General features: G+C 62.0%; 45 protein-coding genes, 2 tRNA genes and 1 pseudogene (1 of these 48 running past the window's edge). 39 read left to right on the plus strand and 9 right to left on the minus strand.

Annotation, left to right across the window (positions count from 1 at the left end):
• The first annotated feature begins 416 nt into the window (after nucleotides 1-416).
• From V7773_RS21400 to V7773_RS21430, 7 genes are all read left to right on the plus strand, one after another.
• The gene (locus V7773_RS21400) at nucleotides 417-776 is read left to right on the plus strand and encodes a DUF6124 family protein (protein WP_092222411.1); all 360 of its coding nucleotides are present in this window, start codon (nucleotides 417-419) and stop codon (nucleotides 774-776) included.
• Between the two features lie 357 nt (nucleotides 777-1133).
• A complete protein-coding gene (locus V7773_RS21405) occupies nucleotides 1134-1742 on the plus strand; it encodes a YqiA/YcfP family alpha/beta fold hydrolase (RefSeq protein WP_336075017.1) in 609 nt (202 codons plus the stop codon).
• A 41-nt stretch (nucleotides 1743-1783) separates the two neighbouring features.
• Complete coding sequence (gene parE / locus V7773_RS21410) at nucleotides 1784-3688, plus strand: DNA topoisomerase IV subunit B (protein WP_063323201.1); 1905 nt, start codon at nucleotides 1784-1786, stop codon at nucleotides 3686-3688.
• Entirely contained in the window at nucleotides 3688-4674 is a 987-nt protein-coding gene (locus V7773_RS21415; protein ID WP_336075018.1) for an esterase-like activity of phytase family protein, read from the plus strand. Before parE ends, V7773_RS21415 begins: the two co-directional genes overlap by 1 nt.
• Complete coding sequence (locus V7773_RS21420; protein ID WP_336075019.1) at nucleotides 4671-5192, plus strand: retropepsin-like aspartic protease family protein; 522 nt, start codon at nucleotides 4671-4673, stop codon at nucleotides 5190-5192. The genes V7773_RS21415 and V7773_RS21420 overlap by 4 nt, the downstream gene beginning before the upstream one ends.
• Nucleotides 5193-5202: 10 nt before the next feature.
• On the plus strand, nucleotides 5203-7467 hold the full coding sequence (gene parC / locus V7773_RS21425) for a DNA topoisomerase IV subunit A (protein WP_336075020.1): 2265 nt from the start codon (nucleotides 5203-5205) through the stop codon (nucleotides 7465-7467).
• Nucleotides 7468-7646: 179 nt separating this feature from the next.
• A complete protein-coding gene (locus tag V7773_RS21430; RefSeq protein WP_063323197.1) occupies nucleotides 7647-8351 on the plus strand; it encodes a PqiC family protein in 705 nt (234 codons plus the stop codon).
• A 375-nt stretch (nucleotides 8352-8726) separates the two neighbouring features.
• On the opposite strand, the gene V7773_RS21435 is transcribed toward V7773_RS21430, so the two are convergent.
• Nucleotides 8727-10241: an AhpA/YtjB family protein gene (locus V7773_RS21435; RefSeq protein WP_072340111.1), complete on the minus strand. Its 1515-nt coding sequence runs from the start codon at nucleotides 10239-10241 to the stop codon at nucleotides 8727-8729.
• Nucleotides 10242-10374: 133 nt separating this feature from the next.
• Here V7773_RS21435 and serB point away from each other — a divergent pair, with 133 nt between their 5' ends.
• A complete protein-coding gene (gene serB, locus V7773_RS21440; RefSeq protein ID WP_003197189.1) occupies nucleotides 10375-11589 on the plus strand; it encodes a phosphoserine phosphatase SerB in 1215 nt (404 codons plus the stop codon).
• 170 nt (nucleotides 11590-11759) lie between these two features.
• On the opposite strand, the gene V7773_RS21445 is transcribed toward serB, so the two are convergent.
• The 4 genes from V7773_RS21445 to V7773_RS21460 form a co-directional block, all read right to left on the minus strand.
• The gene (locus tag V7773_RS21445) at nucleotides 11760-13520 is read right to left on the minus strand and encodes a molecular chaperone (protein WP_336075023.1); all 1761 of its coding nucleotides are present in this window, start codon (nucleotides 13518-13520) and stop codon (nucleotides 11760-11762) included.
• A 193-nt stretch (nucleotides 13521-13713) separates the two neighbouring features.
• A complete protein-coding gene (asd, locus tag V7773_RS21450; RefSeq protein ID WP_072340117.1) occupies nucleotides 13714-14574 on the minus strand; it encodes an archaetidylserine decarboxylase in 861 nt (286 codons plus the stop codon).
• A 19-nt stretch (nucleotides 14575-14593) separates the two neighbouring features.
• Nucleotides 14594-15409, minus strand: a complete 816-nt coding sequence (locus V7773_RS21455; RefSeq protein WP_336075025.1) for a rhodanese-like domain-containing protein — start codon at nucleotides 15407-15409, stop codon at nucleotides 14594-14596.
• A 42-nt stretch (nucleotides 15410-15451) separates the two neighbouring features.
• Complete coding sequence (locus V7773_RS21460) at nucleotides 15452-16990, minus strand: HDOD domain-containing protein (protein WP_336075027.1); 1539 nt, start codon at nucleotides 16988-16990, stop codon at nucleotides 15452-15454.
• A 167-nt stretch (nucleotides 16991-17157) separates the two neighbouring features.
• On the opposite strand from V7773_RS21460, the gene motA reads away from it, so the two are divergent.
• Together motA and motB are read left to right on the plus strand one after the other, a co-directional pair.
• Nucleotides 17158-18009, plus strand: coding sequence for a flagellar motor stator protein MotA (motA, locus tag V7773_RS21465; protein WP_063323191.1), 852 nt, complete (start codon nucleotides 17158-17160; stop codon nucleotides 18007-18009).
• Between the two features lie 3 nt (nucleotides 18010-18012).
• Nucleotides 18013-19050, plus strand: a complete 1038-nt coding sequence (gene motB / locus V7773_RS21470; RefSeq protein WP_336075029.1) for a flagellar motor protein MotB — start codon at nucleotides 18013-18015, stop codon at nucleotides 19048-19050.
• 216 nt (nucleotides 19051-19266) lie between these two features.
• Here the strand turns inward: motB and rsgA are convergent, their stop codons facing one another.
• Entirely contained in the window at nucleotides 19267-20298 is a 1032-nt protein-coding gene (rsgA, locus tag V7773_RS21475; protein ID WP_336075030.1) for a small ribosomal subunit biogenesis GTPase RsgA, read from the minus strand.
• A 109-nt stretch (nucleotides 20299-20407) separates the two neighbouring features.
• On the opposite strand from rsgA, the gene orn reads away from it, so the two are divergent.
• Nucleotides 20408-20950: an oligoribonuclease gene (gene orn / locus V7773_RS21480; protein WP_024780809.1), complete on the plus strand. Its 543-nt coding sequence runs from the start codon at nucleotides 20408-20410 to the stop codon at nucleotides 20948-20950.
• A 263-nt stretch (nucleotides 20951-21213) separates the two neighbouring features.
• Nucleotides 21214-21825, plus strand: coding sequence for a trimeric intracellular cation channel family protein (locus tag V7773_RS21485; RefSeq protein ID WP_057448254.1), 612 nt, complete (start codon nucleotides 21214-21216; stop codon nucleotides 21823-21825).
• Here V7773_RS21485 and queG read toward each other — a convergent pair.
• Nucleotides 21807-22886, minus strand: coding sequence for a tRNA epoxyqueuosine(34) reductase QueG (queG, locus tag V7773_RS21490; protein WP_336075031.1), 1080 nt, complete (start codon nucleotides 22884-22886; stop codon nucleotides 21807-21809). The genes V7773_RS21485 and queG overlap by 19 nt on opposite strands.
• Nucleotides 22887-22949: 63 nt before the next feature.
• On the opposite strand from queG, the gene V7773_RS21495 reads away from it, so the two are divergent.
• From V7773_RS21495 to V7773_RS30555, 13 genes and pseudogenes are all read left to right on the plus strand, one after another.
• Nucleotides 22950-24449, plus strand: coding sequence for an NAD(P)H-hydrate dehydratase (locus V7773_RS21495; protein WP_336075032.1), 1500 nt, complete (start codon nucleotides 22950-22952; stop codon nucleotides 24447-24449).
• Complete coding sequence (tsaE, locus tag V7773_RS21500) at nucleotides 24437-24904, plus strand: tRNA (adenosine(37)-N6)-threonylcarbamoyltransferase complex ATPase subunit type 1 TsaE (RefSeq protein WP_003197219.1); 468 nt, start codon at nucleotides 24437-24439, stop codon at nucleotides 24902-24904. The genes V7773_RS21495 and tsaE overlap by 13 nt, the downstream gene beginning before the upstream one ends.
• Nucleotides 24905-24907: 3 nt before the next feature.
• Nucleotides 24908-26338, plus strand: coding sequence for an N-acetylmuramoyl-L-alanine amidase (locus tag V7773_RS21505; RefSeq protein ID WP_336075033.1), 1431 nt, complete (start codon nucleotides 24908-24910; stop codon nucleotides 26336-26338).
• Nucleotides 26335-28248, plus strand: a complete 1914-nt coding sequence (gene mutL / locus V7773_RS21510; RefSeq protein ID WP_092345519.1) for a DNA mismatch repair endonuclease MutL — start codon at nucleotides 26335-26337, stop codon at nucleotides 28246-28248. Before V7773_RS21505 ends, mutL begins: the two co-directional genes overlap by 4 nt.
• Entirely contained in the window at nucleotides 28248-29219 is a 972-nt protein-coding gene (gene miaA / locus V7773_RS21515) for a tRNA (adenosine(37)-N6)-dimethylallyltransferase MiaA (protein ID WP_063323184.1), read from the plus strand. Before mutL ends, miaA begins: the two co-directional genes overlap by 1 nt.
• Nucleotides 29220-29310: 91 nt before the next feature.
• The gene (hfq, locus tag V7773_RS21520; RefSeq protein WP_003186419.1) at nucleotides 29311-29571 is read left to right on the plus strand and encodes an RNA chaperone Hfq; all 261 of its coding nucleotides are present in this window, start codon (nucleotides 29311-29313) and stop codon (nucleotides 29569-29571) included.
• A gap of 12 nt (nucleotides 29572-29583) precedes the next feature.
• On the plus strand, nucleotides 29584-30885 hold the full coding sequence (gene hflX / locus V7773_RS21525; protein WP_003197227.1) for a ribosome rescue GTPase HflX: 1302 nt from the start codon (nucleotides 29584-29586) through the stop codon (nucleotides 30883-30885).
• 85 nt (nucleotides 30886-30970) lie between these two features.
• Nucleotides 30971-32143: an FtsH protease activity modulator HflK gene (gene hflK / locus V7773_RS21530; RefSeq protein ID WP_063323183.1), complete on the plus strand. Its 1173-nt coding sequence runs from the start codon at nucleotides 30971-30973 to the stop codon at nucleotides 32141-32143.
• Nucleotides 32143-33012, plus strand: a complete 870-nt coding sequence (hflC, locus tag V7773_RS21535; RefSeq protein ID WP_063323182.1) for a protease modulator HflC — start codon at nucleotides 32143-32145, stop codon at nucleotides 33010-33012. Before hflK ends, hflC begins: the two co-directional genes overlap by 1 nt.
• A 475-nt stretch (nucleotides 33013-33487) precedes the next feature.
• Nucleotides 33488-34675 carry an ATP phosphoribosyltransferase regulatory subunit gene (locus tag V7773_RS21540; protein ID WP_003197238.1) on the plus strand — a complete coding sequence of 396 codons (1188 nt, stop codon included), beginning with the start codon at nucleotides 33488-33490 and terminating at the stop codon, nucleotides 34673-34675.
• A gap of 54 nt (nucleotides 34676-34729) precedes the next feature.
• The gene (locus V7773_RS21545) at nucleotides 34730-36022 is read left to right on the plus strand and encodes an adenylosuccinate synthase (RefSeq protein ID WP_003186407.1); all 1293 of its coding nucleotides are present in this window, start codon (nucleotides 34730-34732) and stop codon (nucleotides 36020-36022) included.
• A gap of 967 nt (nucleotides 36023-36989) precedes the next feature.
• A pseudogene (locus V7773_RS30550) lies at nucleotides 36990-37250 on the plus strand (HAMP domain-containing protein); the annotation flags it as partial.
• Between the two features lie 108 nt (nucleotides 37251-37358).
• Nucleotides 37359-38108 carry a methyl-accepting chemotaxis protein gene (locus tag V7773_RS30555; protein ID WP_371856983.1) on the plus strand — a complete coding sequence of 250 codons (750 nt, stop codon included), beginning with the start codon at nucleotides 37359-37361 and terminating at the stop codon, nucleotides 38106-38108.
• Nucleotides 38109-38299: 191 nt separating this feature from the next.
• Here the strand turns inward: V7773_RS30555 and V7773_RS21555 are convergent.
• Nucleotides 38300-38386: transfer RNA gene (locus V7773_RS21555), tRNA-Leu, on the minus strand.
• Between the two features lie 176 nt (nucleotides 38387-38562).
• A tRNA-Leu gene (locus V7773_RS21560) sits at nucleotides 38563-38649 on the minus strand.
• Between the two features lie 226 nt (nucleotides 38650-38875).
• On the opposite strand from V7773_RS21560, the gene rnr reads away from it, so the two are divergent.
• From rnr to V7773_RS21630, 14 genes are all read left to right on the plus strand, one after another.
• Nucleotides 38876-41506, plus strand: a complete 2631-nt coding sequence (gene rnr / locus V7773_RS21565) for a ribonuclease R (RefSeq protein ID WP_092146971.1) — start codon at nucleotides 38876-38878, stop codon at nucleotides 41504-41506.
• A complete protein-coding gene (gene rlmB, locus V7773_RS21570) occupies nucleotides 41503-42264 on the plus strand; it encodes a 23S rRNA (guanosine(2251)-2'-O)-methyltransferase RlmB (RefSeq protein WP_336075037.1) in 762 nt (253 codons plus the stop codon). The genes rnr and rlmB overlap by 4 nt, the downstream gene beginning before the upstream one ends.
• A 226-nt stretch (nucleotides 42265-42490) precedes the next feature.
• Complete coding sequence (gene rpsF, locus V7773_RS21575) at nucleotides 42491-42919, plus strand: 30S ribosomal protein S6 (RefSeq protein WP_003186395.1); 429 nt, start codon at nucleotides 42491-42493, stop codon at nucleotides 42917-42919.
• Nucleotides 42920-42947: 28 nt separating this feature from the next.
• The gene (gene rpsR / locus V7773_RS21580; RefSeq protein ID WP_002551829.1) at nucleotides 42948-43178 is read left to right on the plus strand and encodes a 30S ribosomal protein S18; all 231 of its coding nucleotides are present in this window, start codon (nucleotides 42948-42950) and stop codon (nucleotides 43176-43178) included.
• A 36-nt stretch (nucleotides 43179-43214) separates the two neighbouring features.
• Entirely contained in the window at nucleotides 43215-44105 is an 891-nt protein-coding gene (locus V7773_RS21585) for a hypothetical protein (RefSeq protein ID WP_092175832.1), read from the plus strand.
• Between the two features lie 18 nt (nucleotides 44106-44123).
• The gene (gene rplI / locus V7773_RS21590; RefSeq protein WP_003186385.1) at nucleotides 44124-44570 is read left to right on the plus strand and encodes a 50S ribosomal protein L9; all 447 of its coding nucleotides are present in this window, start codon (nucleotides 44124-44126) and stop codon (nucleotides 44568-44570) included.
• Nucleotides 44571-44687: 117 nt separating this feature from the next.
• Nucleotides 44688-46085, plus strand: coding sequence for a replicative DNA helicase (dnaB, locus tag V7773_RS21595; protein WP_027911801.1), 1398 nt, complete (start codon nucleotides 44688-44690; stop codon nucleotides 46083-46085).
• A gap of 291 nt (nucleotides 46086-46376) precedes the next feature.
• Nucleotides 46377-48677 carry a YgiQ family radical SAM protein gene (locus V7773_RS21600; protein ID WP_092146975.1) on the plus strand — a complete coding sequence of 767 codons (2301 nt, stop codon included), beginning with the start codon at nucleotides 46377-46379 and terminating at the stop codon, nucleotides 48675-48677.
• A 277-nt stretch (nucleotides 48678-48954) separates the two neighbouring features.
• Nucleotides 48955-49875, plus strand: coding sequence for an NAD synthetase (locus V7773_RS21605; protein ID WP_336075081.1), 921 nt, complete (start codon nucleotides 48955-48957; stop codon nucleotides 49873-49875).
• A complete protein-coding gene (locus V7773_RS21610) occupies nucleotides 49872-50333 on the plus strand; it encodes a hypothetical protein (protein WP_063323175.1) in 462 nt (153 codons plus the stop codon). The genes V7773_RS21605 and V7773_RS21610 overlap by 4 nt, the downstream gene beginning before the upstream one ends.
• Nucleotides 50334-50507: 174 nt before the next feature.
• The gene (locus tag V7773_RS21615) at nucleotides 50508-53801 is read left to right on the plus strand and encodes a transglutaminase family protein (protein ID WP_336075039.1); all 3294 of its coding nucleotides are present in this window, start codon (nucleotides 50508-50510) and stop codon (nucleotides 53799-53801) included.
• Nucleotides 53802-54028: 227 nt separating this feature from the next.
• Nucleotides 54029-56515, plus strand: a complete 2487-nt coding sequence (locus tag V7773_RS21620; RefSeq protein WP_092347297.1) for a circularly permuted type 2 ATP-grasp protein — start codon at nucleotides 54029-54031, stop codon at nucleotides 56513-56515.
• On the plus strand, nucleotides 56515-57408 hold the full coding sequence (locus V7773_RS21625) for a transglutaminase family protein (protein WP_336075040.1): 894 nt from the start codon (nucleotides 56515-56517) through the stop codon (nucleotides 57406-57408). The genes V7773_RS21620 and V7773_RS21625 overlap by 1 nt, the downstream gene beginning before the upstream one ends.
• Before the next feature lie 142 nt (nucleotides 57409-57550).
• Nucleotides 57551-57671 carry the 5' portion of an NUDIX hydrolase gene (locus tag V7773_RS21630; RefSeq protein ID WP_336075041.1) on the plus strand. The gene runs 257 nt beyond the window's last position, so 121 of the gene's 378 nt are visible here — the first part of the coding sequence; it begins with the start codon at nucleotides 57551-57553; its stop codon lies beyond the right edge, outside the window.

A 57671-nucleotide genomic window follows, 5' to 3' on the forward strand; every position in this document is an offset into this window, starting at 1 on the left:
GTCCGCCGCGAGGCGGCCTTATAGCCGGCCTGGTTCTTGATGGGGACCGCGTTTCCCCCGTGGGAGCGAGCCTGCTCGCGAAGGCGGCGGTACATTCAGCATTGATGCAAGCAGACCCACCGCTATCGCGAGCAAGTTCGGCTCCCACAGGGATCGGCGGTGGACACTGATCTTATAAACGACCAAAAAACTGTGTGGGAGCGAGCTTGCTCGCGATGGCGGCCTGACAGCCGACCAGGGGTTGTGGGAATGGTCGGACGCCCTTCCTGGTTCAAGCAGATTTTTCCGACGAGCCCTGGCGGTTGCCGGGTGGGAAGGGCTGTCGCTAACCTTTTCCTGTCGCTGAAAATTCAGCGGCCAGGCCTGGAAACCTGAAAAAAAAAGGAGCTTTATTTCAATCCTAATGGAGCGCCAACATGTCTGAAGATAACTCTGGGCCAACAAAAAACGATTCCATTTCTCCCGAAGCCAGCCAGATTCCCCCGATACTTGATGAAGCCGCCAAGCGCGTCATCGACCACTATCTCGACCCCAAACCTCAAGCCAAAAAGAAAAAGCCCTCAGGTCAACTGTTCACCGTCGTGGACGGCGTCGACACCGAAAGCCTACTGGCCAACCTCAGCGAAACCCTGGCCTCAGCCGATGCCATGGTCAGCGACCTTGCATTCGACCTGAAAGGCTCGCGACGCCATGTTGCCCTTGGCATTCAGCAACTGATCGAGCTGGGCGCCTTGTTGGCGAATCGGATGCTGGACAACGTCAATACACAACCCTGAGCACGCCGTGCGCAAAAGCGAGCAAGCTCCCACTGGAGAAACGCGATCACCCTAAGCCAGGTCGGCTCTCAGGCCGCCTCGCGTCGGACGTTGATCTCGGCGCCCCGTCAACCATGTGTCCGGTCCGTACACGCTTTTCGAAAGTGACCCGCCGTCAGGGCGGAACCATAAGCTGCCGTTACCGCAGAAATGGATATGTACCCCGTCCACAGGTTTAGGGGCTACTGCGTAGCCCAGCGGGAGCAAGCTCCCTCGCCACAAAGGCCAATGGGCGACTTGGGGAAGGTGTTAAAACACCCAAACCCCCACAAACTCCCTGTAAACTCCGGCCTTTGCCCAACACCCAGGGAGTCGGCAATGTCGGGTTCTATCCTTTATATCCACGGCTTCAACAGCGCCCCAGCGTCGACCAAAGCCAGTCAGTTGATCAACGTAATGGCGCAATTGGGCCTGAGCGACCGCCTACAAGTCCCAGCCCTGCACCACCACCCCCGCCAAGCCATCGGTCAGCTGGAACAGGCGATTGCACAACTGGGCCGACCGCTGCTGGTCGGCAGCTCGCTCGGCGGCTACTATGCGACTCACTTGGCCGAACGCCACGGCCTCAAGGCGCTGCTGATCAACCCTGCCGTCAGCCCGCATCGGATGTTTGACGGTTACCTGGGCACGCAGAAGAATTTGTACACCGACGAAACCTGGGAATTGACCCACGACCACGTCACGGCCCTGGCCGAACTGGACGTGCCGGCACCCCGGGATCCGCAGCGGTTTCAGGTATGGTTGCAAACCGGGGACGAAACGCTGGATTATCGCCACGCCCAGCAGTATTACCGTGCCTGTGCCTTGCGCATCCAGGCCGGCGGCGACCACAGTTTCCAAGGGTTTGCCCAGCAGTTGCCGGCGCTGTTGAGTTTTGCCGGCATTGGCGCCGATTTGTACCAGGCGATCGACTTCACGTCGTTGTGAGCCATCGCCCCTTTTTCACTGAACACTGACGACGAGACCCCATGGCCACTCCCAGCGCTAGCTCTTATAACGCAGACGCCATCGAAGTCCTCTCGGGCCTCGACCCGGTGCGCAAGCGCCCCGGCATGTACACCGACACCAGTCGGCCGAACCACCTCGCCCAGGAAGTCATCGACAACAGTGTCGACGAAGCCTTGGCCGGGCACGCTCGTTCGGTGCAGGTCATCCTGCACGCCGATCATTCGCTGGAAGTCAGCGACGACGGCCGCGGCATGCCGGTGGATATTCACCCTGAAGAAGGCGTGTCGGGCGTCGAGCTGATCCTCACCAAGCTCCACGCCGGCGGCAAGTTTTCCAACAAGAACTACCAATTCTCCGGCGGTTTGCACGGGGTGGGTATTTCCGTGGTCAACGCCTTGTCGACCCAGGTACGGGTGCGGGTCAAGCGTGACGGCAACGAATACCAGATGACCTTCGCCGATGGCTACAAGGCCACCGAGCTGGAAGTGGTTGGCACCGTCGGCAAGCGCAACACCGGCACCAGCGTGTATTTCGCGCCGGACCCGAAGTATTTCGATTCACCGAAGTTTTCTGTCAGCCGCCTCAAGCACGTGCTCAAGGCCAAGGCCGTGTTGTGCCCGGGGCTTCTGGTCAGTTTCGAGGACAAGGCCACCGGCGAGAAAGTCGAATGGCATTACGAAGACGGTCTGCGCTCTTACCTGGTGGACGCGGTCAGCGGTTTCGAACGCCTGCCCGACGAGCCATTCTGCGGCAGTCTGGCCGGTAACAAGGAAGCGGTGGACTGGGCTTTGTTGTGGCTGCCCGAAGGCGGCGAAAGCGTCCAGGAAAGCTACGTCAACCTGATCCCTACGGCCCAGGGCGGCACCCACGTCAACGGCTTGCGCCAGGGCTTGCTCGATGCCATGCGCGAGTTCTGCGAGTTCCGCAACCTGCTGCCCCGTGGCGTGAAGCTGGCGCCGGAAGACGTCTGGGAACGCATCGCCTTCGTGTTGTCGATGAAGATGCAGGAGCCGCAATTCTCCGGCCAGACCAAGGAACGCCTGTCGTCCCGTGAGGCGGCGGCGTTTGTTTCCGGGGTGGTCAAGGATGCGTTCAGCCTGTGGCTCAACGCCAACCCGGAAACCGGCCTGGCCCTGGCGGAGCTGGCAATCAACAACGCCGGTCGTCGTCTCAAGGCCAGCAAGAAGGTCGAGCGCAAGCGCATCACCCAGGGGCCGGCCTTGCCGGGCAAGCTCGCCGATTGCGCCGGGCAGGACCCGATGCGTTCCGAGCTGTTCCTGGTGGAAGGTGACTCTGCCGGTGGTTCGGCCAAGCAGGCGCGGGACAAGGAGTTCCAGGCGATCCTGCCGCTACGGGGCAAGATCCTCAACACCTGGGAAGTGGACGGCAGCGAAGTGCTGGCCAGTCAGGAAGTGCATAACATCGCCGTCGCCATCGGCGTCGATCCGGGCGCCGAGGACATGAGCCAGCTGCGCTACGGCAAGATCTGCATCCTCGCCGACGCCGACTCCGACGGCCTGCACATCGCCACGTTGCTCTGCGCCTTGTTCGTCCAGCATTTCCGCCCGCTGGTGGACGCCGGTCACGTCTATGTGGCGATGCCGCCGCTGTACCGGATCGACCTGGGCAAGGAGATCTACTACGCCCTCGACGAGGCCGAGCGTGACGGCATCCTCGACCGTCTGGTGGCCGAGAAGAAGCGCGGCAAGCCACAGGTCACTCGATTCAAAGGCCTGGGCGAGATGAACCCGCCGCAACTGCGCGAAACCACCATGGACCCGAACACCCGTCGTCTGGTGCAACTGACCCTGGATGATTTCGAAGCGACGTCGGAAATGATGGACATGCTGCTGGCGAAGAAACGCGCCGGCGACCGCAAGTCCTGGCTCGAATCCAAAGGGGACCTGGCCGAGGTGCTGGCCTGATGCGCAACGGTTTCGCCCTGGCGTTGTGGCTGTGGGCGGGGGTTGTGGTCGCAGGGCCTGCACCGGAACTGAAGTTGCTGTCCGAGCATGCCGTCGATGGCATGCGCGGCGGTAATCTGTCCGGGTTGGCGCTGTGCGGCAGCGAAATGTGGACGGTGTCCGATCGCGACGATGACCGGATCTATCGCCTTGCACCCTCCGAGGCGCCGGTCTGGCAGGCCGAGGAGGTTGAAATCGAGGTGCCGAAGGTGCCGGACAGCGGTTTGCCCTGGGGCTTGCGTTCCCGGACTTGGGCAGCGTCGTTCCTGCGCGGTGGCGAGCTGGATTTCGAGGGCATCAGTTGTGACAGCGCCGGCAATCGCTATGTGGTGAGCGAGTCTCATGCCGCGGTGTTGCAAGTGTCGCCCTCGGGAGATGCATCCTGGTTGAAAATCGCCCCGACTCTGATCCGTCAGGCCCGGGGCAGTGGCATGTTGCTGCATTTCAACGCCCTGTTCGAGGGGCTGGCGATCAACCCGGTTGGTGATCAGCTGTGGTTGGCCGCCGAGCGCGAACGTCGCGGCCTGCTGCTGATCAAGCGCCAGCAGACGGTGTGGGGCTGCGATGGCAATTGCGTGTTGCTGAGCGAAGCGGGGCTGGAGATGCAGCCGGTACAGTTTCCCAAGGCCAAGGCGGTTTCGCGGGATTTCGCTGACCTGTCATTGTTCAATGGCAAGCTGTTTACCCTGGAACGCAACGCCTATCAGATCTGCCGGCGTGACCCGCAGACTGCCCAGGTCGAGCGTTGCTGGTCGTTCGCCGCCGAGGCGTTGCAGGATAACCGCCGTTATCCCCAGCCCTACGGGCTGGCCGAAGCGCTGGTGGTGGATGCCGAGGGGGCTTGGATCGGTCTGGACAACAACGATGGCAGGCGGGCCGATGGTGAACGGCGGCCAATCGTCTGGCGCTTCGCCGCGCCCGAGGGTGGCTGGAGTGCCTCGCCGTGAGCCAGCAGGTGCCGGGCAAGCGCGCCGGCCGGGTGCTGATGATCCTGGCCTGGTGCGCCGCGCTGTTTCTGGCGACGCGGTTTTTTGCCCAATGGGAACAGCGCCAGCAAAACCCCAATACCCAGGTGTACTCGCAAAAAGGTGAAGGTTTTATCGAGGTGAAGCTGGTCGGCAATCAACAGGGGCATTTCGTCGCCAGCGGCCAGATCAACGGCCAACCGGTGGATTTCATGCTCGACACGGGCGCCACCGACGTGGCGATTCCGGTGGAGTTGGCCGAGCGCCTCAAGCTGGAAAAAGGTTTCGGCGTGACGTTGAGTACCGCCAACGGTTTGAGCGAGGGCTATCGCACCCGCATCGACCGGCTGCAATTGGGCGACATCGTCTTGCGTGATGTGCGTGCCCTGGTGGCGCCAGGCCTGGGTGGCACGCAAGTGCTGCTGGGCATGAGCGCCCTGAACAAACTTGAATTTACCCAGCGCGACGGCACCATGCTGCTGCGCCAGACAACGAACTGATGAGGCCCGCATGAGCGACATTCTTGCAGACAGCTTAGACGGCGTAGAACGCCGATCGCTGGCTGACTTCACCGAAAATGCCTACCTCAATTACTCCATGTACGTGATCATGGACCGTGCCTTGCCGCACATCGGCGATGGTTTGAAGCCGGTTCAGCGGCGGATCATCTATGCCATGAGTGAGCTGGGGCTGGATGCTGATTCCAAGCACAAGAAATCGGCGCGTACCGTCGGTGACGTGCTCGGTAAGTTCCACCCCCACGGCGACTCGGCCTGCTATGAAGCCATGGTGCTGATGGCCCAGCCATTCAGCTATCGCTACACCCTGGTGGATGGGCAGGGCAACTGGGGTGCGCCGGACGATCCCAAGTCTTTCGCGGCCATGCGTTACACCGAGGCGCGGTTGTCGCGTTATTCCGAAGTGCTGCTCAGCGAGCTGGGCCAGGGCACCGCGGACTGGGGGCCGAATTTCGACGGCACCCTCGACGAACCCCTGGTTCTGCCAGCACGTTTGCCGAATATCCTCCTCAACGGCACCACTGGCATCGCCGTGGGCATGGCCACCGACGTGCCGCCCCACAACCTGCGGGAAGTGGCCACGGCGTGCGTGCGTCTGCTCGACGAACCGAAAGCCACGGTGGAACAGCTCTGCGAGCACATCCAGGGCCCGGACTACCCGACCGAAGCGGAAATCATCACCCCCCGTGCCGACCTGCTGAAAATCTACGAGACCGGCCGTGGTTCGGTGCGCATGCGCGCCGTGTATCACGTTGAAGACGGCGACATCATTGTCACGGCGCTGCCGCATCAGGTCTCCGGGGCCAAGGTCTTGGAACAGATTGCCGCGATGATGCAGGCAAAACCGTCGAAAGCGCCGCAAGTGGCTGACTTGCGCGACGAATCCGATCACGAAAACCCGTGCCGCATCGTGATTATTCCGGTCAACAGCCGAGTCGATCACGACGCGCTGATGCAGCACCTGTTCGCCAGCACCGACCTGGAGTCCAGCTACCGGGTCAACATCAACATCATCGGCCTGGACGGCAAGCCACAGTTGAAAAACCTGCGGGCATTGCTGGTGGAGTGGCTGGAATTCCGGGTCAAGACCGTGCGCCGGCGCCTGCAATTCCGCCTGGACAAGGTCGAGCGTCGCCTGCACCTGTTGGACGGTTTGCTGATTGCCTACCTCAACCTGGATGAAGTGATCCACATTATCCGCACCGAGGAGCACCCCAAGGCCAGCCTGATCGAGCGTTTTGCCCTGAGCGAAATCCAGGCTGACTACATTCTCGACACTCGTCTGCGGCAGTTGGCGCGGTTGGAAGAGATGAAGCTGCGCGCCGAGCAGGATGAGTTGCTCAAGGAGCAGGCCAAGCTGCAAGCCCTGCTGGGCAGCGAAGCCAAGCTCAAGAAGCTGGTACGCACCGAACTGCTCAAGGACGCCGAAACCTACGGCGACGACCGTCGCTCGCCAATCGTCGAGCGTGCCGAAGCCAAGGCGCTGAGCGAGCACGATCTTCTGCCAAACGAGAAAGTGACCGTCGTGCTGTCAGAAAAAGGTTGGGTGCGCTCCGCCAAGGGTCATGATATTGACGCGACGGGGCTTTCCTACAAGGCCGGGGACGGCTTCAAGGCCCTGGCGGCCGGACGTTCCAACCAGTTTGCGGTATTCGTCGACTCCACCGGGCGCAGCTATTCGGTGTCAGCCCACACCCTGCCGTCGGCTCGTGGTCAGGGCGAACCGCTGACCGGTCGTTTAACGCCACCGCCGGGTGCAACTTTTGAATGCGTGCTGATGCCTGATGATGAAGGACTGTACGTAATTGCATCGGACGCGGGTTACGGGTTCGTGGTCAAGGGCGAGGATCTGCAAGCCAAGAACAAGGCGGGCAAGGCGTTGTTGAGCCTGCCGAACAACGCCAAGGTGATTGCGCCACGGCCGGTGGCCGATCGGGAGAGCAACTGGCTGGCGTCGGTCACTACCGAAGGCCGGTTGCTGGTGTTCAAGATCAGCGACCTGCCGCAGCTGGGTAAAGGCAAGGGCAACAAGATTATTGGTATTTCCGGCGAACGGGTCGCCAGCCGTGAGGAATATGTCACGGATATTGCAGTGTTGCCGGAAGGCGCCACGCTTGTGCTACAGGCAGGCAAGCGCACGCTTTCGTTGAAGGCTGACGATCTTGAGCATTACAAGGGTGAACGTGGTCGGCGGGGCAACAAGCTTCCAAGGGGATTTCAGCGAGTCGATGCGCTGCTCGTCGAAAACCTCAATTAGGCGTGCTAGAGGGCTCGGTCTGCGATTAAATGCCGCAGATCGATACTTTCGCGCTGGAGTCGGCGCGCATATTCACGGATGATAGGCCCTTTCAAGCGCCGGCGTGGCCGAGCGTTCTTCATAATGACCGAGTATTTTTTCATTGTGGTAAGCCTTGTGGCTGCCACCTGGACGGAACGATGACTGCTCTGCGCCTCCCTATTTTGTGGCTCGCCGGCCTGCTTGGCCTGGCGGGCTGCAGCATGAACCAGCCGGTGTCGCTGTACCAATTGGACAGCGGAACCCCGGCCCAGCCTGCGCAAAGCACAGGCATGGCAGTATTGCTGGGGCCGGTCCTGATCGCCGACTACCTGCAACGTGAAACCTTATTGCAACGCCAACCGGACGGCAGCCTGCAGGCCGCCACTGACGGTCGTTGGGCTGGCAGCCTGTCTTCTGACATCGATCAGTTGCTGCTGCGCCAGGTCGCCGGGCATCTGGACAGCCAGCGTGTGGTGCTGGCACCCGCGACTCAAGGCTTCACCCCGGATGTACAGGTGCTGCTGTCGATTACCCGCCTGGACTCGGGTAAAGCCCAGCCGGCTGTGCTCGATGCCCAATGGCGATTGATCGACCGTCGTGGCAAGGTGCGTGAAAACCGCATCGTTCATCTGCAAGAGCAACATGCCGGCAGCACCGCGGCACAGGTCCAGGCCCAGGGCGTGCTCCTGCAACGCCTGGCCGAACAGCTGTCCGTGTCGCTCAAGCCCCTGGCCAACCAGCCACCTATTGCAGAAGTCCCACGCAAGGCCGCTCCTGCCCCGGCCAAGCCGGTAGAAAAGGACAAGGACAAGATCCCCATGGCCTTGCCGATTCGTACGGACATGGAAGTGTTCAGGTTCTGACGGTTGGACCGGATATACGACAAAGCCCGCATTGATGCGGGCTTTGTCGTTTCTGCCGGTTGGATCTCTGGGGCCTGGGCCGGCCCTATCGCGAGCAAGCTCGCTCCACACTGGGTCTGAGGCTTGCAGGCATCTCCCTGTGGGAGCATAGACAAGCACTTTCATCAGGCCCGCGTTCAGCGGTTTTGAATGGTTTTGGGGCCGCTTCGCGGCCCAGCGGGAGCAAGCTCCCTCGCCACAGGTTCAGTGATGTCTTGGATCTTTGCAGAGATCCACTGTGGGAGCGAGCTTGCTCGCGATGGCGACGCTGAAGGCAACAAAAAAGCCCGCAGACCATCACTCATCTGCAGGCTTCGTCATTTCACGTCCTGAGCGTCAGGCCTGGCGTTCATGCATCCGCGCCAACTGCCGCTCCAGCATCGATGGATAAGGCTCCATCAAGCGTTCCACGCAGCACGCGCCTTCGGGGCTGGCGATGGGGCGGATACGGGCGCGCTGGCGGATCAGGGCGTCGTCGTTGATCTTGCGCTCCACCAGCAGCAGGTTGCGGCTGTGTTGCGAGAGTGCCAGGGCGTCCTGGGCGGTTTCGGTCAGCAGCAGGTCGATCTGGCTCAGGCCAAACAAGCCATCGCCCAGGGTCAGGCCCAATTGCAGTTGCAGGGTGATGCCGCTGTCGGCGACTTCGATCTGCAACTGGTGGCCCAAGGCGCGCAGCAACTCACCGCAGCAAATGGCGTTGGTCAGGTAGTCGTCACCGCTGTCTTCGGTGTGAAACAGCATCAGCGTGCTGCCATCGTTCAGGGTGTGCAGTTCGCCCTGATAGAGCGATGCGGCCTGGTCGAGGCAGTCGCGGTAGCGCTCGAGCAATTCCTTCAGGCGTGCCTGGGGCAGGCGGCGCAGTTGGTCCTGGGCGCCCAGTTGCACGGCCAGTACGGCACTGTGTTGGGGCAGGTTCGAAGCCGCAGGCTTGACGACCGACCGGGGCGCCCCATCGACCGACTCGTCACGCAGCTCGGCGAAGGCGTCGTCGTCTTCCTCATCCTCTACCGCGCGCACCACATGGCGTGGCGCCGGTTTGGAGGTCGGCATCGGCGGGCTTTCGTCGAAACCCGGGTCGCGCAGGTTACGCACTTCGAAGCCCGGCTCGGCCTCGTCGTCCACGTAGTCGATGTCTTCAGGTTCCGGCACGGGCTCAGGCTCCGGCGCGAAGCTGGCGTGCAGTTGCCGGGCCAGGTCGCCGATTTCGTCCTGGCGCTGGGTGGCCGGCGTGTGTTCGTCGATGTCCCGCAGCCAGACGCGCAATTGCAGCAACGGCGTCGAGATGTGCCGGCCCAGGCGCAGGCTCAGGGCCAAAGCCAGCGCCAGCAGGATCGCGCTGAGGATGCCCATGCTTTGCAGGCTGATGGTCATCGGCTGCTGGAACTGGTCCATGTCCAGGCTGATGCGCAGTTGCCCGGCGGTCACGTCCTGGAAGGTGATCTTGCTCTGGTACATGCCGCCGGACTCGCCCAGCAGGCCGGGCTTGGGACGCTGGCCGGCCTCGGCGAGGATGCGGTTGTCCACGCTGTAGATGGCGGCGTGGGCCACCAGCTTGTTCTTGGTCAGGTTGTTGAGCAGCACGTTGAGGCTGAGGATGTCGTTGGACACCAGCAGCTCGGTGGCGGACGTGGCGGTCTGGGTGGTCAGGCTTTCACCCAGGGCGTCGGCCTGCTCGTGCATCGCCTGCTTGAATTGCAAACCCATCACGCAGGCATAGATGACCAGGGCCAGGGCGACCAGGATCACGTTATGGCTGGCAATGCGCAATGCAATCGGCACACGACGGTGGCGCAGTGCACGGAAGATCAGCAGGAAGAAGTTGTCGGTTTTGACTGGCGTGGGCCGGTTCACTGAGCTCGGCTCTTTGTCCGTGAAATTGACGCGCAGTATAGCGACAGCCCCATGACCGGCAAAGCACTGGCGGTGCCCGATGGTCACTGAATGTGGGTAGAATGCGGTTTTTTTCCACCTGCGGGGGTGCGCCTTGCGCGAAATCGTCCTGATAAACATCACTGGCAGCGACCGTCCGGGTCTGACTGCGGCCATTACCGGCGTTCTGGCCCAGGGTGGTGTGAACATTCTCGACATCGGTCAGGCGGTGATCCACGACACACTGTCGTTCGGCATCCTGGTTGAAATCCCGGACGCCGAACAAGGCAAGTCGGTGCTCAAGGACATCCTGTTCACCGCCTACAAGCTCGACCAACAGGTGCGCTTCACCCCGGTGTCCGAGGACGATTACCGGCATTGGGTGGCCGGCCAGGGCAAGAAGCGCCACATCGTTACTTTGTTGACCCGCAAGGTTACCGCCGAGCAATTGCAGCGCGTCAGTTCCATCACCGCCAAATATGACCTGAACATCGATCACATCGACCGACTGTCCGGGCGCATGCCGCTGGATACCCCGGACGACAAGGGCAAGGGCTGCATCGAGTTTTCCGTGCGCGGCGAGCCAGCCGACCCTCAGGCGTTGCGTGCCGAGTTCCTCAGCGTGGCCCAGGAACTGAACGTCGACATCGCCTTCCAGGAAGATTCGCTGTTCCGCCGCAACCGCCGCCTGGCGGTGTTCGACATGGACTCGACGCTGATCGAAGCTGAAGTCATCGACGAACTGGCCAAGGCGGCCGGCGTGGGCGACAAGGTCTCAGCCATTACCGAGCGGGCCATGGCTGGCGAATTGGACTTTCGCGCCAGCTTCAAGGAGCGCCTGGCGCTGCTCAAGGGCCTGGACGTCAGCGTGCTGGATTCCATTGGCGCTTCCTTGCGCCTGACCGAAGGCGCAGAGACGCTGTTCGCCGAACTCAAGCGCCTGGGCTACAAGACCGCCATCCTGTCCGGCGGCTTCACCTACTTCGCCAAGCAGTTGCAGGCCAAGCTCGGCATCGACTACGTGTTCGCCAACGAACTGGAAGTGGTGGATGGCAAAGTGACCGGCGTGGCCGTCGAGCCGATCGTCGATGCCCAGCGCAAGGCGGACCTGCTGCGTGAACTGGCTGAAAAAGAAGGCCTGCGCCTGGAGCAGACCATCGCTGTGGGTGACGGTGCCAACGACTTGCCGATGCTGGCGATAGCGGGCCTGGGCGTGGCGTTCCGCGCCAAGCCGCTGGTTAAGCAGTCGGCCAGGCAGGCAATTTCCACCCTGGGGCTGGATGGGGTGTTGTACCTGTTGGGCTTCAGGGATCGTGACGGGCAGCTCTGAGCCATACCCCTTTGGGGAGTGAAATACCCCTGTGGCGAGGGAGCTTGCTCCCGCTGGCCTGCGCAGCAGGCCCGATGCGGTCAACCTGACACACCTGGGTGTCAGGTTTTAGGGCCGCTTCGCGCCCCAGCGGGAGCAAGCTCCCTCGCCACAGAGGGTGTGTGTTCGGCCTAGAGCGATTTCCACAACGAATCAAAATTCCCTTCCTGGTCGCCGCCATCCCCGGTTTCGGTTGAGTCTTCCGAGTGATAGGAAAACTGGTTGAAACTGTGGGTGCTGGTCACCCGGCGGTCCAAGCCGGCGCGGCGTTCCTGTCCATTGGTGTTGATCAACACTTGCTGGCCCTCCTGGAAAGGCAGGCGGGGGGCGATCATGGTCGGGGGCAGGTCAATGGCGCTGATCTCGGGAAGCAACAACCCGCGCAGGTAGTGACCGTGCTCATTTTCTTCCCGGACCAGTTGCAGCCCGCAAGGCTGGGCATGTGGTGCCACCAGTTCGATGCCCATTTGCATGGCGCCGTTGCGCACTTGTCGGATCCAACGCACCACGGCAACGCTCCAGGCTTGGTCGCTGCTGTCCCGAATGCCGATCATTTCTCCCGCTTGCAGCTGTTCCGGTACTTCCTTGGGCCAGCCGAGGCAGTAGCCGCCGGGGCTGTGGTTGATGATCGGCAGGTCGTAGGTGGGGAAGTGATGCTGGTTGTCGGAGTGGCTGCCGTCATCATCGCTCGGGTTGACCGGGTACTCGATTTCTTCATAGGGCAGCAGGTCGCTGTCGCCGGCGGGGGCGGCGTCGAAGGCCTGGCCCCAGGTGTCGTTTGTCTTGCTTGATGAGGCTTCGAAGCGGGCCTTGCGGGTGGTGGGGCTATTCAGTATTTCGTTGAAAGAGCGCTCGCCGCCGAGGTAATAGTGCAGCGCACTCATGCCCACGCACAGTGTCAGCGTGCCATTGCCCTCGGTGCGCTGGAAACTGCGTTCCGCTGCTTCGCCCCAAGCGGCTTGCAAGTGATGCAAGGTATCGACGCTCATGCCGCCGGGTACCGGCAGGCTTTGCTCGGCAGGTTCTTCCAGGTGCGTGGCGATTGCGCGCACCAGGGGCTGTGGGTCGAAGCCCTGCAAGGTTGGCTGTTGTTCGGCCCGGAACTTGGAGCGGTAGCGTGGCCCGACATCCAGTTGCGGAGCGACCGCAAACAGACTGGCAGTGCTGCTGGCGGGATCCAGCTTGACCCACTGGCTCCAGGCTTCGAGCACTTCGGTCAGCCGCCCGATTTGGCTCTGGCGCAGTTGATTGCTGCGTGACGCTCCCAGCAACAGGGCAACGACATAGGTCTGTTCGGGGGTCAGTTGATGAACCTGGCTGGCCAGTTCGTCACTCACGCTCAGGTGCTGCAACCGGTGCAGGCAGGCGATGCGGTGCAACTGATGCAAATCGAGCCACAGCCCTTCAGGCACGGGGCTGTATAGCTGACTGGCACGCAGCAGCGGACCATTGAGGGCATGCATCGCCCGTTGTAGCGCGGTGCTCAGCAGGCGGGCTCGGTCCTTGGTGTATTTCGACGCGATACGCGCCACGATCTGTTTGTAGCCCATCGCCAGCTGGGTTTGCAGTGCCTGGCACAGGTTGACGATCTTGCGCGAGCGCTCATCCAGCACGATGGCCTGTTGCAGGAAGTGCCGCTCCAGGTGCTTGCAGACGTAATACACCTCGGGCCGCAGCAGCTCGAGCAGTTGCAGGCGATTGTCGCTGGGCGTGAGCAGTTGGTTGAGTTCGCCAAGGGCTTGGTACAAAAGGCGGGCTGTTTCGCCGATGTTGGCCTTGGGCAGGTTGGCGATCCAGCGCTTGAGGTCCCGTGGCGTAGCATCGCAGAACGACAGACGTGATTGTGTCGGGGTCAGGACGCGCAATAGCTGGAGAGGGCTGGTCTCATTCATGCCGTGTACGGGCTCCGGCGGGAAATAAACGTGATGTTTCCAACTCTAGCAGTTGTAGTCGAAGGAGGTGTGCTATCTATGCTGGATGCCCTGTGGGAGCGAGCTTGCTCGCGATGAGGCCAGGTCAGTCGCCATCAAGGTGGCTGTTGCATCGCCATCGCGAGTAAGCTCGCTCCCACATTTGCTCTTTTACTCAGTCTTTGGGCAGCGCCAGCCCCTGGCCCATCTGCACTGGCGAACCGGCCACCAGGCCTTCGGCCCATTTCACCTGGTCCGGCCCGAATAGCACGATGGCCGTCGAACCCAGCTTGAAGCGGCCCAGTTCGGCGCCTTTTTCCAGATGAATCGGCGCGCGGGCGGCTTCGTCATAACGGAAGGTTTTCAGCTGGCGCTTGGGCGGCGTCACCAGCCCGGCCCAGACGGTTTCGATGGACGCCACGATCATCGCGCCCACCAGCACCACGGCCATCGGCCCGCGCTCGGTGTCGAAAATGCACGCCACGCGCTCGTTGCGGGCGAACAGCTCCGGAACGTTTTCAGCGGTGGTCTGATTGACCGAGAAAATCCGCCCAGGGATGTAGACCATCTCCCGCAGGGTGCCGGCCAGCGGCATGTGCACGCGGTGGTAGTCCTTGGGGGAGAGGTAGATGGTGGCGAAGTCGCCGCCCATGAACGGCGCCGCGTTGGCCGCGTCACCGCCCAGTAGTTCCAGCACGCTGAAACTGTGGCCCTTGGCCTGGAAGACCCGGCCGTGCTCGATCGGGCCGAGCTGGCTGACGGCACCGTCGGCGGGGCTGAGGATCGCACCCGGGGTGTCGTCCAGCGGGCGTGCGCCGTCTTTCAGGGCGCGGGTGAAGAAGGCGTTGAAGTGCTCGTAGGCAGTCAGGTCTTCCACCAGTGCCTGGGACATGTCCACTTGGTAGCGCTTGGCAAACCAAGCGGTGAAGGCGTTCTTGAACCAGCGCACGCGGCATTCGGCAATGCAGCCGGCCAGCCGCGACAACAGGTGGTGGGGCAGCAGGTATTGAGTGAGGATGAACAAACGGTTTTTCATTAATTGTCCTTAAGAACCTTCAAAGCTCGATGGGTGTGTCGGGGTGGTTGCCCCATTCGCCCCAGGAACCGGCATAGCCTTTGACCCGTGGATAACCGAGCGCCTTGGCCACCAGGTAGGTGAAGCCGGAGCGGTGGTGAGTCTGGCAGTGGGTGATGATTTCCTTGTCGGGCGTGATGCCTAATCGTTCGAGAATTTGCGGCATGTCCTTGCGGATGCGCAGGTTGCGCGCTTGATCCATGCCAGCAGTCCATTCGAAATTGACCGCGCCGGGAATGTGCCCGCCTCGGGCTGCGACGACTTTTTCGCCCGAATACTCCAGCGGGCCGCGAGCGTCCCAGATCGCCAGGTCGGCAGCACCGAGACGGCTTTGCAGGTACTCACGGGTGGCGGTGGGCGCTTCGTGCAGTGTCAGGCTGACCGGGCCTGCGACGGGCGCAGGCACGTCGACGGACACCGGCAGGCCTTCGTCCAGCCACGACAGCAAGCCGCCGTCGAGGTAGTGATAGTTGGAGTGACCGATCACGTCCAGCAACCAGATAAACCGCCCGGCCCAGCCGCCGCCTTCATCGTCATAGACCACGTAGACCGCGTCCGGGTTGTGCCCGAGCTCGCCGAACAGGGCTTCGAGGTCGGCTTTGGCCGGCAGCAGGCCTGGCGCCGGCGGTTGACCCAGCTGGGTACGCTTGGGGTCGACGAAGCGTGCGCCAGGGATATGGCCGGTGCTGTAGCGGGCGGCGCTGGTCAGGTCCACCAGAATCAGTTCGCGGGCGTCGAGGCGCGGCAGCAGCTCGTTCGGCTCGATCACCAACGGCAAGCCAGAGAAGTCAGGCATGTGAGGTCTCCAGGGGCGCAAAGGGAAAAGATTGTAGCAAGTTCAGCGGCCGCGGTTGGTAAAGGTATGCAGGGCCCTTTCGATGCATTGCACGGTTTTGCCGAAGGCTTGTACGGTCACGTCCGAGAACGGCCCGCCGCCCTGGTCCACCACCACCAGCATGATCACCCGGCCATTGCAGGTCAGCGAGCGCAGCAGCAGGTGCTCCCCGCGGAACAGGCTGCGCAGGCCCGGTGGCAGCAGCGCCGAAAACTGCGCGTTGTTGTCCGGGTTCAGGCGAACCTGGGCCTGCTGAGCCAGCAATCGTTGCACTATTTTGCTCTGGCTGATGGTAAAGCTCATGGCCGCGGCTTCTTTGGGCAGGCCGGCGGTCTGGTGTACGCGCACACTGGTCTGGTTGCGGTCGGCCATCAGGATCATCACCCGGCGCATGCCACAGGCCACCAAGACGTCCCGTGCCGAGGTGGTCAGGTGCATGGCATTGCTGAAGGGGCTCGGTTCCACCAGCAGCGCGGAGCATTGCTTGCGCCACTGGCTCAGGTCCTCGGCGCTGGGTGGTGGGGGCGCTAGCAAGCCGGGGTGGATGCGACGGCTGCCCCAGGGCCAGAGCAACGCCACGGCCGGATGCCAGAGGTCTGGCATGGCGTCATGACGGGCGCTGGTGACGGCTTGTTGGTGCAGTTGTTGCTGGACCTCATCCATCGGCATCTGCAGGTACAAACTGGTGAGGTATTGCCAGCGGGCACTGTGGGGGCCGTCCCAGGCCTGTTGCGCTGAAAGTGCCAGGCCATTGGCCAGCAACACGGTATTGGCCGGTTGATTGAGCCAGCGCCGCAGGGTTGGGTCGTCGTCCAGGCGATTCTGCTGGCGCAGCGGGTGCTCGCTGTCCCGGGCGATGCGCAGAACCTGCACCAGCTCGCGGCGTTCATTGAGCAGCAGGCGATAACCTTGTATCACCCAGATCGGCAAGCGCCAGGCCTCCACCAGCGCCAGGCAGATTTTCAGCAGGCTGACGCCGAACAATTCGCGCTCTACCTTGCGCGCGGGTTCGCGTTTGTGGACGACCCGCAATTCCCACTCCCCCAGCAATCGCGGGTGAGTCAAGGCCAATGGCCAGAGCGGCGAGAGAAACAGCAAGCTGCCCCAGTGAATGTCCTGCCACAGCCGCGCCAGGCGGCTGGCAAAAAAGCCATTGGCCTGTTGCGTGGCGTGTTGGCTGATCAATTGCAGCTGGCGCAAGGCGATGGGGATTTCGTGCCCTGGCAACGACGGCAAGCGCGCGAGCAGTTCTTCGGTACGCTTGAGGCCGAGGCGGTTGATGGCCACTTCGAGATTTTCCGCAGGTTCCGCAAGGCTGCCATGGGTGTGATAGTTGGCCTCGCGGATGACGCTCAGGGCCAGGGCGGGGCTGTCCTGCATCAATTCGGCGATGTCACGTAACGAGCGGCGACTGTCGGCAAGGGCCTTGCAGACCAGGTCATGGCTGGCCTGGGGCACCGGCAGGTGCACGCCATCGAGCAGCTTGACCCAGCCTTCGAGGGTGGTCGGTCGTGGAGTTGGAACCTTCGTTTCGTTAGCCATGGTTGGACGTGATCATCGCAAAGGGTATCTACGCCCGGAACGGGGCAAAATTGGCTTTTCGCCGGAACTGACTATAGTCTGGCGCAGTTTTGCCGATAAGTAGAAGAAGAGATTTTTCAGCTTCCGAATATGACCTTGAACCCGACTTAAATAAGTACTTTCTATCTATGGCTAAAATTATCGGCATCATTGTCGTGTTCGCGAGCGTACTCGGCGGATACGTGCTCTCCCATGGCAAGATTGCGGCCCTGGTCCAACCCTTCGAGGTGTTGATCATCGGTGGCGCCGCCCTCGGTGCATTTCTGCAGGCCAACCCTGGCTATATGACGATGCACGTGCTCAAGAAATCCCTGGGCATGTTCAGTTCGCGCTTTAGCCACACCTTCTACCTCGAGGTGCTGGGGCTGATCTACGAGATCCTCAACAAGAGCCGCCGCGAAGGCATGATGGCGATCGAAGGCGACATCGAAGACGCCGCCGCCAGCCCGATTTTCGCCAAGTACCCGGCTGTGCTCAAGGACGCCCGCATGACGGCGTTCATCTGCGATTACCTGCGCATTATGTCGTCCGGCAACATGGCGCCCCATGAGCTCGAAGGCCTGTTCGACATGGAGCTGTACAGCCTCAAGGAAGACCTGGAGCACCCCTCCCACGCGGTCAACGGCATCGCCGACGGCATGCCTGGCTTCGGTATCGTCGCGGCGGTATTGGGGATTGTGGTGACCATGGCGTCCCTGGGCGATGGCGACCAGAAATCCATCGGCCTGCACGTGGGTGCGGCACTGGTGGGTACCTTCTTCGGTATTTTGGCCGCGTACGGTTTCTTCGGTCCGCTGGCCCATTCCCTGGCCCATGATGCCAAGGAAGAGCTCAACGTCTATGAAGCCATCAAGGCGTCCCTGGTGGCTTCGGCCTCGGGCATGCCGCCATCGTTGGCGGTGGAGTTCGGTCGCAAGGTCCTGTACCCGGCGCACCGTCCAAGCTTCGCCGAGCTGGAACAAGCGGTTCGCGGTCGCTAACTCATGGAAAATAACCAGCCGATCATCGTCAAGCGCGTCAAGCGCATTGCCGGCGGGCACCATGGCGGTGCTTGGAAAATTGCCTTCGCCGACTTCGCAACGGCGATGATGGCGTTCTTTCTGGTGCTGTGGTTGCTGTCCACGGCGACCCCGGAACAGAAGATCGCCATCGCCGGTTACTTCAAGGACCCGGTCGGCTTTTCCGAAAGCGGCACGCCCTACATCATCGACCTGGGCGGTTCACCGACCCTGGCCCCGGAAAACACACTCAACCCCGAGGTCAAGTCCCAGCCCCAGCCTGACAAGGTGACGGTGGACTCCGAGCAGGTCGAAGGGATGGCCGAGCAGATCGAGCGCGAACGCCTGGAGTTGTTGCTGCAAGAGTTGCAGAACAAGGTCGAAGAGAACCCGCAACTGCAGAAATTCAAGGACCAGATCCTGTTCGAAATCACGCCGAACGGCTTGCGCATCCAGATCATGGACGCCGAGAACCGGCCGATGTTCGATTCCGGCAGCGCGCGCCTGAAGCCTTATTTCGAAGACATTTTGCTGGCCATGGCCGACACCATCAAAGCGGTGCCGAACAAAATCAGCATCAGCGGTCATACCGATGCCAAGCCCTACGTTGGCAAAGGAGACTTCGGTAACTGGGAGCTTTCCGCCAACCGCGCCAACGCGGCCCGTCGCGCCTTGGTGGCCGGCAGTTATCCGGACGAGCAGGTGGCGCGGGTGGTCGGTTATGCGTCCTCGGCGTTGTTCGATCGCAAGGACCCGTTCAACCCGGTCAACCGACGTATCGATATCGTGGTGTTGACCAAGAAGGCCCAGCAAGCCATCGAAGGTTCGCAAACCGATGATCCGCCGCCGGATCCGGCCCAGGGGCAGGGCGCACCGGGTGAAGCACCGACGACGCCTGGCGCGGCGGCTGATCCGAACGCCTTGCCGGCGGACCAGCAACCCGTGCCGGCCCATGAGTTGCGCGAGCGTCTGAACCTGTTCGACGACGCCGCGCCGAAACCGGCCGAGCCGTCGGCACAGTGATCCATAAAAAAGCCGACATCATTGTCGGCTTTTTTGTGAGGCACTGTTCAACTGAGGCGTGCTTGCCTTTGTGGCGAGGGAGCTTGCTCCCGCTCGGCTGCGAAGCAGTCGTAAATGGTGTGTCTGATGCTCCGCATTTGGCAGGTTTTGGGGCTGCTTCGCAGCCCAGCGGGAGCAAGCTCCCTCGCCACAATGGTGTCCGGCTCACATTCCGGGTCAGTAACTGCTTTCCGGCAAGCTGGCGATGATCGAGCGGTAGCTGTTCATCCGTTGCTGATGCACGCGACCTTCTTCCAGCGCCTTGAGCAGCGCGCAACCAGGTTCGCGGTCGTGCTTGCAGTCGCGGAAGCGGCAGGTGCCGATCAGGTCATTGAATTCGATGAACCCGGCCTCGACATCGGCCCGGCTGACGTGGCCCAGGCCGAATTCACGGATGCCCGGCGAGTCGATCAATTCACCGCCGCCGGGGAAGTGGAACAACCGCGCGGTGGTGGTGGTGTGGGTGCCCTGGCCGGACAGCTCGGACAGCGGCCCGACGCGCGTCTCGACTTCCGGCAGCAGGCTGTTGACCAGCGAAGACTTGCCGACGCCAGACTGGCCGACGAACACACTGATGCGCCCGTCCAGTTGTTGTTGCAATTGCTCCATGCCGTTGCCGTGATGGGCCGAGACTTCCAGCACCGGATAACCCAGATCCCGATAGACCGACAGCAGGGCGTTCAGCGCCGGGGCGTTGTGCTCGTCGATCAGGTCGAACTTGTTGAGCAGCAACAACGGGCGGATGCCGGCGTGTTCGGCGGCCACCAGATAACGGTCGATCAGGTTGGCGTGGGGCTCGGGCAGGGGCGCGAATACAATGACGATCATGTCGACGTTGGCCGCTACCGGCTTGAGCTGACCACGGCTGTCCGGACGGCACAGCTCGGTGTGGCGTGGCAATTGCGCCACGATCACACCGATGCCCTGGTTGCCGGCACGCCAGACGACTTGGTCGCCCGTGACCAGGGCCGGCAGGTTGGCGCGCAAGTGACAACGGAACACTTGGCCGGCCAGCTCGCCTTCCCGGGCCTCGACCTCGACCTGCACACCGAAGTGGGCGATCACCAGGCCGGTCTGTTCCGGGCCCAGGTCGCCACCTTCCAAGGCTTCGACAGCACTGGACTCGCGTTTGGCGGCGCGGGCGGCGCGCTCGCCCTGGATCTTTTCGATGCGCCAGTTCTGACGACGATTGAGTTGGCGTTTGGCCATGGGTGTTCCGTATGAAGAAATGCAGCGAATAGGGTAAAACGGCCGCGAGTTTAGCACGCCCAAGGGCCGGCCTAGGCTAAACTGCGTGGCTACGCCGAGGAGCTTCCCTATGCAAAACCCGCAGAACCTGATCTGGATCGACCTGGAAATGACCGGTCTGAACCCGGACACCGACGTCATCATCGAAATGGCCACCATCGTCACCGACAGCGACCTCAACACCCTGGCCGAAGGCCCGGTGATCGCGATCCATCACAGCGACGAGATCCTGGCCGGCATGGACGAATGGAACACCCGCCAGCACGGCGGCTCGGGCCTGACCCAGCGGGTACGCGAGAGCAAGATCAGCATGGCTGAGGCCGAAGCCCAGACCATCGCCTTCCTGGAGCAGTGGGTGCCCAAGGGCAAGTCGCCGATCTGCGGCAACAGCATCTGCCAGGACCGTCGCTTCCTTTATACCCACATGAAATCCCTGGAAAGCTATTTCCACTACCGCAACCTGGACGTCTCCACCCTCAAGGAACTGGCCGCCCGTTGGGCTCCAGAAGTGCGTGACAGCTTCCAGAAGGGCGGCAGCCACTTGGCCCTGGACGACATCCGCGAGTCCATCGCCGAGTTGCAGCATTACCGCAAGCATTTCATCAAGTTCTAACCGGCACCCGGCGACCGGCGAGATTGCTTTTGTGGCGAGGGAGCTTGCTCCCGCTGGCCTGCGCAGCAGGCCCCAACCGTCCTTCAGGTAGACCGCATTGTCCGGTTTGCGACTGCTGCGCAGCCGAGCGGGAGCAAGCTCCCTCGCCACAGGGATCGGTTTGGACCAGAGGCGGCATGTTTAGGTGGAAGTCGTTGCCTTGCCCTCTTTTGGTGCCTGCCCGAAATGGCTAGACTGCGCGCCTTCCTGCAAGGACCGCCACCATGTTGCTGATGCTTTATCTGATCGCCATCACCGCCGAAGCCATGACCGGCGCCTTGTCTGCCGGGCGCCGCGGCATGGACTGGTTCGGCGTGGTGCTGATCGCCTGTGTCACGGCGCTGGGTGGCGGTTCGGTGCGTGACGTGCTGCTCGGTCATTACCCGCTCACCTGGGTCAAACACCCGGAATACTTGGTGCTGACCACCGCGGCGGCGATGCTGACGGTGTTCCTGGCGCGCTGGATGCGCCACCTGCGTTCATTGTTCCTGGTGCTCGACGCCGCGGGGCTGGTGGCGTTCACCCTGATCGGCTGCATGACGGCCCTGGAAATGGGCCATGGCATGCTGGTGGCGTCGGTCAGCGGAGTGATCACTGGGGTGTTCGGCGGTATTTTGCGGGACATTTTCTGCAACGATATTCCGCTGATCTTCCGTCGCGAGCTCTATGCCAGCGTTTCATTTGCCGCGGCATGGTGCTATCTGCTGTGCGTCTTCCTGCAACTGCCGAGTGAGCAGGCGATCCTCATTACCTTGTTCGGTGGTTTCCTGCTGCGGCTCCTGGCGATTCGTTTTCACTGGGAAATGCCGAAGTTCGTCTACAACGACGAGGTTTGACGCTCGGCATGTTGCCGTAACGCCCACTCCACATGCTCGCGCACCAACTCCGACGGGTAGTCGCGTCGCGCCTGCAGCGCTTGCAGCACGGGAATCGTTGACGGCGCATTACCCAGGCCCACTGCCAGGTTGCGCAGCCAGCGCTCGTACCCGGCGCGGCGCAGCGGCGAGCCTTCGGTGCTGTTCAGGAACGTCGCCTCGTCCCACATGAACAGCTCGGCCAGCCCGGCATTGTCCAGGTTGTGCCGCGGCTTGAAGTCGCTTTCCCCGGCCGGCCGGGCGAAGCGGTTCCAGGGACAGACGATCTGGCAGTCATCGCAGCCGAACACCCGGTTGCCGATCAACGGCCGCAGCTCCTCGGGGATGGCGCTTTTCAGCTCGATGGTCAGGTAGGAAATGCAGCGGCGGGCATCGAGCACGTAGGGCCCGATGAAGGCATTCGTAGGGCAGATGTCCAGGCACGCGGTGCATTTCCCGCAATGTTCGCTGGCATGGGGCGGGTCCACCGGCAGTGGCAGGTCGACAAACAGCTCGCTCAGGAAGAAATAGCTTCCGGCCTTGCGGTTCAACACCAAGGTGTTTTTACCGATCCAGCCCAGGCCGGCCTGTTCGGCGATGGCTTTTTCCAGGACTGGAGCACTGTCGACGAAGGCGCGATAACCGAAGGGGCCGATCACCGCCTGAATTTTTTCTGCCAGTTGCTGCACACGTTTACGGATCAATTTGTGGTAATCGCGGCCCAATGCATAACGCGAGACGTAGGCTTTCTCCGGTTGGCCGAGCATCTGCGCCATGTGCGTATCGCCCGACAGGTAGTCCATGCGCAGGGAAACCACCCGTAGCGTACCCGGCACCAGTTCCTCGGGGTGCGAGCGTTTGCTGCCGTGGGCGCCCATGTAGTCCATTTCGCCGTGGTACCCGGCATCGAGCCAGCGTTGCAGGTGTTGCTCATGCTCGGCAAGGTCCAGGCCGCTGATGCCGACCTGCTGGAAGCCCAGCTCGCGGCCCCACTCCTTGATGGATTGGGCGAGGGCGGGGAGGTCTGTGGGAATGGCAGGCATGAGGCGAGAGAAACCAGAGCTGAGATGCGTATAATTCTGCCAGACATCGGAGCCCGAAGACGCATGCCGCACACTAAAGATGATTTTCCCGACGCGCTGTACAGCGCCGCGCAGGTCCGGGCCCTCGACGCACAACTGATCGCGGCCGGCACCGCCGGTTTCGAATTGATGCAACGCGCCGCCCGCGCCACCTGGCGAGCGATTGTCCGGCGCTGGCCTGATGCCCACGAGCTGACGGTGCTGGCCGGGCATGGCAACAACGCCGGCGATGGCTATCTGGTCGCGACCTTGGCCCGGCGCGCTGGCTGGGCGGTGCGGGTGCTGACGGTGGGCGAGCCCCGGCGCTTGCAGGGCGACGCCGCCAATGCCCACGCCGAAGCGGTGGCGGTGGGCGTGCCGATGGAGCCGTGGTCGGATGAGGCAGAGTTGCGCGGCGTGTTGCTGGATGCGCTGCTCGGCACGGGCTTGAGTGGCGAGGTGCGCGAGCCTTATGTGCGGGCTATCGATACGATCAACGTCAGCGGTCTGCCGGTCGCGGCGGTGGATATCCCCTCGGGCTTGTGCGCCGATACCGGCCGGGTGCTGGGCACGGCGGTGGTGGCCGATCTCACCGTGACCTTTATTGGCTTGAAGCTGGGCCTGTTTACCGGCGAAGCGGCGGACCGGGTCGGCGAACTGGTGTTCAACGACCTGCACGCCGATCCAGATATTGTTGACGCGGCACCGGCCAGTGCCCGATTGCTCTCACCCCATAATCTGCCACGTCTGACACCTCGTGCCGCCACGTCCCACAAAGGCAAGTTCGGTCACGTGCTGTTGATCGGTGGCGACCGGGGCTTTGGCGGCGCCATCCAGATGAGCGCCGAAAGCGCCCTGCGCTGCGGTGCGGGGATGGTTTCGCTGGCGACCCGCAGCGAGCACGTATCCGCCGCGCTGACGCGTTTGCCGGAAGTGATGGTGCAAGGCACCCATTCGGCGAACCAATTGATGGGCTTGCTCCAGCAGGCCAGCGTGCTGGTGGTCGGGCCGGGCTTGGGCCAGGCCGCATGGGGGCGCAGCCTGTTGTCGGCGGCGGCCAATGCGCCGCTGCCGCAAGTATGGGATGCCGATGCGCTGAATCTGCTCTGCAGCGGCGATGTCCGCCTGCCTGAACAGTGCGTCATCACCCCGCACCCAGGCGAAGCGGCCCGATTGTTGGCGTTATCCACAGCCCAGGTGCAGGCCGACCGTCCAGCGGCAGCCCATGCATTGAGCCAGAAATACGCCGCCACGGTGATCCTCAAGGGCGCTGGCAGCCTGATTGCCAGCCCGGACGGTCGCCTGGCGGTTTGCAGCCAGGGCCATCCGGCCATGGCCACAGCAGGCCTGGGGGATGTGCTGGCCGGCGTGGTCGGCGCCTTGCTGGCTCAGGGCATGGAGGGGTTCGAGGCCGCGTGCCTGGCGGTCTGGCTGCATGCCAATGCCGGTGCCCAGGCCGGTCGCTCGGGTCGGGGGGTGGCAGCCACCGATCTGATTCCGGCCATTCGTCAGTTGTTGGAGGAGCATTCACCGTGTCTGAAGTAACCCTGTACGTGGCGGACGAACAAGCCATGACACAATTTGGTGCCCGCATCGCGCAGATCACCGCCGGCCACGGCCTGATTTTTCTCGAAGGCGACCTCGGCGCGGGGAAAACCACCCTGTCCCGTGGCATCATTCGCGGTCTCGGGCACGTCGGCTCCGTCAAGAGCCCTACGTTCACCCTGGTCGAGCCCTACGAGATCGGCGACATTCGCGCCTTCCATTTCGACCTGTATCGACTGGTGGATCCGGAGGAGCTGGAATTCCTCGGTATTCGCGATTATTTCGAAGATGACGCCTTGTGCCTGATCGAATGGCCCCAGAAGGGTGCAGGCTTTTTGCCAAAGCCCGACCTGACCATTACCATTGGCGCGCAGAACGGCGGGCGTTCGCTGAAACTGACGCCGCAAGGCTCGCGTGGCGAGTCGTGGTGTGCCGCTTTGGCATTGGAAAACTAATTGATGATGGGGTTTGGTATGCGCTTTCGCGCGGTGGTTGCTGTCGTAGGACTGTTGCTTACGGCACTGGCCGTCGATGCTGTGGCCGAGACAAAGGTCAACAGCGTTCGCCTCTGGCGGGCGCCGGACAACACACGGCTGGTGTTCGACCTGACGGGCCCGGTGCAGCACAGCGTATTCACCCTGACCGCCCCGGATCGCCTGGTGATTGACATCAACGGCGCGTCCCTGGGCGCGCCATTGAACGTGGCGACCGCCAACACGCCGATTACCGCGATGCGTTCGGCCCAGCGTACGCCGACCGACCTGCGGGTGGTCATCGACCTGAAAAAAGCCGTGACCCCGAAAAGCTTCACCCTGGCCCCGAATGCCCAATACGGCAACCGGCTGGTGGTGGACCTGTTCGACAACCCGGCCGATGCGGCGCCACCTCCGCCGCCGCCGACCAATGTCGCCACGGTGCCAGCGGTGCCAGTGACCCCGACCGAACCTGCACTCAAGCTGCCACCGGCCCCGGCTGGCAAGCGCGACATCATCGTGGTGATCGACGCCGGTCACGGCGGCGAAGACCCGGGCGCCTCAGGCTCGCGCGGGCAGCGGGAAAAAGACGTGGTGCTGTCCATCGCCCGCGAATTGCAACGCCAGGTCAACGGCATGAAAGGCTTCCGCGCCGAACTGACCCGTACCGGCGACTACTTCATTCCCTTGCGTGGGCGTACCGAGATCGCCCGCAAGAAAGGCGCCGACCTGTTCGTCTCCATCCACGCCGACGCCGCGCCTTCGGCGGCAGCGTTCGGGGCCTCGGTGTTTGCCCTGTCCGACCGCGGTGCCACGTCCGAGACTGCCCGTTGGCTGGCCGACAGCGAAAACCGTTCCGACCTGATCGGCGGTGCCGGCAATGTCAGCCTCGACGACAAGGACCGGATGCTCGCCGGTGTGTTGCTCGATTTGTCGATGACCGCCTCGTTGACCTCCAGCCTGAACGTCGGCCAGAAGGTCCTGAGCAACATCGGTCGGGTCACGCCGCTGCACAAGCAGCGCGTCGAGCAAGCAGGATTCATGGTGCTCAAGTCGCCGGACATCCCGTCGATCCTGGTGGAGACCGGGTTTATCTCCAACGCCAATGAAGCCTCCAAGCTGTCGTCCGCCAACCACCAGCAGGCGCTGGCACGCTCCATCAGCAGCGGCGTGCGGCAGTTCTTCCAGCAAAACCCACCGCCAGGCACCTACATCGCCTGGTTGCGCGACTCGGGCAAGATTGCCCAAGGCCCGCGGGACCATCGGGTCAGCCCCGGCGAAACCCTGGCGATGATCGCCGTGCGCTATCAGGTGTCGCCCGCCACCTTGCGCAGTGCCAACAATCTCAAGAGCGATGAGCTCAAGATTGGCCAGACCCTGACCATTCCCGGCAATGAAGTGGCGGTCCAGCAATGAGTGATGAAGTGATCGGCAGCAACGCGCGCATCGAACTGCTCAGCCCGCGGCTGGCGAACCAGATCGCCGCTGGCGAAGTGGTCGAGCGTCCGGCGTCTGTGATCAAGGAATTGCTGGAAAACAGCCTCGACTCCGGGGCCAGGCGCATCGATGTGGATGTCGAGCAGGGCGGCGTCAAGCTGCTGCGGGTGCGCGATGACGGTGGCGGGATTTCCTCTGACGACCTGCCGCTGGCCCTGGCGCGTCATGCCACCAGCAAGATCCGCGACTTGGAAGACCTCGAGCGGGTCATGAGCTTGGGGTTTCGGGGCGAGGCGCTGGCATCCATCAGTTCGGTGTCGCGCCTGACCCTTACCTCCCGCACCCGCGATGCCGAGCAGGCCTGGCAGGTCGAGACCGAAGGCCGCGACATGGCGTCTCGCGTGCAGCCCGCGGCCCATCCAGTGGGCACCTCGGTGGAAGTGCGCGACTTGTTCTTCAACACCCCGGCCCGGCGCAAGTTCCTCAAGGCCGAGAAGACTGAATTCGATCATCTGCAAGAAGTCATCAAGCGCCTGGCCCTGGCGCGCTTTGATGTGGCGTTCCATTTGCGCCACAACGGCAAGACCATCCTCAGCCTGCACGAGGCCCACGATGATGCGGCCCGCGCCCGACGTGTCGGCGCGGTGTGCGGCGCAGGTTTCCTGGAGCAGGCATTGCCCATCGAGGTGGAGCGCAATGGCTTGCGCCTGTGGGGGTGGGTCGGCTTGCCAACCTTTTCCCGCAGTCAGGCGGACTTGCAGTACTTCTACGTGAACGGCCGGGCGGTGCGCGACAAATTGGTGGCCCACGCGGTGCGCCAGGCGTATCGCGATGTGCTGTTCAATGGCCGGCATCCGACCTTCGTGCTGTTTTTCGAAGTCGATCCGGCCGTGGTCGACGTCAACGTACACCCGACCAAGCACGAAGTACGTTTCCGTGACGGGCGCATGGTCCACGATTTCCTCTACGGCACCTTGCACCGTGCGTTGGGCGATGTGCGCCCGGAAGATCAACTGGCGGCTCCGGCGGCGGTGGGCGGCATGGTCCGGCCAACGGGGTTGGAAGCTGGCGAATTCGGGCCTCAGGGCGAAATGCGCCTGGCGGCCAACGCACTGCTGGAGCAGCCCCAGCCTCAGCCGAGCTACAACACGGCCGGGAGCGGTACCGGCAGCGGCTATCAATACCAATACACTCCGCGTCCGCAATCCAGCGTGCCGACAGCCGAGGCCCAGGCGGCCTATCGCGAGTTCTTCAAACCCTTGCCGGAAGCTGGAGCGGCGGCGATGCCCGACGGCCAAGGCGATATCCCGCCGCTGGGCTATGCCCTGGCGCAACTCAAAGGCATTTATATCCTCTCGGAAAATGCCCAGGGCCTGGTCCTGGTGGACATGCACGCCGCCCATGAACGGATCATGTACGAGCGGCTGAAAATCGCCATGGCCAGCGAAGGCCTGAGCGGCCAGCCACTGTTGGTGCCCGAGTCCCTGGCCGTCAGCCAGCGCGAAGCCGATTGCGCCGAAGAACATGTGGCCTGGTTCCAGCGCCTGGGCTTCGAATTGCAGCGTCTGGGGCCCGAAACCCTGGCGATCCGCCAGATCCCGGCGTTGTTGAAGCAGGCCGAGGCCAATCGCCTGGTCAGCGACGTACTGGCTGACTTGATGGAATATGGCACCAGCGACCGCATCCAGGCGCACCTGAACGAACTGCTCGGTACCATGGCCTGCCACGGCGCGATCCGCGCCAACCGGCGCCTGGCCCTGCCGGAAATGAACGGCCTGCTGCGGGACATGGAAAACACCGAGCGCAGCGGTCAATGCAACCATGGCCGGCCGACCTGGACCCAATTGGGCCTGGACGACCTGGACAAACTGTTCCTGCGCGGTCGTTGATGAGCCAGTTGCCACCCGCGATTTTCCTGATGGGGCCGACCGCCGCCGGCAAGACCGACCTGGCCATCGAGTTGACCAAGGTCTTGCCCTGCGAGTTGATCAGTGTCGATTCGGCCCTGGTCTACCGGGGCATGGACATCGGCACCGCCAAGCCGTCGAAGGAACTGCTGGCCGAGTTTCCCCATCGCCTGATCGACATCCTCGACCCGGCCGAGGCTTATTCGGCGGCTGATTTCCGTCGTGACGCGCTCCAGGCCATGGCCGAGATCACCTCGCGGGGCAAGATTCCGCTGCTGGTGGGTGGCACAATGCTGTATTACAAGGCCTTGGTCGATGGGTTGGCGGACATGCCGGCAGCCGATCCCGAGGTGCGCGCGCAGATTGAAGAAGAGGCCGCGCGCCTTGGCTGGCAAGCCCTGCACGAGCAATTGGCGGTCATCGACCCGGAATCGGCGGCGCGTATTCACCCCAATGACCCGCAGCGCCTCAGTCGGGCCCTGGAGGTTTATCGGGTCAGCGGCCAGAGCATGACGGCCCTGCGCCAGCGACAATCTGCGCAAAGTACTGAAGCAGCCGCTTCGGGACTGCAACAATTGCCCTATACTGTCGCGAATCTGGCCATCGCTCCGGCGAACCGGCAAGTGCTGCATCGGCGAATTGAACAAAGATTCACATTAATGTTGGAACAGGGGTTCATAGACGAGGTCGTAGCCCTGCGTGAGCGAAGTGACCTGCATGCCGGGTTGCCGTCTATACGTGCGGTAGGTTATCGACAAGTCTGGGATTACCTGGACGGCAAGCTGACGTCAGCCGAGATGCAGGAGCGTGGGATCATTGCCACGCGCCAATTGGCGAAACGCCAGTTCACCTGGCTGCGCAGCTGGACTGACTTGCATTGGCTCGACAGTCTCGATTGCGACAATCTGCCACGCGCCTTGAAATACCTCGGGACCATCTCCATATTGAGCTGAGTCCTTGCAATTGCCGTCTATCCTTGGGGGTGTGACGGCCCAAGCCATCTGATTCCGATTTTTATTATTGATCCTTAAAGGAGTGCGGCACATGTCAAAAGGGCATTCGCTACAAGACCCTTACTTGAACACTTTACGTAAAGAGAAAGTTGGGGTGTCCATCTATCTGGTCAACGGGATCAAACTGCAAGGCACGATCGAGTCTTTCGACCAGTTCGTCATCCTTCTGAAAAACACCGTCAGCCAAATGGTCTACAAACACGCGATCTCGACAGTCGTGCCAGTTCGTCCAATTCGTCTGCCTAGCGCAACCGAATCCGAAGGCGGTGACGCTGAACCGGGTAACGCCTGATAGGAGCCTCCTTTGTTCTTTGAGCGCCACGGTGGTGGTGAACGGGCCATTCTCGTTCACTTGGATGGACAGGACCCTGAGGCGCGCGAAGATCCGCAGGAGTTTCAGGAATTGGCACTTTCGGCTGGCGCCGAGACCGTCGCGTTTTTCAACGTGCCGCGTCATCGGCCAACCGCAAAGTTCCTGATCGGCAGTGGCAAGGTCGAGGAGTTGCGCGACCTGGTCAAGGCCGAACAGGTCGATCTGGTGATTTTCAATCACATCCTCACACCCAGTCAGGAACGTAACCTCGAACGTGTCTTCGAGTGTCGCGTTATCGACCGAACGGGGCTGATTCTCGATATTTTCGCCCAGCGCGCCCGCACCCATGAAGGCAAGCTCCAGGTCGAACTGGCCCAGCTTGAGCACATGAGTACGCGGCTGGTTCGCGGCTGGACTCACCTTGAGCGGCAGAAGGGCGGTATCGGCCTGCGCGGCCCGGGTGAAACCCAGTTGGAAACCGACCGGCGCCTGCTTCGGGTTCGCTTGCGCCAGATCAAGGGGCGCCTGGAAAAGGTCCGCAGCCAGCGCGAGCAGTCGCGGCGCGGGCGCAAGCGCGCGGACATCCCGACGGTTTCACTGGTGGGCTATACCAACGCCGGCAAATCGACCCTGTTCAATAACGTTACCCAATCCGACGTCTACGCCGCCGACCAATTGTTCGCCACGCTCGACCCGACCCTGCGTCGGCTCGACCTGGACGACCTCGGGCCGATCGTGCTGGCCGACACCGTGGGCTTCATCCGTCACCTGCCGCATAAACTGGTCGAGGCTTTCCGGGCTACGCTCGAAGAGTCGAGCAACTCCGACCTGCTGCTGCACGTGATCGATGCCGCTGAACCGGACCGGATGCTGCAGATCGAGCAGGTGATGGTGGTGCTGGGCGAGATCGGAGCCCAGGACTTGCCGATCCTGGAGGTATACAACAAACTCGATTTGCTTGAAGGCGTGGAGCCGCAGATCCAGCGCGATGCCGACGGCAAGCCGCAACGGGTCTGGCTGTCGGCCCGTGATGGCACCGGCCTGGACCTGCTCAAACAGGCAGTGGCCGAGCTGTTGGGCAACGATCTGTTTGTTGGCACCCTGAAGCTGCCGCAACGTTTCGCCCGGCTGCGAGCCCAGTTCTTTGAGCTGGGGGCCGTGCAAAAAGAAGAACACGACGACGAAGGCGTCTGCCTGCTGGCTGTTCGCCTGCCTCGGGCGGAGCTCAATCGGCTGGTCAGCCGCGAAGGGCTGCAACCGATGGAATTCATCGAGCAACACACTTTGCAATAAAAGCCTGAGAAAGCTGTGTCAGGCATTCTGTAGCATTGGTCGGCGCGCCGTGGGTGCGTCTTTGCTTTATCAGATGGAGAGCGCTATGGCTTGGAATGAGCCGGGTGGCAACTCGAATAATCAGGATCCTTGGGGTGGCAAGCGTCGTAACAACGGCGACCGCAAGGGGCCGCCGGATCTCGACGAGGCCTTCCGAAAGCTGCAGGAAAGCCTGAACGGTTTGTTCGGTGGTGGTAAAAAACGCGGTGACGATGGTGGCGGTCGCCCGGGCAAGGGCGGCGGTTTCGGCCTGCTCGGCATCGGTCTGGTCGTGCTGGCGGCTGTCTGGCTGTACAGCGCGGTCTATGTCGTGGACGAGCAGGAGCAGGCCGTGGTGCTGCGCTTCGGCAAGTACTACGAGACGGTTGGACCGGGCCTGAATATCTATTTCCCGCCGATCGACCAGAAGTATATGGAGAACGTCACGCGTGAGCGTGCGTACACCAAGCAGGGCCAGATGCTGACCGAAGACGAGAACATCGTCGAAGTGCCGCTGACCGTGCAATACAAGATTACCAACCTGCAGGACTTCGTACTGAACGTCGACCAGCCGGAAATCAGCCTGCAGCATGCGACCGAAAGTGCCTTGCGCCATGTGGTGGGTTCCACCGCCATGGACCAGGTGCTGACCGAAGGGCGTGAGTTGATGGCCAGCGAAATCAAGGAGCGCCTGCAGCGGTTCCTCGATACCTATCGCACCGGTATCACCGTCACCCAGGTCAACGTCCAGAGCGCGGCAGCCCCGCGTGAGGTCCAGGAAGCCTTCGACGACGTGATCCGTGCCCGTGAAGACGAGCAGCGTTCGCGCAACCAGGCCGAAACCTATGCCAACGGCGTCGTGCCGGAAGCTCGTGGTCAGGCCCAGCGCATCATCGAAGATGCCAACGGTTATCGCGATGAAGTGGTTTCCCGTGCCAAGGGTGAGGCGGATCGCTTCACCAAGCTGGTAGCCGAGTACCGCAAGGCCCCGGAAGTCACCCGTGAGCGTCTGTACCTGGACACCATGCAGGAAGTCTTCAGCAACACCAGCAAGGTCCTCGTGACCGGCAACAAGAACGGCCAGAGCAATCTGCTGTACCTGCCGCTGGACAAGATGGTCGAGAGCGGTCGCAACACCAGCACGCCACCGGCCAGTTCGGCGGCGGCCAGCAATGAGGCCGGCACCCGCGCAGCGGCGGACCTGCAACAACAGCAAGCACGTACCAGGGAGAGTCGCTGATGAGCAATAAATCGCTGATCGCCCTTATTGTCGGTGTCGTCGTGGCGATCGCTGCCTGGAACTGCTTCTACATCGTGGCTCAGACCGAGCGTGCGGTGTTGCTGCAGTTTGGCCGCGTGGTACAGGCTGATGTCCAGCCAGGGCTGCATGTGAAGGTGCCGTACGTCAACAAGGTGCGCAAGTTCGACGCCCGCCTGATGACGTTGGATGCGCCGACGCAGCGCTTCCTGACGCTGGAAAAGAAAGCCGTGATGGTGGATGCCTACGCCAAGTGGCGCGTGAAGGATGCCGAGCGCTTCTACACCGCGACTTCCGGCCTGAAGCAAATCGCCGACGAGCGTCTGTCCCGCCGTCTGGAATCGGGCCTGCGTGACCAGTTCGGTAAGCGCACGCTGCATGAAGTGGTGTCCGGTGAGCGTGATGCGCTCATGGCCGATATCACGCGTTCGCTGAACACGATGGCGGAAAAAGAGCTGGGTATCGAAGTGGTCGATGTCCGGGTCAAGGCCATCGACCTGCCGAAGGAAGTGAACCGCAGCGTGTTCGAGCGCATGAGCACCGAGCGTGAGCGTGAGGCTCGCGAGCACCGCGCCAAGGGTAACGAGCTGGCCGAAGGCATCCGTGCCGACGCCGATCGCCAACGCCGCGTACTGCTGGCCGAAGCCTATCGGGAATCGGAAGAGGTCCGTGGTGATGGTGATGCCCAGGCCGCTGCGATCTATTCCAAGGCCTATGGCCAGGATCAGGAGTTCTACGGTTTCTACCGTAGCCTGCGCGCTTACCGTGAAAGTTTTGCAAACAAATCCGACGTCATGGTCCTGGACCCAAGCAGTGACTTCTTCCGTTATCTGGAAAAGGCCAAGCCTTGATGCGACGTTGACCTGAGGCACTCCGCCCGGCGGCTAAAGCGTCGGGCGGGGTGATCCTTTGGGAAAACGTGTGTATGATGCGGCAGCCGGGAAATTCCCGGCTTTTTTGCGTCTGCACGTTTGATTGTGGTTTTGGTTGCAGGCGTCGGGTTGAACGACTCGACAGGTTTTTCGAGGAAAGTGCTGGGCGAGGCTGGAGTGCTGCTCATTTAAGGCGTTGGATAGAAACCGTGGCGAGGGAGCTTGCTCCCGCTTGAGTGCGAAGCGCTCACAGCAATGGGGCCGCTTCGCAGCCCAGCGGGAGCGAGCTCCCTCGCCACAATGATTCAATCGCTCGTAGGTGAACGGCATGACGCCATTCGTCACGGCGCTCTTGCGCGTCTTTTGCTCATGAGGCGCGCCTGGCGCGGGCATTTTCTGCTTCACTCAAGGCCAGCCCGAAAGCTGGCCGCCCGGACCATAGGGGAATGGCGTAATGGCAACGGTAGACCGCTGGCTGCTGCCAGATGGCATCGAAGAAGTACTGCCACCGGAAGCTGCGCGAATTGAAGTCGCGCGTCGGCAGGTGTTGGATCTGTTCCAGAGCTGGGGTTACGAGTTCGTCGTTACCCCGCATATCGAGTACCTGGAATCCCTGCTCACCGGTGCGGGCCAGGACCTGGACCTGCGCACCTTCAAGGTTATCGACCCGCAGTCGGGCCGGCAGATGGGCTTTCGTGCCGATATCACGCCGCAAGTGGCGCGTATCGACGCCCACACCCTGCGCCGTGAAGGTCCGAGCCGCCTGTGCTACGCCGGCAGTGTGCTGCATGCCCAGCCGCGTGCCTTGTCGTCTTCGCGCAGCCCGATCCAGCTGGGCGCCGAGTTGTATGGCGACGCCAGCCCGAGCAGCGACGTGGAAGTCATCAGCCTGATGTTGGCCATGTTGCAACTGGCTGACGTGCCGGATGTCCACATGGACCTGGGCCATGTCGGCATCTATCGCGGCCTGGCCCGAGCGGCCGGTTTGTCCGGCGAAGTGGAGCAACAGCTGTTCGATGCCCTGCAACGCAAGGCCATTGACGAAGTCATCAGCCTGACCGAAGGCCTGCCGGCCGATCTGTCGGACATGCTGCGGGCGCTGGTGGGCCTGTGCGGCGGACGTGAGGTATTGGCCGCTGCCCGTGAACGCCTGGCTCACGCGCCGGCGCCTGTGTTGGCGGCGCTGGACGACTTGCTGGCGATTGCCGAGCGTCTGTCGGTGCGTTTCCCCGAATTGCCGCTGTATTTCGACCTGGGTGAATTGCGCGGTTATCACTACCACACGGGTGTCGTCTTTGCCGTGTTCGTCCCGGGCGTGGGCCAGTCCATCGCCCAGGGCGGCCGTTATGACGACATCGGTGCCGACTTTGGTCGTGCTCGTCCGGCGACCGGTTTCTCTACCGATTTGAAAACCCTGGTGACCCTGGGGCGTGCTGAAGTCGAGCTACCGTCTGGCGGTATCTGGATGCCTGACAGTACGGATGCGGCACTCTGGCAAGCGGTCTGCCAGCTGCGCAGTGAGGGTCAGCGTGTCGTCCAGGCTTTGCCTGGGCAACCTTTGGCCGCCGCCCGTGAAGCGGACTGCGACCGGCAATTGATTCAGCAGAACGGGCTTTGGCAAGTATTGCCGCTGGCTTCTTGAGTTTTCCTGCCGGCTGCGGCCGGCACCAAGTTTGCGCGAATGAGGACAAGTGTTATGGGTAAGAATGTCGTAGTCCTGGGCACCCAGTGGGGTGATGAGGGCAAAGGCAAGATCGTTGATCTGCTGACCGAACATGCTGCCGCCGTAGTGCGCTACCAGGGTGGCCACAACGCAGGTCACACCTTGGTGATCGACGGTGAAAAAACCGTCCTGCACCTGATTCCGTCGGGCGTGCTGCGCGAAGGCGTACAGTGCCTGATCGGCAACGGTGTGGTGGTGGCTCCCGACGCCTTGCTGCGGGAAATCATCAAGCTGGAGGAAAAAGGCGTACCGGTGCGCGAGCGCCTGCGTATCAGCCCGTCCTGCCCGCTGATCCTGTCCTATCACGTCGCGCTGGACCAGGCCCGTGAAAAGGCTCGTGGCGAGCTGAAGATCGGCACCACCGGTCGCGGTATCGGCCCGGCCTACGAAGATAAAGTAGCCCGTCGAGGCCTGCGCATCGGTGACCTGTTCCACCGTGAGCGTTTCGCCGCCAAGCTGGGCGAGTTGCTGGACTACCACAACTTTGTCCTGGTCAATTACTACAAAGAGCCGGCCATCGACTTCCAGAAAACCCTGGACGAGTGCATGGAGTACGCCGAGCTGCTCAAGCCGATGATGCTCGACGTCACTGCCGAGCTGCACGAGCTGCGTCGCGCTGGCAAGGACATCATGTTCGAAGGTGCCCAGGGTTCGCTGCTGGACATCGACCACGGTACCTACCCGTACGTCACCAGCTCCAACACCACCGCCGGCGGTATCGCGACGGGTTCGGGCTTCGGTCCGATGTACCTGGACTACATCCTGGGTATCACCAAGGCCTACACCACACGCGTGGGTTCGGGGCCGTTCCCGACTGAGCTGTTCGACGATGTCGGCGCCTTCCTGGCCAAGCGTGGCCACGAATTCGGCGCTACCACCGGCCGTGCCCGTCGTTGCGGTTGGTTCGATGCCGTCATCCTGCGTCGCGCCATCGACGTCAACAGCATCTCGGGCCTGTGCCTGACCAAGTTGGACGTGCTGGACGGCTTGGAAACCATCAACATCTGCGTGGGCTACAAGAACCAGGACGGCGCCGTCATCGACGCACCGACCGACGCCGACAGCTACATCGGCCTGGAGCCGGTGTACGAGCAGATGCCAGGCTGGACCGAATCGACCGTGGGCGCCAAGACCCTGGAAGAGCTGCCAGTGGCGGCCCGCAACTACATCAAGCGTGTCGAAGAGTTGGTCGGTGCGCCGATCGACATTATTTCGACGGGGCCGGACCGCAACGAAACCATCGTTCTGCGTCACCCGTTTGCCTGATAAGTCGTTGATGTAAAAAACAAAGGCCCCTCGTTTGGGGCCTTTGTCGTATCTGCCGGCCGAACGGCACGACCTTTGCTATGCATCGTTAACAATAAGTACTTCTTTGAAGTGCCATCAAATTAATGGCGTTTAGTAGAGGGATTCCCCTGTGTCGGCCGTTCTCTCACTGTTACAAAGCCGTCTGTTGCGGCCCGTCTTCGTTACGCTTGGTATCGCCCTTTTGGTGCAGGTGCTGGTGGCTGTCGCGCTGACACGAAGCACTGTCACCGCCCTGGAGGCCGATCTAGGCGCTCGGCTGGGGGGCGACAGTCAAAAATTGTCTGGCGAACTGGAGCAGGCCGGGCGCGAGGTCACCTCGAGCCTGGACAGTTTGTCTGCCAGCACCCGTCAGCGTCTCACTGCCGGTTTGTCCCCGCGGTTGAAGGACGAACAGGCGCAATTGCGGACGACGCTGGAGAAAACGCTCAAGGATTCCGCCAACGATATGGCGCAACTCCTGGCCTCGGTCGCGCCGCGCGCTATGTGGGACAGCGACATACCGACCCTTTCCGAATTCGCCCGCCGGGCCCAGCGCAACCCTAATGTATTGTTCGTTATTTATGACGACGCCAGTGGTGAGCACCTGACCCGCTACCTGAACCGGGAAAACCCGATCAACAAGGCGCTGCTGGAAAAAGGCAAGGGCGAGCGGGCGTTGGACAAAGTGCTGGATGCGGCGAAGAGCGACCCCTCGGTGTATTACCTCGAAGCCTCGATCAGCCCCAATGGCGTAGAGATTGGCAAGGTATTGATGGGTGTTTCCACGGCTTCCGTTGACGCTGATCTGAAGGCGCTGGACCAGCGCTTCTCGGCCTTGATCGCCAGCAGCGACCAGTTGGTCGGTGACAGCCTCAAGGGGGCGGCGGCCGACAGCGCCACCGCCATGCGCGGTCGCCTGGAGTCGGCCCAGGCCACCGCCACACAGATGCAGACCAACACTGCCAGCACCGTGCAGGAAGCGGCAGGCACCTTGCGCTGGCGTATCGGCCTGGGCCTGGCATTGGTGGGCTTCGGTGTGTTGGTGTTGCTGGCCGTGGTGCTGGGGCGTCGGGTGGTCAATCGCTTGAAGTTGCTGATCGCGGCCATGAACGACTTGGCGGCAGGCGAGGGTGACCTGACCAAGCGCGTGCAAATCAACAGCAAGGACGAAATCGGCGACATGGCCTCGGCGGTCAATCGCTTTGTGGATAAGTTGCAACCCATCGTGCGCGAGGCGGGCGATGTGGCCCAGCGTACCGGTGTGGAAATCGGTGCGATGACCTTGCGTAACTCCGGTGCCGATGCGGCGGCCGGGATGCAGCGTGATGAGGTGGCCGAGAGCCTGCGTGCACTGTCGCAAATGGCGGATGAGGCTCAATCGGAAAGCCAGGCGATGCAGGCGGCTTTGCAGCAGGTTGTGGAGATCCGCCAGGCCACTGATGAAAATACCCGCACTTCGGCCAAGGTCGGCAGCTTGATCGAGGCGTTGGCCGGGCAGGTAGACACCGGTGCGAAAGTGATTGAGCGGCTGGCGCAGCAGAGCGAACAGATCGAAGTGGTGTTGACGGTGATCCACGGCATCGCCGAGCAGACTAACTTGTTGGCCTTGAATGCGGCCATCGAGGCGGCGCGGGCCGGGGAAACGGGGCGCGGGTTTGCCGTGGTGGCGGATGAGGTGCGGGCCCTGGCGAGCAAGACCCAAAGTTCAACGGGCGATATCCAGGCGCATATCGTGGCCTTGCAGCAGGGCGCTCGCGAGGCGGTGGCCGCTATCGGCCAGGCTGGGCGCCAGGCCAGCGAAGGCTTGGTGGTGCTACGAGACAGCGCGCGATTGCAGCAGTCGGTGCAGGCGTCCGTCGAGCAGGTGCATGCGGCTATCGGCCTGGCGACTCAGGCCGCGGCTCACCAGGCCCAGGGCGCGCAAGCGGTGCGCGGGCGCGTGGAAACCATCCATGCCCAGGCCGAGAAGGCGGCCCAGGCCGTGGTCGAGACCACCGCCAGCGGCAAGGTGCTCGACAGCCTGGCTGCGCAATTGAAAGCAAGCCTGGGGCAGTTCCGGGCCTGATCTGGCGGCTGGGCTGGCCTCATCGCGAGCAAGCTCGCTTCCACAGCGGATCTCGTTCACTGCGATCCTTGTGGGCGAGCTTGCTCGCGATAGCGATTTCAGCGACTCAGATATTTCCAGGACCCAGAAACGCAAAAACCCGCTTTCGCGGGTTTCTGTGAGGTTCAAGGTCGTAACCTTGAAGCAAGAATTGGTGCCCAGAAGAAGACTCGAACTTCCACGACCTTGCGGTCACCAGCACCTGAAGCTGGCGTGTCTACCAATTTCACCATCTGGGCAGCATCTTCAGCGTTGCCGCTGTTGATGTGGCGCACTATACGGAGCGCATTTTGATCTGTAAACCCCTGTTTTTGTTTTAGTAATTGCCAAACGCAATTGCAGGGGCAAAAATGCAAAAACCCGCTTTCGCGGGTTTTTTGTTGAGCTGCCAGGCCAGTGACCTGTTGCTCGAAATTGGTGCCCAGAAGAAGACTCGAACTTCCACGACCTTGCGGTCACCAGCACCTGAAGCTGGCGTGTCTACCAATTTCACCATCTGGGCAATATCGACAGCGTGTGTACGTCGTCGATGGCGCGCACTATACGGAGCGTCTTTTTAACTGTAAACCCCTCCTGAGAAAAAAACCGCTAAATTTCACGAGCGGTGCTTTCCCAGGCTTCCAAGGCGGGTCAAATGGCTTTAGAAAAGCGATCGGATGCTTGAAATTTCCCGTTTCATTAAGCCTATGCCAAACTAACCCGCATATAGACAAGGTGAAAACTCTCTAATGGCCGATTGGCAGTCCCTCGATCCCGAGGCCGCTCGTGAAGCGGAAAAGTATGAAAACCCTATTCCTAGCCGCGAACTGATCCTGGCGCATCTCGCCGATCGGGGTTCGCCTGCTAGCCGCGAGCAGTTGGTCGAAGAGTTCGGTCTGACCACCGAGGACCAACTCGAAGCCCTGCGCCGCCGTCTGCGCGCCATGGAGCGCGACGCTCAACTGATCTACACCCGGCGCGGCACCTATGCGCCGGTGGACAAGCTCGACCTGATCCTGGGCCGCATCGCCGGTCACCGTGACGGCTTCGGTTTCCTGATCCCGGACGACGGCAGCGACGACCTGTTCATGAGCCCGGCGCAAATGCGCCTGGTATTCGACGGCGACCGTGCCCTGGCCCGCGTTTCCGGCCTGGACCGTCGTGGTCGCCGTGAAGGCGTGATCGTCGAAGTGGTGTCCCGTGCCCACGAGTCCATCGTCGGCCGTTACTTCGAAGAAGGTGGTATCGGTTTTGTCGTGCCGGATAACCCGAAGGTCCAGCAGGAAGTGCTGATTACCCCGGGCCGTAATGGCGCCGCCAAGGTGGGTCAGTTCGTCGAGGTGAAAATCACCCACTGGCCAACGGCGCGCTTCCAGCCGCAGGGCGATATCGTTGAAGTGGTCGGCAACTACATGGCGCCGGGCATGGAGATCGACGTTGCGCTGCGCACCTACGACATTCCTCACGTCTGGCCCGAGGCCGTGCTCAAGGAAGCCGCCAAGCTCAAGCCGGAAGTTGAAGAGAAAGACAAAGAAAAACGCATCGACCTGCGTCATCTGCCGTTCGTCACCATCGATGGTGAAGACGCCCGCGACTTCGACGATGCGGTCTACTGCGAAGCCAAGCCTGGCAAGCTGCGCCTGTTCTCCGGCGGCTGGAAGTTGTTCGTCGCGATTGCCGACGTGTCCAGCTACGTGAAGATCGGTTCGGCCCTGGATAACGAAGCCCAGGTGCGCGGCAACTCCGTGTATTTCCCTGAGCGCGTGATCCCGATGCTGCCTGAGCAGTTGTCCAACGGGCTGTGCTCGCTGAATCCGAAAGTCGACCGTTTGGCCATGGTGTGCGAGATGACCATCTCCAAGACCGGCGAAATGACCGACTACCAGTTCTACGAAGCGGTGATCCACTCCCAGGCGCGCCTGACCTACAACAAGGTCAGCACCATCCTGGAAACGCCCAAGACCAGTGAAGCCAAGGCCTTGCGTGCCGAATACGCTGGCGTGGTGCCGCACCTCAAGCAGCTTTACTCGCTGTACAAGGTGTTGCTGGGTGCCCGTCATGTGCGTGGCGCGATCGATTTCGAGACCCAGGAAACCCGGATTGTCTTCGGTTCCGAGCGCAAGATCGCGGCAATCACCCCGACGACCCGTAACGATGCGCACAAGCTGATCGAAGAGTGCATGCTGGCGGCCAACGTGGCCACCGCCGAATTCCTCAAGAAGCACGAGATCCCTGCGTTGTACCGCGTGCACGACGGCCCGCCGCCGGAGCGTCTGGAAAAACTGCGGGCCTTCCTCGGCGAGCTCGGCCTGTCCTTGCACAAAGGCAAGGACGGCCCGACGCCGAAGGACTACCAGGCACTGCTGGCGAGCATCAAGGATCGTCCGGATTACCATGTGATCCAGACCGTGATGCTGCGCTCCCTGAGCCAGGCGGTGTACAGCGCCGACAATCAGGGCCACTTTGGTCTGAATTACGAGGCGTACACCCACTTCACCTCGCCGATTCGCCGTTACCCGGACCTGCTCACGCACCGCGCGATCCGCAGCGTGATCCATTCCAAGCAGAACACCCCGCACGTCAAGCGCGCCGGTGCCATGACCATTCCGAAGGCCCGGATCTATCCGTACGACGAAGCGGCCCTGGAGCAGTTGGGCGAGCAGTGCTCCATGAGCGAGCGGCGCGCCGACGAAGCCACCCGCGACGTGGTGAACTGGCTCAAGTGCGAGTTCATGAAAGACCGCGTGGGCGAGTCGTTCCCAGGCGTGATCACCGCAGTGACAGGCTTTGGTTTGTTTGTCGAGCTGACCGACATCTACGTCGAGGGCTTGGTGCACGTTACCGCCTTGCCGGGTGATTACTACCACTTCGATCCTGTGCACCACCGCCTGGCGGGCGAGCGCACCGGTCGCAGCTTCCGTCTGGGCGACACCGTGGAAGTGCAGGTCATGCGCGTCGACCTCGATGAGCGCAAGATCGACTTCGGAATGTCTGACAAACCCGCTGAAGCACCGACTGGCCGTAAAAAACGTGGCAACGAGACCGCCGCGCCTGCGACCAAAGGTAAAGGTGCTCCTGCAAAAACCGCAGAACCTGAGCCAGCCAAGGCCGGTCGCCGTTCGTCTGTCAAGGACAAGGCTCCCGAAGCCTACCGCCCCAGCGACGCAGCGGCGAAAAACGCCGAGCTGCGCAAGAGCCGCGAGTTGAAGCAGCAGTTGCTCAACGAAGCCAAAAGCGGTGGTAAAGCGGCGTCTGGGGGAAAGTCCCACGGGGCGGAAAAGCCGTCGAGCAAGCCAAGTAAACACCGTAAAGGCCCGCCAAAAGCGGGTTCGGCCCCTGCGAAAAGCGGCGGGTCGCGCAAACCTAAGGCCAAGTCATGAGTCTGGAAAAAATCTACGGCGTGCACGCCGTAGAAGCACTGCTGCGTCACCACCCTAAACGTGTCAAGCAAGTGTGGTTGGCGGAAGGTCGCAGCGAGCCGCGTGTGCAAGCGCTGGTCGAACTGGCCACCCAAAACAAGGTTGCCATTGGCCAGGCCGAGCGTCGCGAAATGGACGTGTGGGTCGAAGGCGTTCACCAGGGTGTGGTTGCGGACGTAAGCCCCAGCCAGGTCTGGGGCGAGGCGATGCTCGACGAACTGCTCGATCGCACCGAAGGCGCCCCCCTGCTGCTGGTGCTGGACGGCGTGACCGACCCGCATAACCTCGGCGCTTGCCTGCGTTCGGCAGATGCAGCGGGTGCGTTGGCGGTCATCGTGCCTAAAGACAAGTCGGCAACCTTGACGCCGGCTGTGCGTAAGGTCGCCTGCGGCGCGGCGGAAGTGATTCCGCTGGTGGCGGTGACCAACCTGGCGCGCACCCTGGAAAAACTCCAGCAGCGCGGCCTGTGGGTGGTCGGCACGGCGGGCGAGGCCGAGGTCAGTATCTATGACCAGGACCTGACGGGCCCGACGATCCTGATCATGGGCGCCGAAGGCAAGGGCATGCGCCGCCTGACCCGCGAGCACTGCGATTACCTGGTCAAGCTGCCGATGGCGGGCAGCGTCAGCAGCCTCAACGTCTCGGTGGCCACTGGTGTGTGCCTGTTCGAAGCGCTGCGCCAGCGTAGTGTTAAAGTGGCCTCTTCGCGCAAGCTATAAGCTTCAAGCGGCAAGGTAGAGCGCGATAGCGTTTATAGCTTGCCGCTTGTCGCTCGCTGCTTGCAGCGGTTCAATTGCCTTGCGCCGCCCTCGGCCCTTCTCTACAATTGCGCCCCTTGCTGTGATGGCAGGCACTTATGTGTCTAGCGTCCACAAGTCCATAAGTGTCATTCACTCCTTGTCTGACCGTTTTTGAGCGGCAGGCTACAACCCGTAAGGAGCATTCATGCGTCATTACGAAATCATCTTTTTGGTCCACCCGGATCAAAGCGAGCAAGTCGGCGGCATGGTTGAGCGTTACACCAAGCTGATCGAAGAAGACGGCGGCAAAATCCACCGTCTGGAAGATTGGGGCCGTCGTCAACTGGCCTACGCAATCAACAATGTTCACAAGGCTCACTACGTGATGCTGAACGTTGAGTGCACCGGCAAGGCCCTGGCCGAGCTGGAAGACAACTTCCGCTACAACGATGCAGTGATCCGTAACCTAGTCATCCGTCGCGAAGAAGCCGTTACCGGCCAATCCGAGATGCTCAAGGCTGAAGAAAACCGCAGTGAGCGCCGTGAGCGTCGCGACCGTCCTGAGCACTCTGACAGCGCCGATGGCGATGACAGCGATAGCGACAGCGACAACAGCGATAACGCTGACGAGTAATCCACGGACCTTTTAAGGAGCCAATCACATGGCACGTTTCTTCCGTCGTCGTAAATTCTGCCGCTTCACCGCTGAAGACGTGAAAGAGATCGATTACAAAGATCTCAACACTCTGAAAGCCTACGTATCCGAGACCGGCAAAATCGTTCCAAGCCGTATCACCGGTACCAAAGCTCGTTATCAGCGTCAGCTGGCCACCGCTATCAAGCGCGCCCGCTTCCTGGCCCTGCTGGCCTACACCGACAGCCACGGCCGCTGAGACCGGGCAGTCGACGAGTAGTAAGGGATTGAATGCATGCGCGCCTTAGCTGACTTCATCATGCGGGGACGTGTGCAGGCCACGTTGGTTGTGGCCGGATCCGCGGCATTGCCGCTGTTGTTCTGGTTGAGTGCCGCCGCTGGGTGCCTTGTGCTCCTGCGGCGCGGTTCGGACGCCTTGAGCGTCCTGGGTATCGGGTTGCTGTCAGCGTTGGTGAGCTGGTACTTCCTGAAGGACCCGACAACACTCCTGGTGTTGCTCGGGGCTGGTGGCCTGGCGTTGGTTTTGCGCGCCGGCCATACCTGGAACCGCGTGCTGCTGTGCAGCGTGGCCGTGGGGTTGTTGTGTGCGGTGAGCCTGGGAACTGTATTCAGTTCCTTCATCGAGTCACTGGCGCAGACGTTCGAACACGTCCTGCCGCTGGCGATGGGTGAGGTCTACGAGACATTCTCGGCAGACCAGAAGGCGTTTCTCACCGCCCTGAGCGCTCCGCTGATGATCATTTCGATAGCGTCTTCGCTGCAGATCTTTAGCGTGCTGTGCCTGATTCTTGGGCGCTATTGGCAGGCATCGTTGTATAACCCCGGTGGTTTCGGTCGCGAGTTTCGCGCCATCCGATTCCCCAAGAGCGTGGCGCTGTCACTGCTGGCCGTCATGTGTGTTGCTCCGTTTTTCGGGCTGCATGCACTGATCCTGTTGCCGTTGTGCAGTGTTGCGCTGGTCTTCGCCGGCCTGGCCCTGATTCACGGGCTGGTGGCGCAGAAGCGACTGGCCACGTTCTGGCTGGTGGGGATATACGTGACGTTGTTGCCTTTCATGCACTTGCTCGGTCCGTTGCTCGTGGTCTTGGCCATCGTTGACAGCCTGATTGATTTTCGCGGTCGTATGGCATCGAAAGACGCCGACAACGCGAACGGTGAAGGTTAAAAGTTAGAGGATTTTCACATGCAACTGATCCTTCTGGAAAAAATCGCCAACCTGGGCAACCTGGGCGACAAAGTAAACGTTAAGGCCGGCTACGGTCGTAACTACCTGCTGCCTTTCGGCAAGGCCACCGCTGCGACCGCTGCCAACCTGGCTGCGTTCGAAGAGCGTCGTGCCGAGCTGGAAAAAGCCGCCGCAGACCGTAAGGCATCGGCTGAAAGCCGTGCTGCCCAACTGGCCGAGCTGGAAGTGACCATCACTGCCACCGCTGGCGACGAAGGCAAGCTGTTCGGTTCGATCGGTACTCACGACATCGCTGACGCACTGACCGCCTCCGGCGTTGAAGTTGCGAAAAGCGAAGTTCGTCTGCCGAACGGCACCATCCGCAACGTAGGCGAATTCGACGTAGCCGTGCACCTGCACGCCGAAGTTGAAGCCACCGTACGCGTTGTCGTGGTAGCAGCCTAAGCAACACCTGTCGGTTGGCACCCTCGGGTGCTTGCCGGTAACATCGGGCACGATCCTGTTTACAGGTCGTGCCCTTTGTCTTTCTGCAATTCCTGATTTTCATAACCAGAAGTGGCCATGAACGAAATCACCGCTCCCGAGCAATACGATCTGCAAACCGCTGCCCTGAAGGTGCCTCCGCATTCCATCGAGGCCGAACAGGCCGTGCTCGGTGGCCTGATGCTGGACAACAACGCCTGGGAACGCGTGCTCGATCAAGTCTCCGATGGCGATTTCTACCGGCATGACCATCGTCTGATTTTCCGTGCGATCGCCCGTCTGGCCGATCAGAACATGCCGATCGACGTTGTGACCCTGGCCGAGCAATTGGACAAGGAAGGGCAGACGTCCCAGGTCGGCGGCCTCGGTTACCTGGGCGAACTGGCGAAAAACACACCGTCGGTCGCCAACATCAAGGCCTATGCCCAGATCGTGCGCGAGCGGGCGACCTTGCGCCAATTGATCGGCATCAGCACCGAAATCGCCGACAGCGCCTTCAACCCGGAAGGCCGTACCGCCGCCGAGATCCTTGACGAAGCCGAGCGGCAGATCTTCCAGATCGCCGAGGCCCGTCCGAAAACCGGCGGCCCGGTCAGCGTCAACGACCTGCTGACCAAGGCCATCGACCGCATCGACACCTTGTTCAACACCGACAACGCCATCACCGGCCTGTCCACCGGTTACACCGACCTCGACGAGAAGACCAGCGGCCTGCAACCGTCCGACCTGATCATCGTCGCCGGCCGTCCGTCCATGGGTAAGACCACCTTTGCGATGAACCTGGTGGAAAACGCCGTGCTGCGCAGCGACAAGGCGGTGCTGGTGTACTCCCTCGAGATGCCAGGCGAATCGCTGATCATGCGTATGCTTTCGTCCCTGGGGCGTATCGACCAGACCAAGGTCCGTTCCGGCCAGCTGGAAGACGACGATTGGCCGCGCCTGACATCGGCGGTCAACCTGCTCAACGACCGCAAGCTGTTCATCGACGATACGGCCGGTATCAGCCCGTCGGAAATGCGCGCCCGTACCCGTCGCCTGGTGCGTGAGCACGGTGATATCGCACTGATCATGATCGACTACCTGCAATTGATGCAGATCCCGGGTTCCAGCGGCGACAACCGGACCAACGAGATTTCCGAAATCTCCCGTTCCCTCAAGGCCCTGGCCAAGGAATTCAACTGCCCGGTGGTGGCACTTTCCCAGTTGAACCGATCCCTGGAACAGCGCCCGAACAAGCGTCCGGTGAACTCCGACTTGCGGGAATCCGGAGCGATCGAGCAGGACGCCGACGTCATCATGTTCGTGTACCGCGACGAGGTGTACCACCCCGAGACGGAGCACAAGGGCATCGCCGAAATCATCATCGGCAAGCAGCGGAACGGCCCGATCGGCTTCATCCGCCTGGCGTTTATCGGCAAATACACGCGCTTCGAAAACCTGGCGCCGGGTAGCTACAATTTCGATGACGACGAGTAAGCCGTTCGCTCGATCGGATATTGTCTTTGTGGCGAGGGAGCTTGCTCCCGCTCGACTGCGCAGCAGTCGAAAAACCAGCGAATGCGGTTTGCCAGGGTAAAAGTGGATACAGCTGTGGGGCTGCTGCGCAGCCCGGCGGGAGCAAGCTCCCTCGCCACAATTGATTTGTATCTGGCTTGAGTTCTGGGGGCGAGCCACAAAATCGATTTCCGACCATAGCCGTCGGAATTGGTCAAAATTTGTGCTATATTCCGCGCCCGCGATTTTTCATCCTTTATACCGGTCATCGACATGCAAGCAGCCAAGCCGTTATTTGACTATCCCAAGTACTGGGCCGAATGTTTCGGCCCGGCGCCGTTCCTGCCCATGAGCAGGGAGGAGATGGATCAGCTCGGCTGGGATTCGTGCGACATCATCATCGTGACCGGTGATGCCTACGTCGATCACCCGTCGTTCGGCATGGCGATCATTGGCCGTCTGCTGGAAGCCCAGGGCTTTCGCGTCGGGATCATTGCCCAGCCGAACTGGCAGTCCAAAGACGACTTCATGAAGCTTGGCGAGCCCAACCTGTTTTTCGGTGTCGCGGCCGGCAACATGGACTCGATGATCAACCGCTACACCGCCGACAAGAAGATTCGCTCCGATGACGCCTACACCCCGGGCGGCATGGCGGGCAAGCGGCCGGACCGCGCGAGCCTGGTCTACAGCCAGCGCTGCAAGGAAGCCTACAAGCATGTGCCGATTGTGCTGGGTGGCATCGAAGCGTCGCTGCGCCGCATCGCTCACTACGATTACTGGCAGGACCGTGTCCGCAACTCGATCCTGATCGACGCCTGCGCCGACATCCTGCTCTACGGCAACGCCGAGCGGGCGATTGTCGAAGTTGCCCAGCGCTTGTCCTACGGTCACAAGATCGAAGACATCACTGACGTGCGCGGCACGGCCTTCATCCGTCGTGACACGCCGAAAGACTGGTACGAAGTCGATTCCACGCGCATCGACCGTCCGGGCAAGATCGACAAGATCATCAACCCGTATGTGAACACCCAAGACACCCAGGCTTGTGCTATCGAGCAGGAAAAGGGGCCGGTTGAAGACCCGAGCGAAGCCAAGGTCGTGCAGATCCTGGCAAGCCCGAAAATGACCCGCGACAAAACCGTGATCCGTCTGCCCTCGGTGGAAAAGGTCCGTGGCGATGCGGTGCTCTACGCTCACGCCAACCGCGTCCTTCACCTTGAAACCAACCCGGGCAACGCCCGTGCCCTGGTGCAGAAGCACGGCGAAGTCGATGTCTGGTTCAATCCACCGCCCATTCCGATGACCACCGAAGAAATGGACTACGTGTTTGGCATGCCTTACGCACGCGTCCCCCATCCGGCGTACGGCAAGGAGAAGATCCCGGCCTACGAGATGATCCGTTTCTCGGTGAACATCATGCGTGGCTGCTTCGGTGGCTGCACGTTCTGCTCGATCACCGAGCACGAAGGCCGGATCATCCAGAACCGTTCCGAAGAATCGATCATTCGTGAGATCGAAGAGATCCGCGACAAGGTTCCCGGTTTCACCGGGGTGATTTCCGACCTCGGCGGCCCGACCGCGAACATGTACCGCATTGCCTGCAAGAGCCCGGAAATCGAATCCGCGTGCCGCAAGCCGTCCTGCGTGTTCCCGGGCATCTGCCCGAACCTGAACACCGACCATTCTTCGCTGATCCAGCTGTACCGCAGCGCCCGGGCCTTGCCTGGGGTGAAGAAGATTTTGATTGCCTCCGGCCTGCGTTACGACCTGGCGGTCGAGTCGCCGGAATACGTCAAGGAGCTGGTGACCCACCACGTCGGCGGTTACCTGAAGATCGCTCCGGAGCATACCGAAGAAGGCCCGCTCAACCAGATGATGAAGCCGGGCATCGGCAGCTATGACAAATTCAAGCGGATGTTCGAGAAGTACACCAAGGAAGCCGGGAAAGAGCAGTACCTGATTCCGTACTTCATCGCCGCCCACCCGGGCACCACCGATGAAGACATGATGAACTTGGCGCTGTGGCTCAAGGGCAACGGCTTCCGCGCCGACCAGGTGCAGGCGTTCTATCCATCGCCAATGGCTACGGCTACGGCGATGTACCACTCGGGCAAGAACCCGCTGCGCAAGGTCACCTACAAGAGCGACGCGGTGACCATCGTCAAGAGCGAGGAGCAGCGCCGCCTGCACAAGGCCTTCTTGCGTTATCACGACCCCAAGGGCTGGCCGATGCTGCGCGAAGCGCTGACCCGCATGGGCCGTGCCGACCTGATCGGGCCAGGCAAGCACCAATTGATTCCGTTGCACCAGCCGGCCACCGACAGCTACCAGAGCGCCCGTCGCAAGAACTCGACGCCAGCCGGCAGCCACAAGGTTGGCAAGGAAACCACCAAGATCCTGACCCAGCACACCGGCCTGCCACCGCGCGCCAGCGACGGCGGCAACCCGTGGGACAAGCGTGAGCAGGCCAAGGCCGCGGCATTCGCCCGCAACCAGCAGGCCGCCAAGGAACGCAAGGACGCCGCCAAGGGCAAAGGACCGAAACCGGCGCGCAAGCCTGTCGTGCCGCGCTGATCGCCTAGCCGCATCGCAAAACGCCAGCCTAAGTGCTGGCGTTTTGCTTTCTGGCGACGGTGCTGACCGTTTGTTATCGTGGCGCCCGCATAGCCCTTGTGGCGAGGGAGCTTGCTCCCGCTGGGCTGCGAAGCGGCCCAAACAATCCCATGCAATGTTTCCAGATAGACCGTGCCGGCCGGTGTACGACGGCTTCGCCGCCGAGCGGGAGCAAGCTCCCTCGCCACAATATTGTGTGTGGATAAAGATTCACTTCCGATTCTCAAGGACGATTCATATGAGCAGTGCTTCAACAGGCATCGGCATGGACCTGAGTTTCTCCCAGGTCATGGCCCGCAAACGCATTGAAAGCCAAATCAACCTGCCACGTCTGTTCGCCGCCATCGATGCCGACCCAGGCATCGTCGGCGCGGGTGTGGTGTACATCGATGCTGAGTTCAATGTAGTGACCCTGCGTGAGTTCAAGCCGATTTGCAGCATCAAGCCCAAGCGGATCATCTTGCGCGAGGCGCAGAAGTACATTGCGCCGGCTCAGTTTGCCCAGCAGGTTCAGGACAATCCACGGGAATCGCGATTGGTCGGCGAAGCGATCAACACTTCCTTGTCGTGTGCGGGGGCCGTTATCGGTTGGGTCGTGGTACTCAGCGGCTCTGTGGCTATCCCATTTTCAGCAGGGGCAAGCACCGCGATCGCTGTGTTGGGTTATACCGCCGCCGCGGCCAGCACAGCGCAATGTTTTGCGAGCGGTTATCGCATGCGCAATGAAATCAGTAACCCAGCCCGAAACGATCAGCTCGACGGTGAGGAGTGGTACCAGAACACCATGATTGTGCTGGATGCCGCGGCGTTGGTTGGGGTCGGGGCATCGTCGCTGACGACCCTCAAACTGGTCAGATTGAATAAAGCCGCCACGGGCAAAAGCGTGAGGGAGGTGCTCCGGGGCCTGAATCGACAGGAGCGGGCCAAACTGACCAAAGAGTTGCTGAGTATCAATGACCCTCGCCTGACCTCCAAATTGCTCAAACTCAAGCAACTGTCTGGCGAGTTACCCAAGCGCTTTACGCCCACTCAAATCAGGCATGCCACCGTCACACAGATTCGGGATGCCCTGGGAGCCGCCATCGGCTTCACTGGAAGTGCGATTTCCGGGAATGTCCGGACCGTTGCAGTGGGGTTGTATGAGGAGATCGAAGAATGAATGGACAGCCCGGTGTTCGCGTTTTTCTCATCCAATATTTTCCGGTCTTCATGGGGGCGATATTCGCGTCGGTCTTCGCTCTGGTTTTTGCTATTCCCCTTTTTTTTGACAGCTATTTTCAAGCCCTTTCATTGGCGGATAACGCGAAGTGGTCTTTTTTTGGGGGCGTAGCGCTTACGCTTGTCATAGTGCATTGCAACTTCATGATTGCCCGTGGGCGCCCCGTTTGGGTGTGGCCGATGGTTGCGGTGTTGGGGCTGTGTTTTTTTTGCGTCCTGCCCACGATCGCTTATCGGCCCGATAGGTTGATTTACAGTTTGAGTCTGCTGTTCCCATTGCTTGCTCTGCTGCTGCTTAACAGCAGACGCCACCGGGAGATGCGCCGCAAGCTCGTCGACATCCGCCAGCAACGCGAACTCACCATCCAGGCCGCCAAGGCATCACGCCCGCGTCGCTGAGTCGATTCGCGCTGCCCGCGCCGCATTTATGTGCATTGCTTTGCAGATGAATTCGGGCAGCGCGCGTTTTTAGTGCTCTACTGCCTTGAGTAGACAAAGAAAGTGTCCGACCTGCCTGCATGGCATAAGTCTTGCGCCGCTTTCACCAACGCTCAGGCTCGCAGGAGGCACGTCGTGTCGATCCATGTCGCATTGCACCACGTTACGCATTACCGCTACGACCGCGCCGTCGAACTCGGCCCGCAGATCGTTCGCCTGCGCCCGGCGGCCCACAGCCGCACGCGCATTCTTTCCTATGCGCTGAAGGTTTCGCCCGAGCAGCACTTCATCAACTGGCAGCAGGATCCCCAGGGTAACTACCTGGCGCGGCTGGTGTTTCCCGAGAAAACCCAGGAGATGCGCATCGAAGTCGATCTGCTGGCGGAAATGGCAGTGTTCAATCCGTTCGACTTCTTTCTCGAGCCCTACGCCGAAAAGATTCCGTTCGCCTACGCGGCCGACGAGCGCAAGGAGTTGGCGCCTTACCTGGAAACCCTGCCGTTGACGCCGAAATTCCAGGCCTATCTGGACGGCATCGATCGCACGCCATTGCCGGCGGTGGATTTTTTGGTGGCGCTCAACCAGCGCCTGAGCGAAGACATCAACTACCTGATTCGCATGGAGCCGGGCGTGCAGACCCCGGAGCATACCCTTGAGCACGCGTCCGGCTCTTGCCGCGACTCGGCCTGGCTGTTGGTGCAGTTGTTGCGCAACCTTGGCCTGGCCGCGCGTTTCGTTTCCGGTTACCTGATCCAGTTGACCGCCGATGTGAAAAGCCTCGATGGTCCATCCGGCACTGAGGTGGACTTCACCGACCTGCATGCCTGGTGCGAGGTCTACCTGCCCGGTGCCGGTTGGATCGGCCTGGATGCGACGTCGGGGTTGTTCGCTGGTGAAGGCCATATCCCGTTGGCGTGTAGTCCCGATCCGTCCTCGGCGGCCCCGATCAGTGGCTTGGTGGAGCCTTGCGAGTGTGAGTTCAGCCACGAAATGTCCGTCGAGCGGGTCTGGGAAGCGCCGCGGGTGACCAAGCCTTACACCGACGCACAGTGGCTGGCGATCCAGGCCCTCGGACGGCAGATCGATGCCGACCTGTTGGAGGGCGACGTGCGCCTGACCATGGGGGGCGAACCGACCTTTGTCTCCATCGATGACCCGGACGGTGCCGAGTGGAACACCGCGGCACTCGGGCCGGATAAACGCCGGCTCTCCGCCGAGCTGTTCCAGCGCATGCGCAATCACTATGCGCCCAAGGGGCTGGTGCATTTCGGCCAGGGCAAGTGGTACCCCGGCGAGCAATTGCCGCGCTGGTCGCTCAACTGCTATTGGCGGCGCGACGGTGTGCCGATCTGGCACAACAGCGCGTTGATTGCCGATGAGCAGGAGGACTACGGCGCCGATGGCGAATTGGCCGGACGTTTCCTGGCGAGCGTCGCCGAGCGTTTGAAAATTCCTGCGCGGTTCGTGTTTCCGGCCTACGAAGACAACTTCTATTACCTCTGGCGTGAAGGTGCATTGCCTTCGAATGTCACAGCCGAGGACCCACGCCTGGAGGACGCCCTGGAGCGTGCACGGTTGCGCAAGGTCTTCAGCCAAGGCCTGGACAAGGTCATCGGCCAGGTCCTGCCGCTGGCCCGTACCGCCAAGGGCGATCAGTGGCAAAGCGGTCGCTGGTACCTGCGCGACAACCACTGCCGCCTGGTGCCGGGGGATTCGCCCCTGGGTTATCGCTTGCCGCTGGCGTCCCAGCCTTGGGTAACGGCGGCCGAGTACCCGTTCATCCACCCCACCGACCCGAACCAGGATTTGCCCGAGCTGCCCGGCACCGAGCAACTGGCGCGTCACGGCGAGCCGGCGGTCGAGCAGGAGCGCGTCCCGGAGATCGACAAATCCGCCGACTGGCTGACCCGCACCGCCTTCTGTGCCGAGGCCCGCGATGGCCGGCTGTACCTGTTCATGCCGCCACTGGAGCGGGTCGAGGATTACCTGGAACTGGTCAGCGCCATCGAGGCGACGGCCGAGGAGCTGCACTGTCCGGTGCTGTTGGAGGGCTACGAGCCGCCGAGCGACCCGCGCCTGGGCAATTTCCGCATCACCCCCGACCCGGGTGTGATCGAGGTCAACGTGCAACCCTCGGCGACCTGGGATGAGTTGGTCGAGCGCACTGAATTTCTATACGAAGAGGCGCGACAGACCCGACTGACCACCGAGAAATTCATGATCGATGGCCGGCACACAGGCACCGGCGGTGGTAACCATTTCGTACTGGGGGGCGCGACACCGGCTGACTCACCGTTTCTGCGGCGTCCCGACCTGCTGCGCAGCCTGATCAGCTACTGGCATAACCATCCGTCGTTGTCCTACCTGTTTTCCGGATTGTTCATCGGCCCGACCTCCCAGGCACCTCGCGTGGACGAGGCGCGCAACGACGCATTGTACGAGCTGGAAATCGCTTTCGCGCAAATGCCACAGCCCGGCGAGCAATGCCCGCCGTGGTTGGTCGATCGGCTGTTGCGCAACCTGCTGATCGACGTGACCGGCAATACACACCGTGCCGAATTCTGCATCGACAAGCTCTATTCGCCGGACGGCGCTACCGGGCGTCTTGGCCTGTTGGAGTTGCGTGCTTTCGAGATGCCGCCCCACGCCCGCATGAGCCTGGCCCAGCAATTACTGCTGCGGGCACTGGTGGCGCGGTTCTGGCGTGAGCCTTACGCGCCGGCGAAACTGGCGCGCTGGGGCACCGAGCTGCATGACCGGTTCCTGTTGCCGCACTTTATCGAGCAGGATTTTGCCGACGTCATCCATGAGCTGAACGCCGCCGGCTACCCGCTGCGGGCCGAGTGGTTCGCCGCGCACCTGGAGTTCCGCTTCCCCAAGGTGGGCGATTACGCGGTCAGCGGTATCGAACTGCAATTGCGCCAAGCCCTCGAGCCTTGGCATGTGCTGGGGGAAGAGGGCGCGGTAGGCGGCACCGTGCGTTATGTGGATTCCTCCCTGGAGCGCTTGCAGGTCAAAGTCAGCGGCCTGGCGCCGCAACGCTACTTGCTGACCTGCAATGGCGTGCCGGTGCCGTTGCAACCCACTGGTCGGGTCGGCGAGTTCGTCGCCGGGGTGCGTTTCCGCGCCTGGCAACCGGCCAACTGCCTGCAACCGACCATCCCGGTGCATGCGCCGCTGGTCTTCGACTTGCTCGACACCTGGATGCAACGTTCCGTGGGCGGCTGCCAGTATCACGTGGCCCATCCGGGCGGGCGCAACTACGACAGCCTGCCGGTGAATGCCAACGAGGCCGAGAGCCGGCGGATGGCGCGATTCTTCCGTATCGGACACACGCCTGGGAAACTTCCGATACCCAGTCTGGCAATGGATGACGAGTTTCCCCTCACGCTTGATCTACGACGTTTTCAAGGGGCACCCAAGGTGTAAGCGAACCCCGTGGCGAGGGAGCTTGCTCCCGCTGGGCTGCGCAGCAGCCCTGAAACCTGACGACCCGGTGTGTCAGGCCAATGGAGTCTGCTGTCTTGGGGCCGCTGCGCAGCCCAGCGGGAGCAAGCTCCCTCGCCACGGTCGTCATGTTCCGCTCCAAACTCAACTATCCGGGCGTCATGCGCTTGCGCTAGTCTCACCTTTTATTGCCGTCTGCCGAGCTTTCCATGCCTGACCTGCTTGACCGTTACCCGCTGACGACGGGCACCTATCACGAACTGTTGGACGACAACGGTGCGGTGCGTCCGCACTGGCGGCGGTTGTTCGATCAGTTGCAGCGCAGCACGCCGGCTCACCTGATCCAGCGTCAGGCGCTGCTGGCTCGGCAGATCCAGGAAAACGGTGTGACCTATAACGTCTACGCCGATCCGAAGGGCGCCGACCGGCCGTGGGAGCTGGACCTGCTGCCCCACGTGATCGACCCGCAGGAATGGAAACATCTGTCGGCCGGGATCGCCCAGCGTGCGCGCCTGCTCAATGCGGTTCTGGCCGACCTGTATGGGCCACAGCGGCTGATCAGCGAAGGGCTGCTGCCGGCAGAGTTGGTGTTCGGGCACAACAACTTCCTTTGGCCCTGTCAGGGCATCGTGCCGCCGGACGGCAGCTTCCTGCACTTGTATGCGGTGGATCTGGCGCGCACCCCCGATGGCCGTTGGTGGGTCACGGCGGATCGGACCCAGGCGCCTTCGGGGGCCGGTTATGCGCTGGAAAATCGCATGATCGTTTCCCGCGCGTTCCCCGAGCTGTATCGCGACCTGAGGGTGCGACACCTGTCCGGGTTCTTCCGCACCTTGCAGGAAACCCTGGCACGACAGGCACCCAGCGACGGAGAGTCGCCACTGGTGGTGCTGTTGACGCCGGGGCGGTTCAACGAAAGTTATTTCGAGCATCTTTATCTGGCCCGTCAGCTTGGCTATCCGCTGGTGGAAGGGGGCGACCTGACCGTGCGGGACGCCACGGTCTACCTCAAGACCCTTAGCGGCTTGCGCCGGGTTCACGCCATCATGCGCCGGCTCGACGACGATTTCTGTGACCCCCTGGAGCTGCGCACTGATTCAGCCCTCGGCGTGCCGGGACTGCTGGAAGCGGTGCGCCAGGGCCGGGTGCTGGTGGCCAATGCCCTGGGCAGCGGCGTGCTGGAGTCACCGGGCCTGTTGGGGTTCCTGCCGAAGATCAGCCAGTATCTGTTCGGCGAGGAATTGATACTGCCGTCCATCGCCACCTGGTGGTGCGGTGAGCCGCCGGTGCTGGCCCAGGCCCTGGAAAAGCTGCCGCAACTGTTGATCAAGCCAGCGTTTCCTTCCCAAAGTTTCACCCCGGTGTTCGGCCGTGACCTGAACGAGGTGCAGCGCGGCCAACTGGCGGCGCGCATGCAGGCTCGGCCCTATGCCTATGTCGCCCAGGAGCTGGCGCAACTGTCCCAGGCCCCGGTCTGGCAGGCCGAAGACGGGCACATCCAGCCTCGGGCCATTGGCATGCGCGTGTATGCCGTGTCCGGGAAGGATGATTATCGGGTGCTGTCGGGTGGCCTGACCCGCGTGGCCGCCGAGGCCGACGCCGAAGTGGTGTCGATGCAGCGCGGCGGCGCCAGCAAGGACACTTGGGTGTTGGGCGAGCAGGCGCCCGGCGGTGAACAATGGACGGCCCAGCGAACCGTCGGCGTCCACGACCTGGTTCGCCGCGATCCATACCTGCCTTCGCGGGTGGTGGAAAACCTGTTCTGGTTCGGCCGTTACTGCGAACGCTGCGACGACAGCGCACGGCTGCTGCGGATCATGCTGGGGCGTTATGTCGATGGCGATGACCCGCAGGCCCTGCAGTCGGCGGTGGCCCTGGGCGAAAGCCTGATGCTGCTGCCTGAAGAGGGTGAGCTGCACGAGCGTTTGCTGGCGGCGCTGTTGGGCGACGACTGGTCGTTCAGCCTGCGTTCCAACCTGCAGCGCTTGCAGTGGGCGGCCTCGCAGGTTCGCGGCAAGCTGTCCCGGGAGAACTGGCAGGCGCTGGTGGAGTTGCAGCGCGAAGCGGCGGAGCTGGAAACCGAGGAACCGGATTTCGGTGAGTTGCTGGATTTCCTCAATCGGCTGGTGATGTCCCTGGCGGCGTTGTCCGGATTTGCCTTGGACGACATGACCCGCGACGAGGGCTGGCGCTTCTTGATGATTGGCCGGCGCCTGGAGCGCTTGCAGTTCCTCAGCAGCAGCCTGGCGGCGTTTTTGCGCAGCGATGCAGTCTTCGACCAGGCCGGGTTGGAGTGGCTGCTGGAACTGGGCAACAGCAGCATCACCTACCGTTCGCGCTACCTGGCGGTGGCGCAACTGATCCCGGTGCTGGACCTGTTGTTGCTGGACGAGCAGAACCCCCACGCGGTGCTTTTCCAGTTAAAACTGGTGGCCCGCACGCTCAAGCGCCTGAACGACGATTTTGGCGCGCCAAAGGAAACGGCCTTGCCAGAATTGGTGACGCGTCTTTCTCGCTTTGACTTGCGTTGCCTGGAAAATCCCCTGTTTGGCGAAGCCAGCCTGCGCGCAGCACTTGATGGGCTGGCCGACCTGTTGCAGGAAGTGGCCGATGTCGGTGGCCAGGTATCCGATCGCCTGGCCTTGCGTCATTTCGCCCACGTCGATGACGTCAGCCAACGCACGGTATCCGTCTGATGAGCGCTCGTTACCAGATCTTCCATGACACCCATTACCACTACGACAGCCCGGTGTCCCTGGCCCAGCAGCTTGCTCATCTGTGGCCGCGCGCCTGTGACTGGCAGCGTTGCACCGAACAGCAGTTGCTGATCAGCCCGGAGCCGACGACCCGGCGCGATGAGCAGGATGTGTTCGGCAACCCGCTGACCCGCCTGGCCTTCGAACGCCCCCATGACGAGTTGCTGGTCAATGCTCGCTTGAGCGTCGAGGTGCTGTCTCGCCCCTCGCTGGACTTCAACCTGTCCCCGGCCTGGGAGTCGACCTGCAACGCGCTGACCTACAGCGGCCGGCCACTTGCGGCGCCATTGCTGCAAGCATGCCGTTTTCGTTTCGAGTCACCGTATGTGCACCTCAAGCGCAGCTTCGTCGAGTTTTCCGAAAGCTGCTTCCCGCCGGGGCGCCCGTTGATGGTTGGCGTGCGGGCGCTGATGGAAAAGATTTTCGAGGAGTTCACCTTCGATGCCGAGGCGACCCAGGTGGCCACGCCGCTGGTGGAGGTGCTGGAGCGGCGGCGGGGCGTGTGCCAGGACTTCGCCCACTTGATGCTGGCCTGCGTGCGCTCTCGCGGGCTGGCGGCGCGTTACGTCAGCGGCTACCTGCTGACCCAGCCGCCACCCGGCCAACCCCGGCTGATTGGCGCCGATGCGTCCCATGCCTGGGTCTCGGTGTATTGCCCGGTGTTGGGTTGGGTGGACTTTGACCCGACCAACAACGTGCAACCGGCTTTGGAACACATCACCCTGGCCTGGGGCCGGGACTTTTCCGATGTGTCGCCGTTGCGGGGCGTGATCCTGGGGGGCGGCAATCATGATCCCGAGGTGCGGGTGACGGTGATGCCGCTGGAGTCATGACCCCGCTCTGCGGTGAAATACTGGTGGCGAGGGAGCTTGCTCCCGCTTGGGTGCGAAGTGCCCATAAAAATGGGGTCGCTGCGCGACCCAGCGGGAGCAAGCTCCCTCGCCACAGATAAATCATTAACTTCGAGGCCTCTTCATGTTCCCGGTTTCCATCAAAGGCGTGTTGCAATCCCCCGAAGGCCTGGTCGTGCTGATGCTCAACGAACGGGATGAATGGGAATTGCCCGGCGGGCGGATCGAGCTGGGCGAAACAGCGC

The organism is Pseudomonas sp. 3JA, assembly GCF_036961705.1.
GTDB classification, from domain to species: Bacteria; Pseudomonadota; Gammaproteobacteria; order Pseudomonadales; family Pseudomonadaceae; genus Aquipseudomonas; species Aquipseudomonas fluorescens_Q.

Bases quoted from the DNA above. Each gene is read 5' to 3' on its own strand.
- hfq (WP_003186419.1), top strand. From the start codon at position 29,311: ATGTCAAAAGGGCATTCGCTACAAGACCCTTACTTGAACACTTTACGT.
- parE (WP_063323201.1), top strand. From the start codon at position 1,784: ATGGCCACTCCCAGCGCTAGCTCTTATAACGCAGACGCCATCGAAGTC.
- motA (WP_063323191.1), top strand. From the start codon at position 17,158: ATGGCTAAAATTATCGGCATCATTGTCGTGTTCGCGAGCGTACTCGGC.
- mutL (WP_092345519.1), top strand. From the start codon at position 26,335: ATGAGTGATGAAGTGATCGGCAGCAACGCGCGCATCGAACTGCTCAGC.
- V7773_RS30555 (WP_371856983.1), top strand. From the start codon at position 37,359: ATGCAGCGTGATGAGGTGGCCGAGAGCCTGCGTGCACTGTCGCAAATG.
- rpsF (WP_003186395.1), top strand. From the start codon at position 42,491: ATGCGTCATTACGAAATCATCTTTTTGGTCCACCCGGATCAAAGCGAG.
- V7773_RS21625 (WP_336075040.1), top strand. From the start codon at position 56,515: ATGAGCGCTCGTTACCAGATCTTCCATGACACCCATTACCACTACGAC.
- V7773_RS21455 (WP_336075025.1), bottom strand. From the start codon at position 15,409: ATGCCTGACTTCTCTGGCTTGCCGTTGGTGATCGAGCCGAACGAGCTG.
- V7773_RS21445 (WP_336075023.1), bottom strand. From the start codon at position 13,520: ATGAATGAGACCAGCCCTCTCCAGCTATTGCGCGTCCTGACCCCGACA.
- V7773_RS21620 (WP_092347297.1), top strand. From the start codon at position 54,029: ATGCCTGACCTGCTTGACCGTTACCCGCTGACGACGGGCACCTATCAC.
- V7773_RS21545 (WP_003186407.1), top strand. From the start codon at position 34,730: ATGGGTAAGAATGTCGTAGTCCTGGGCACCCAGTGGGGTGATGAGGGC.
- V7773_RS21600 (WP_092146975.1), top strand. From the start codon at position 46,377: ATGCAAGCAGCCAAGCCGTTATTTGACTATCCCAAGTACTGGGCCGAA.
- V7773_RS21585 (WP_092175832.1), top strand. From the start codon at position 43,215: ATGCGCGCCTTAGCTGACTTCATCATGCGGGGACGTGTGCAGGCCACG.
- V7773_RS21540 (WP_003197238.1), top strand. From the start codon at position 33,488: ATGGCAACGGTAGACCGCTGGCTGCTGCCAGATGGCATCGAAGAAGTA.
- rsgA (WP_336075030.1), bottom strand. From the start codon at position 20,298: ATGGCCAAACGCCAACTCAATCGTCGTCAGAACTGGCGCATCGAAAAG.
- motB (WP_336075029.1), top strand. From the start codon at position 18,013: ATGGAAAATAACCAGCCGATCATCGTCAAGCGCGTCAAGCGCATTGCC.
- dnaB (WP_027911801.1), top strand. From the start codon at position 44,688: ATGAACGAAATCACCGCTCCCGAGCAATACGATCTGCAAACCGCTGCC.
- miaA (WP_063323184.1), top strand. From the start codon at position 28,248: ATGAGCCAGTTGCCACCCGCGATTTTCCTGATGGGGCCGACCGCCGCC.
- queG (WP_336075031.1), bottom strand. From the start codon at position 22,886: ATGCCTGCCATTCCCACAGACCTCCCCGCCCTCGCCCAATCCATCAAG.
- rplI (WP_003186385.1), top strand. From the start codon at position 44,124: ATGCAACTGATCCTTCTGGAAAAAATCGCCAACCTGGGCAACCTGGGC.
- V7773_RS21610 (WP_063323175.1), top strand. From the start codon at position 49,872: ATGAATGGACAGCCCGGTGTTCGCGTTTTTCTCATCCAATATTTTCCG.
- V7773_RS21400 (WP_092222411.1), top strand. From the start codon at position 417: ATGTCTGAAGATAACTCTGGGCCAACAAAAAACGATTCCATTTCTCCC.
- hflC (WP_063323182.1), top strand. From the start codon at position 32,143: ATGAGCAATAAATCGCTGATCGCCCTTATTGTCGGTGTCGTCGTGGCG.
- rlmB (WP_336075037.1), top strand. From the start codon at position 41,503: ATGAGTCTGGAAAAAATCTACGGCGTGCACGCCGTAGAAGCACTGCTG.
- V7773_RS21505 (WP_336075033.1), top strand. From the start codon at position 24,908: ATGATGGGGTTTGGTATGCGCTTTCGCGCGGTGGTTGCTGTCGTAGGA.
- V7773_RS21430 (WP_063323197.1), top strand. From the start codon at position 7,647: ATGACTGCTCTGCGCCTCCCTATTTTGTGGCTCGCCGGCCTGCTTGGC.
- parC (WP_336075020.1), top strand. From the start codon at position 5,203: ATGAGCGACATTCTTGCAGACAGCTTAGACGGCGTAGAACGCCGATCG.
- V7773_RS21405 (WP_336075017.1), top strand. From the start codon at position 1,134: ATGTCGGGTTCTATCCTTTATATCCACGGCTTCAACAGCGCCCCAGCG.
- hflK (WP_063323183.1), top strand. From the start codon at position 30,971: ATGGCTTGGAATGAGCCGGGTGGCAACTCGAATAATCAGGATCCTTGG.
- V7773_RS21495 (WP_336075032.1), top strand. From the start codon at position 22,950: ATGCCGCACACTAAAGATGATTTTCCCGACGCGCTGTACAGCGCCGCG.
- V7773_RS21485 (WP_057448254.1), top strand. From the start codon at position 21,214: ATGTTGCTGATGCTTTATCTGATCGCCATCACCGCCGAAGCCATGACC.
- rnr (WP_092146971.1), top strand. From the start codon at position 38,876: ATGGCCGATTGGCAGTCCCTCGATCCCGAGGCCGCTCGTGAAGCGGAA.
- orn (WP_024780809.1), top strand. From the start codon at position 20,408: ATGCAAAACCCGCAGAACCTGATCTGGATCGACCTGGAAATGACCGGT.
- V7773_RS21605 (WP_336075081.1), top strand. From the start codon at position 48,955: ATGAGCAGTGCTTCAACAGGCATCGGCATGGACCTGAGTTTCTCCCAG.
- V7773_RS21415 (WP_336075018.1), top strand. From the start codon at position 3,688: ATGCGCAACGGTTTCGCCCTGGCGTTGTGGCTGTGGGCGGGGGTTGTG.
- V7773_RS21460 (WP_336075027.1), bottom strand. From the start codon at position 16,990: ATGGCTAACGAAACGAAGGTTCCAACTCCACGACCGACCACCCTCGAA.
- rpsR (WP_002551829.1), top strand. From the start codon at position 42,948: ATGGCACGTTTCTTCCGTCGTCGTAAATTCTGCCGCTTCACCGCTGAA.
- asd (WP_072340117.1), bottom strand. From the start codon at position 14,574: ATGAAAAACCGTTTGTTCATCCTCACTCAATACCTGCTGCCCCACCAC.